Source organism: Acidimicrobiales bacterium, from assembly GCA_035630295.1.
Lineage (GTDB): Bacteria > Actinomycetota > Acidimicrobiia > Acidimicrobiales > Iamiaceae > Iamia.
Genome location: DASQKY010000030.1, coordinates 1 through 54,815 on the forward strand (window position 1 = coordinate 1; position 54,815 = coordinate 54,815).

At 75.1% G+C, this 54,815-nt stretch carries 62 protein-coding genes, 3 tRNA genes and 1 other RNA gene (1 of these 66 running past the window's edge); 31 read left to right on the plus strand and 35 right to left on the minus strand.

Annotation, left to right across the window (positions count from 1 at the left end):
* The first annotated feature begins 213 nt into the window (after positions 1–213).
* From VEW93_07765 to VEW93_07785, 5 genes are all read left to right on the plus strand, one after another.
* A tRNA-His gene (locus tag VEW93_07765) sits at positions 214–290 on the plus strand.
* Between the two features lie 57 nt (positions 291–347).
* Positions 348–422 (plus strand) — tRNA-Lys (locus tag VEW93_07770).
* 58 nt (positions 423–480) lie between these two features.
* Positions 481–702, plus strand: coding sequence for a helix-turn-helix transcriptional regulator (locus VEW93_07775; GenBank protein ID HYI61688.1), 222 nt, complete (start codon positions 481–483; stop codon positions 700–702).
* A gap of 123 nt (positions 703–825) precedes the next feature.
* Positions 826–1,353, plus strand: a complete 528-nt coding sequence (locus tag VEW93_07780; protein HYI61689.1) for a hypothetical protein — start codon at positions 826–828, stop codon at positions 1,351–1,353.
* A gap of 8 nt (positions 1,354–1,361) precedes the next feature.
* Positions 1,362–1,844 (plus strand): YetF domain-containing protein, encoded by a 483-nt coding sequence (locus VEW93_07785; protein HYI61690.1) that lies wholly within the window; start codon positions 1,362–1,364, stop codon positions 1,842–1,844.
* Positions 1,845–1,939: 95 nt separating this feature from the next.
* Here the strand turns inward: VEW93_07785 and VEW93_07790 are convergent, their stop codons facing one another.
* The gene (locus VEW93_07790; protein HYI61691.1) at positions 1,940–2,962 is read right to left on the minus strand and encodes a glycosyltransferase family 2 protein; all 1,023 of its coding nucleotides are present in this window, start codon (positions 2,960–2,962) and stop codon (positions 1,940–1,942) included.
* A 107-nt stretch (positions 2,963–3,069) separates the two neighbouring features.
* Between VEW93_07790 and VEW93_07795 the strand changes: the two genes are divergently transcribed.
* Together VEW93_07795 and VEW93_07800 are read left to right on the plus strand one after the other, a co-directional pair.
* On the plus strand, positions 3,070–4,293 hold the full coding sequence (locus VEW93_07795; protein HYI61692.1) for a hypothetical protein: 1,224 nt from the start codon (positions 3,070–3,072) through the stop codon (positions 4,291–4,293).
* 14 nt (positions 4,294–4,307) lie between these two features.
* A complete protein-coding gene (locus VEW93_07800) occupies positions 4,308–5,018 on the plus strand; it encodes a ferritin-like domain-containing protein (GenBank protein HYI61693.1) in 711 nt (236 codons plus the stop codon).
* Between the two features lie 29 nt (positions 5,019–5,047).
* On the opposite strand, the gene VEW93_07805 is transcribed toward VEW93_07800, so the two are convergent.
* The 4 genes from VEW93_07805 to VEW93_07820 are packed head-to-tail and all read right to left on the minus strand — an operon-like array spanning position 5,048 to position 8,344.
* Positions 5,048–6,667, minus strand: coding sequence for a DNA polymerase ligase N-terminal domain-containing protein (locus VEW93_07805; protein ID HYI61694.1), 1,620 nt, complete (start codon positions 6,665–6,667; stop codon positions 5,048–5,050).
* Between the two features lie 38 nt (positions 6,668–6,705).
* Positions 6,706–7,305 carry a DUF3618 domain-containing protein gene (locus VEW93_07810; GenBank protein ID HYI61695.1) on the minus strand — a complete coding sequence of 200 codons (600 nt, stop codon included), beginning with the start codon at positions 7,303–7,305 and terminating at the stop codon, positions 6,706–6,708.
* Complete coding sequence (locus VEW93_07815) at positions 7,302–7,700, minus strand: phage holin family protein (protein ID HYI61696.1); 399 nt, start codon at positions 7,698–7,700, stop codon at positions 7,302–7,304. The genes VEW93_07810 and VEW93_07815 overlap by 4 nt, the downstream gene beginning before the upstream one ends.
* Positions 7,697–8,344, minus strand: a complete 648-nt coding sequence (locus VEW93_07820; GenBank protein HYI61697.1) for a hypothetical protein — start codon at positions 8,342–8,344, stop codon at positions 7,697–7,699. Before VEW93_07820 ends, VEW93_07815 begins: the two co-directional genes overlap by 4 nt.
* A gap of 471 nt (positions 8,345–8,815) precedes the next feature.
* On the opposite strand from VEW93_07820, the gene VEW93_07825 reads away from it, so the two are divergent.
* The 3 genes from VEW93_07825 to VEW93_07835 all read left to right on the plus strand — a co-directional run bounded on the left by VEW93_07825 (position 8,816) and on the right by VEW93_07835 (position 11,679).
* Positions 8,816–9,634, plus strand: coding sequence for a DUF3050 domain-containing protein (locus VEW93_07825; GenBank protein ID HYI61698.1), 819 nt, complete (start codon positions 8,816–8,818; stop codon positions 9,632–9,634).
* Positions 9,631–10,773 carry a hypothetical protein gene (locus VEW93_07830; protein ID HYI61699.1) on the plus strand — a complete coding sequence of 381 codons (1,143 nt, stop codon included), beginning with the start codon at positions 9,631–9,633 and terminating at the stop codon, positions 10,771–10,773. The genes VEW93_07825 and VEW93_07830 overlap by 4 nt, the downstream gene beginning before the upstream one ends.
* 141 nt (positions 10,774–10,914) lie before the next feature.
* Positions 10,915–11,679, plus strand: coding sequence for a DUF72 domain-containing protein (locus tag VEW93_07835; GenBank protein HYI61700.1), 765 nt, complete (start codon positions 10,915–10,917; stop codon positions 11,677–11,679).
* Positions 11,680–11,701: 22 nt separating this feature from the next.
* Here VEW93_07835 and VEW93_07840 read toward each other — a convergent pair whose 3' ends face one another.
* From VEW93_07840 to VEW93_07865, 6 genes are all read right to left on the minus strand, one after another.
* Positions 11,702–11,932, minus strand: a complete 231-nt coding sequence (locus VEW93_07840) for a hypothetical protein (GenBank protein HYI61701.1) — start codon at positions 11,930–11,932, stop codon at positions 11,702–11,704.
* A complete protein-coding gene (locus tag VEW93_07845; GenBank protein HYI61702.1) occupies positions 11,932–12,312 on the minus strand; it encodes a hypothetical protein in 381 nt (126 codons plus the stop codon). The genes VEW93_07840 and VEW93_07845 overlap by 1 nt, the downstream gene beginning before the upstream one ends.
* A gap of 69 nt (positions 12,313–12,381) precedes the next feature.
* A complete protein-coding gene (locus tag VEW93_07850) occupies positions 12,382–12,927 on the minus strand; it encodes a hypothetical protein (protein HYI61703.1) in 546 nt (181 codons plus the stop codon).
* 35 nt (positions 12,928–12,962) lie between these two features.
* On the minus strand, positions 12,963–14,147 hold the full coding sequence (locus tag VEW93_07855; protein ID HYI61704.1) for a zinc-dependent alcohol dehydrogenase: 1,185 nt from the start codon (positions 14,145–14,147) through the stop codon (positions 12,963–12,965).
* Between the two features lie 116 nt (positions 14,148–14,263).
* Positions 14,264–14,458, minus strand: coding sequence for a hypothetical protein (locus VEW93_07860; protein HYI61705.1), 195 nt, complete (start codon positions 14,456–14,458; stop codon positions 14,264–14,266).
* 9 nt (positions 14,459–14,467) lie between these two features.
* A complete protein-coding gene (locus VEW93_07865) occupies positions 14,468–15,115 on the minus strand; it encodes a hypothetical protein (GenBank protein HYI61706.1) in 648 nt (215 codons plus the stop codon).
* A 129-nt stretch (positions 15,116–15,244) separates the two neighbouring features.
* On the opposite strand from VEW93_07865, the gene VEW93_07870 reads away from it, so the two are divergent.
* From VEW93_07870 to VEW93_07885, 4 genes are all read left to right on the plus strand, one after another.
* Positions 15,245–15,499, plus strand: a complete 255-nt coding sequence (locus tag VEW93_07870; GenBank protein HYI61707.1) for a hypothetical protein — start codon at positions 15,245–15,247, stop codon at positions 15,497–15,499.
* 96 nt (positions 15,500–15,595) lie between these two features.
* Positions 15,596–17,107 carry an FAD-dependent oxidoreductase gene (locus VEW93_07875; GenBank protein HYI61708.1) on the plus strand — a complete coding sequence of 504 codons (1,512 nt, stop codon included), beginning with the start codon at positions 15,596–15,598 and terminating at the stop codon, positions 17,105–17,107.
* Positions 17,108–17,158: 51 nt separating this feature from the next.
* Entirely contained in the window at positions 17,159–17,389 is a 231-nt protein-coding gene (locus tag VEW93_07880) for a hypothetical protein (protein HYI61709.1), read from the plus strand.
* 159 nt (positions 17,390–17,548) lie between these two features.
* Positions 17,549–18,490, plus strand: a complete 942-nt coding sequence (locus tag VEW93_07885; GenBank protein HYI61710.1) for a sigma-70 family RNA polymerase sigma factor — start codon at positions 17,549–17,551, stop codon at positions 18,488–18,490.
* Here VEW93_07885 and VEW93_07890 read toward each other — a convergent pair.
* Positions 18,434–19,018: a PAS domain-containing protein gene (locus tag VEW93_07890; protein HYI61711.1), complete on the minus strand. Its 585-nt coding sequence runs from the start codon at positions 19,016–19,018 to the stop codon at positions 18,434–18,436. The two genes, VEW93_07885 and VEW93_07890, sit on opposite strands and share 57 nt — an antisense overlap.
* A 154-nt stretch (positions 19,019–19,172) precedes the next feature.
* On the opposite strand from VEW93_07890, the gene VEW93_07895 reads away from it, so the two are divergent.
* On the plus strand, positions 19,173–19,547 hold the full coding sequence (locus VEW93_07895; protein HYI61712.1) for an STAS domain-containing protein: 375 nt from the start codon (positions 19,173–19,175) through the stop codon (positions 19,545–19,547).
* 268 nt (positions 19,548–19,815) lie between these two features.
* Positions 19,816–20,682, plus strand: coding sequence for a sigma-70 family RNA polymerase sigma factor (locus tag VEW93_07900; GenBank protein ID HYI61713.1), 867 nt, complete (start codon positions 19,816–19,818; stop codon positions 20,680–20,682).
* Positions 20,683–20,910: 228 nt separating this feature from the next.
* Here VEW93_07900 and VEW93_07905 read toward each other — a convergent pair whose 3' ends face one another.
* The 4 genes from VEW93_07905 to larE form a co-directional block, all read right to left on the minus strand.
* Positions 20,911–22,671, minus strand: a complete 1,761-nt coding sequence (locus VEW93_07905; protein HYI61714.1) for a DUF4214 domain-containing protein — start codon at positions 22,669–22,671, stop codon at positions 20,911–20,913.
* Positions 22,672–22,840: 169 nt separating this feature from the next.
* Complete coding sequence (locus VEW93_07910; GenBank protein ID HYI61715.1) at positions 22,841–23,320, minus strand: hypothetical protein; 480 nt, start codon at positions 23,318–23,320, stop codon at positions 22,841–22,843.
* Positions 23,317–23,562 (minus strand): hypothetical protein, encoded by a 246-nt coding sequence (locus VEW93_07915; GenBank protein ID HYI61716.1) that lies wholly within the window; start codon positions 23,560–23,562, stop codon positions 23,317–23,319. Before VEW93_07915 ends, VEW93_07910 begins: the two co-directional genes overlap by 4 nt.
* 52 nt (positions 23,563–23,614) lie before the next feature.
* Positions 23,615–24,511, minus strand: coding sequence for an ATP-dependent sacrificial sulfur transferase LarE (larE, locus tag VEW93_07920; GenBank protein HYI61717.1), 897 nt, complete (start codon positions 24,509–24,511; stop codon positions 23,615–23,617).
* Positions 24,512–24,647: 136 nt separating this feature from the next.
* Between larE and VEW93_07925 the strand changes: the two genes are divergently transcribed.
* The 4 genes from VEW93_07925 to larC are packed head-to-tail and all read left to right on the plus strand — an operon-like array spanning position 24,648 to position 28,286.
* A complete protein-coding gene (locus tag VEW93_07925) occupies positions 24,648–25,601 on the plus strand; it encodes a GlxA family transcriptional regulator (GenBank protein ID HYI61718.1) in 954 nt (317 codons plus the stop codon).
* 15 nt (positions 25,602–25,616) lie between these two features.
* A complete protein-coding gene (locus VEW93_07930; protein ID HYI61719.1) occupies positions 25,617–26,258 on the plus strand; it encodes a DJ-1/PfpI family protein in 642 nt (213 codons plus the stop codon).
* 44 nt (positions 26,259–26,302) lie between these two features.
* The gene (larB, locus tag VEW93_07935) at positions 26,303–27,064 is read left to right on the plus strand and encodes a nickel pincer cofactor biosynthesis protein LarB (protein HYI61720.1); all 762 of its coding nucleotides are present in this window, start codon (positions 26,303–26,305) and stop codon (positions 27,062–27,064) included.
* The gene (gene larC, locus VEW93_07940; GenBank protein ID HYI61721.1) at positions 27,057–28,286 is read left to right on the plus strand and encodes a nickel pincer cofactor biosynthesis protein LarC; all 1,230 of its coding nucleotides are present in this window, start codon (positions 27,057–27,059) and stop codon (positions 28,284–28,286) included. Before larB ends, larC begins: the two co-directional genes overlap by 8 nt.
* Before the next feature lie 69 nt (positions 28,287–28,355).
* Here larC and VEW93_07945 read toward each other — a convergent pair whose 3' ends face one another.
* The 3 genes from VEW93_07945 to VEW93_07955 all read right to left on the minus strand — a co-directional run bounded on the left by VEW93_07945 (position 28,356) and on the right by VEW93_07955 (position 29,972).
* On the minus strand, positions 28,356–28,553 hold the full coding sequence (locus VEW93_07945) for a DUF5522 domain-containing protein (GenBank protein HYI61722.1): 198 nt from the start codon (positions 28,551–28,553) through the stop codon (positions 28,356–28,358).
* Between the two features lie 83 nt (positions 28,554–28,636).
* Positions 28,637–29,833 (minus strand): TRAM domain-containing protein, encoded by a 1,197-nt coding sequence (locus VEW93_07950; protein ID HYI61723.1) that lies wholly within the window; start codon positions 29,831–29,833, stop codon positions 28,637–28,639.
* A 62-nt stretch (positions 29,834–29,895) separates the two neighbouring features.
* Positions 29,896–29,972: transfer RNA gene (locus VEW93_07955), tRNA-Leu, on the minus strand.
* Between the two features lie 77 nt (positions 29,973–30,049).
* Here VEW93_07955 and VEW93_07960 point away from each other — a divergent pair.
* The gene (locus VEW93_07960; protein ID HYI61724.1) at positions 30,050–30,661 is read left to right on the plus strand and encodes an ATP-dependent Clp protease proteolytic subunit; all 612 of its coding nucleotides are present in this window, start codon (positions 30,050–30,052) and stop codon (positions 30,659–30,661) included.
* 6 nt (positions 30,662–30,667) lie between these two features.
* Here the strand turns inward: VEW93_07960 and VEW93_07965 are convergent, their stop codons facing one another.
* The 3 genes from VEW93_07965 to VEW93_07975 are packed head-to-tail and all read right to left on the minus strand — an operon-like array spanning position 30,668 to position 32,856.
* A complete protein-coding gene (locus VEW93_07965) occupies positions 30,668–31,186 on the minus strand; it encodes a hypothetical protein (GenBank protein ID HYI61725.1) in 519 nt (172 codons plus the stop codon).
* On the minus strand, positions 31,183–31,884 hold the full coding sequence (gene rpe / locus VEW93_07970) for a ribulose-phosphate 3-epimerase (GenBank protein HYI61726.1): 702 nt from the start codon (positions 31,882–31,884) through the stop codon (positions 31,183–31,185). The genes VEW93_07965 and rpe overlap by 4 nt, the downstream gene beginning before the upstream one ends.
* 54 nt (positions 31,885–31,938) lie before the next feature.
* Entirely contained in the window at positions 31,939–32,856 is a 918-nt protein-coding gene (locus VEW93_07975) for a hypothetical protein (GenBank protein ID HYI61727.1), read from the minus strand.
* Between the two features lie 70 nt (positions 32,857–32,926).
* On the opposite strand from VEW93_07975, the gene VEW93_07980 reads away from it, so the two are divergent.
* The gene (locus VEW93_07980; GenBank protein ID HYI61728.1) at positions 32,927–33,949 is read left to right on the plus strand and encodes an alanine racemase; all 1,023 of its coding nucleotides are present in this window, start codon (positions 32,927–32,929) and stop codon (positions 33,947–33,949) included.
* An 8-nt stretch (positions 33,950–33,957) separates the two neighbouring features.
* Here VEW93_07980 and rdgB read toward each other — a convergent pair whose 3' ends face one another.
* The 6 genes from rdgB to VEW93_08010 all read right to left on the minus strand — a co-directional run bounded on the left by rdgB (position 33,958) and on the right by VEW93_08010 (position 38,352).
* On the minus strand, positions 33,958–34,563 hold the full coding sequence (gene rdgB, locus VEW93_07985) for an RdgB/HAM1 family non-canonical purine NTP pyrophosphatase (protein ID HYI61729.1): 606 nt from the start codon (positions 34,561–34,563) through the stop codon (positions 33,958–33,960).
* Positions 34,560–35,288 carry a ribonuclease PH gene (gene rph, locus VEW93_07990; protein HYI61730.1) on the minus strand — a complete coding sequence of 243 codons (729 nt, stop codon included), beginning with the start codon at positions 35,286–35,288 and terminating at the stop codon, positions 34,560–34,562. The genes rdgB and rph overlap by 4 nt, the downstream gene beginning before the upstream one ends.
* A 64-nt stretch (positions 35,289–35,352) precedes the next feature.
* Positions 35,353–36,198 (minus strand): glutamate racemase, encoded by an 846-nt coding sequence (murI, locus tag VEW93_07995; protein ID HYI61731.1) that lies wholly within the window; start codon positions 36,196–36,198, stop codon positions 35,353–35,355.
* Entirely contained in the window at positions 36,183–36,791 is a 609-nt protein-coding gene (locus tag VEW93_08000; protein ID HYI61732.1) for an SGNH/GDSL hydrolase family protein, read from the minus strand. The genes murI and VEW93_08000 overlap by 16 nt, the downstream gene beginning before the upstream one ends.
* 100 nt (positions 36,792–36,891) lie before the next feature.
* The gene (locus VEW93_08005) at positions 36,892–37,842 is read right to left on the minus strand and encodes a cysteine synthase family protein (GenBank protein ID HYI61733.1); all 951 of its coding nucleotides are present in this window, start codon (positions 37,840–37,842) and stop codon (positions 36,892–36,894) included.
* 66 nt (positions 37,843–37,908) lie between these two features.
* Entirely contained in the window at positions 37,909–38,352 is a 444-nt protein-coding gene (locus tag VEW93_08010) for a M67 family metallopeptidase (GenBank protein ID HYI61734.1), read from the minus strand.
* A gap of 58 nt (positions 38,353–38,410) precedes the next feature.
* Here VEW93_08010 and smpB point away from each other — a divergent pair, with 58 nt between their 5' ends.
* From smpB to ssrA, 3 genes are all read left to right on the plus strand, one after another.
* Positions 38,411–38,899, plus strand: coding sequence for an SsrA-binding protein SmpB (smpB, locus tag VEW93_08015; protein ID HYI61735.1), 489 nt, complete (start codon positions 38,411–38,413; stop codon positions 38,897–38,899).
* A 153-nt stretch (positions 38,900–39,052) separates the two neighbouring features.
* Positions 39,053–40,612, plus strand: coding sequence for an AMP-binding protein (locus tag VEW93_08020; protein ID HYI61736.1), 1,560 nt, complete (start codon positions 39,053–39,055; stop codon positions 40,610–40,612).
* Between the two features lie 87 nt (positions 40,613–40,699).
* Positions 40,700–41,081, plus strand: a transfer-messenger RNA (tmRNA) gene (gene ssrA, locus VEW93_08025).
* Positions 41,082–41,148: 67 nt separating this feature from the next.
* Here ssrA and VEW93_08030 read toward each other — a convergent pair.
* The 4 genes from VEW93_08030 to VEW93_08045 form a co-directional block, all read right to left on the minus strand.
* Complete coding sequence (locus VEW93_08030; protein HYI61737.1) at positions 41,149–41,496, minus strand: type II toxin-antitoxin system PemK/MazF family toxin; 348 nt, start codon at positions 41,494–41,496, stop codon at positions 41,149–41,151.
* The gene (locus VEW93_08035) at positions 41,496–41,714 is read right to left on the minus strand and encodes a ribbon-helix-helix domain-containing protein (protein ID HYI61738.1); all 219 of its coding nucleotides are present in this window, start codon (positions 41,712–41,714) and stop codon (positions 41,496–41,498) included. The genes VEW93_08030 and VEW93_08035 overlap by 1 nt, the downstream gene beginning before the upstream one ends.
* A gap of 76 nt (positions 41,715–41,790) precedes the next feature.
* Entirely contained in the window at positions 41,791–42,474 is a 684-nt protein-coding gene (locus VEW93_08040; protein HYI61739.1) for a transglutaminase-like domain-containing protein, read from the minus strand.
* A 303-nt stretch (positions 42,475–42,777) separates the two neighbouring features.
* Positions 42,778–43,362 (minus strand): hypothetical protein, encoded by a 585-nt coding sequence (locus tag VEW93_08045; protein ID HYI61740.1) that lies wholly within the window; start codon positions 43,360–43,362, stop codon positions 42,778–42,780.
* Between the two features lie 123 nt (positions 43,363–43,485).
* Here VEW93_08045 and mbhE point away from each other — a divergent pair, with 123 nt between their 5' ends.
* The 6 genes from mbhE to mnhG are packed head-to-tail and all read left to right on the plus strand — an operon-like array spanning position 43,486 to position 49,480.
* Positions 43,486–46,311, plus strand: a complete 2,826-nt coding sequence (gene mbhE, locus VEW93_08050) for a hydrogen gas-evolving membrane-bound hydrogenase subunit E (GenBank protein ID HYI61741.1) — start codon at positions 43,486–43,488, stop codon at positions 46,309–46,311.
* The gene (locus VEW93_08055) at positions 46,308–46,775 is read left to right on the plus strand and encodes an NADH-quinone oxidoreductase subunit K (protein ID HYI61742.1); all 468 of its coding nucleotides are present in this window, start codon (positions 46,308–46,310) and stop codon (positions 46,773–46,775) included. The genes mbhE and VEW93_08055 overlap by 4 nt, the downstream gene beginning before the upstream one ends.
* Complete coding sequence (locus VEW93_08060; protein ID HYI61743.1) at positions 46,772–48,331, plus strand: Na+/H+ antiporter subunit D; 1,560 nt, start codon at positions 46,772–46,774, stop codon at positions 48,329–48,331. Before VEW93_08055 ends, VEW93_08060 begins: the two co-directional genes overlap by 4 nt.
* Positions 48,328–48,861 carry a Na+/H+ antiporter subunit E gene (locus VEW93_08065; protein ID HYI61744.1) on the plus strand — a complete coding sequence of 178 codons (534 nt, stop codon included), beginning with the start codon at positions 48,328–48,330 and terminating at the stop codon, positions 48,859–48,861. The genes VEW93_08060 and VEW93_08065 overlap by 4 nt, the downstream gene beginning before the upstream one ends.
* Positions 48,858–49,109: a monovalent cation/H+ antiporter complex subunit F gene (locus tag VEW93_08070; protein HYI61745.1), complete on the plus strand. Its 252-nt coding sequence runs from the start codon at positions 48,858–48,860 to the stop codon at positions 49,107–49,109. Before VEW93_08065 ends, VEW93_08070 begins: the two co-directional genes overlap by 4 nt.
* A complete protein-coding gene (gene mnhG / locus VEW93_08075; protein HYI61746.1) occupies positions 49,106–49,480 on the plus strand; it encodes a monovalent cation/H(+) antiporter subunit G in 375 nt (124 codons plus the stop codon). The genes VEW93_08070 and mnhG overlap by 4 nt, the downstream gene beginning before the upstream one ends.
* Here the strand turns inward: mnhG and VEW93_08080 are convergent.
* The 3 genes in view from VEW93_08080 to VEW93_08090 are tightly spaced (at most 43 nt apart) and all read right to left on the minus strand, a layout consistent with a single transcriptional unit that may run on beyond the window.
* Positions 49,453–51,162, minus strand: a complete 1,710-nt coding sequence (locus tag VEW93_08080; GenBank protein HYI61747.1) for a hypothetical protein — start codon at positions 51,160–51,162, stop codon at positions 49,453–49,455. The genes mnhG and VEW93_08080 overlap by 28 nt on opposite strands.
* A 43-nt stretch (positions 51,163–51,205) precedes the next feature.
* Positions 51,206–54,250, minus strand: a complete 3,045-nt coding sequence (locus VEW93_08085) for an MFS transporter (GenBank protein HYI61748.1) — start codon at positions 54,248–54,250, stop codon at positions 51,206–51,208.
* On the minus strand, positions 54,247–54,815 hold the end of the coding sequence (locus tag VEW93_08090) for an ABC transporter permease (GenBank protein ID HYI61749.1). Its footprint extends 1,639 nt past the window's final position; the window shows 569 of its 2,208 coding nt (coding positions 1,640–2,208); its start codon lies off the right edge, out of view; the stop codon is at positions 54,247–54,249. The genes VEW93_08085 and VEW93_08090 overlap by 4 nt, the downstream gene beginning before the upstream one ends.

The window sequence follows — 54,815 nt, forward strand, 5'->3', positions numbered from 1 at the left end:
AAGTCCGGTGCTCTATCCATCTGAGCTACAGGGGCCGGCGCGCCATGGTGCCATGTCGGCACCGTCCCCTTCGGTGACCGCTGCACCTCGGGGACGATCCGCGCGCTCGGACGACCACATTCGTACCCGAGGGGCCGAGCGCGACGCCGCACGGTGGGCCGCCGGAAGGATTCGGAGGCTCCGATCCGACCGCCTATGCTGGCCCGCTGCACGGTGGCCGTAGCTCAGGTGGTTAGAGCGCCAGGTTGTGGCCCTGGAGGTCGGGGGTTCGAGTCCCCTCGGTCACCCCACTGCCGCCCACGCCCGGCCGGTCCGCCGGGTGTGGGCGGCTACCATCGCCACCCCTCGCGCCTCTAGCTCAATGGCAGAGCAACGGACTCTTAATCCGCAGGTTCTGGGTTCGAATCCCAGGGGGCGCACCACCAGGAGAACCTTGTGCGGAAAGCGATCCGGTCCGAGGCGTACCGTGGGTTGTGCCAGATGCTGCGCAAGCGTCGTCGAGGACTTGACCTCACTCAGGCCCAGCTCGCAGCGCGTCTCGGGCTCGCACAGACGGTCATCAGCCAGATCGAAGCAGCTCAGCGGAGGCTGGACATCCTGGAGCTCGCTCAGCTCTGCGACGCGCTCGACCTCGATTTCCTGCACACCATCGACGTGTTCCGGACTGCTTACGACGACGAGAGCAAAGGCGCCCCCAGGTAGCCGGCCTCACCGTGGCGATCAGCCCCGACCTGGCTGCGTCCACCACGGTGTCAACGACTGCTTGCCGGAGGGCCGGACCAGGTTGGGGACGCCGGGCGGGGGGAAGGGGTCGGGACGATGGGCGTGGACGATGACCTCGAGGCCGGCACCTCGACCGTGCCCGAGGCGGCCGACGAGCGCGCCGAGCGCCGCGGGCTCTGGATCCGTCGCGCCACCCTCACCGCCCTGACGGTGTTCGTGCTGCTGGGGGCGACCGGCCAGTTGGGCGTCCGGTCCGGGACGGCCTCGGCGTCCGACGGAGCCCTCACCGCCACCCTGACCTACCCGCACGTGGCCCGGCCGGCCCTGGCCGTGCCCTACCACCTCGTCATCCACCTCGACGCTCCCCCGCAGGACCAGATCGAGGTGCGCATCTCGTCCCGGTTCATCGACTCCTTCGACGAGAACGGCCGCTCGCCGGAGCCGGCCGAGAGCAGCACCGATGGCGACGAGGTCATCTGGACCTTCGACCCGCCCGATGGCGACACCCTGACCGTGAGCCTCGACACCCGGGTGGAGCCCGGCGTGCAGTGGCGCCGCACCGGGACCACGTCGGTCACGGTGGGCGACGACTCGGTGTCGCTGGACCACACGATGTGGGTCCTCCCCTAGGAGCAGCCATGGAGATCGTCCTGCGCAGCGTCGTCGTCTTCGTGCTCCTGTGGGTGCTGCTGCGCGCCATGGGCAAGCGCGAGCTGGCCGAGGTCACCGCCTTCGAGCTGGTCATCCTCGTGATCCTCGGCGACATCGTCCAGCAGGGCGTCACCCAGGAGGACATGTCGGTCACCGGAGCCGCCCTGGCCGTGTCCACCATGGGCCTGCTGGCAGTGGGCACGTCCGTGGTCGGCCGGCGCTACCGGGCCGTCCGGCCGCTGCTGGAGGGCCGGCCCTCGATCGTGGTGCACGACGGCCGGATCCTCGACGACGTCCTGCGCCGCCAGCGCATCCCCCGGGCCGAGCTCGACGAGGCCGCCCGCAAGCGGGGCCTCCCCGACCTGGCCGACGTGGCCTGGGGCATCGTCGAGACCGACGGCACCTTCTCCTTCGTCGAGCGCAGCGCCGACACCGCCGACCAGCTCGACCCGCAGGAGGGCCAGCACTGACCGGGTCAGGGGCTCTGGCGAGCGATGCGATGCCCCGCCCGGAGGTCGAACACCGGCCCGGCTCGGGCGCGGCGCGGCCCGGGACGGGGGCGGCATCACGACCGGGGCCGGTCGCCGCGGCGAAGGGAGCGGGGGGAGCTGGCGGCGGTGCGGAGGCGGCCGTCGCGGTAGCGGACGCCGCCCCGGGCCAGGCGGCACCCGACGGCCAGCCACGAGGTCACGGCCCGCTCCCCCACCCACAGCGGGGCCCACAGGGCGCTGGTGGCCGGGTACCAGCCCCGCCCCCCGCCCCGGCGCCGCCCGGCCTCGGCCAGCGCCACCGCCCCGACGGCCAGGGCCAGCACGGCCCGGCGACCCCCAAGCACGGCGACGGGTAGGACGGCCAGCTCGGCGGCCAGGTGGGCCGGCCGGGCCAGCTCGTCGTAGGCCTGCCGCACCCGCTGCTCGGCGAAGCGGCGGGGCTGGGGCGGGTCCCGCGGCACGACCAGGGCCAGGTCGACGGCGGTGCGGCCGCCCCGGGCCGCCAGGGTGCGCTCCAGCTCGAGGTTCTCGAACAGCACGTCGCCCCGGTAGCCGCCATCGAGCAGGGCGGCCCGCCGCACGACCAGCGTGCCGGGCCAGTCCCCGCCCACCGCCCGCTGGACCAGGCTCCGGGCCGTGTCCCACCGGGCCACCGGCGTCAGCGGGCGGTAGCAGTTCTGCGGCCGGAGGGCGGCCAGGCCCTCGGCCTCCATGCGGGCCAGGGCCCGCTCCAGGGTCGGCCGGTCCCAGTGCACGTCGTCGTCGGCCAGCACCACGACCTCCTGGCCGGCGGCCCGGGCCCCGGCCAGGACGCCACCAACCTTGCCGTTCGGCGTCCGGTCGGCCTCGGCCAGCTGCACCCGGCGGACGGTCGGGGGCCACGCCCGGGCGTGGGCCTCCTGCACCTCGGGGGGCGAGCCGTCGGCCACGATCACCTCGGCCACCTCGCCGGCCAGGCGCCCCAGCCGGTGGCCCAGCTCCGGGACGGGGTGCTCGGTCCGCAGCGGGACGACCACGCTCAGGGCCAGCGGCGCCGCGGCCTCGACGGGCGGGGTGGCGGGCAGAGCGGCCGGGTCCAGCGGGAGCACCAGGGTCACCCCCGTCGCTGCCCCGGCCGGCGGTCGCTCACACAGGCGCGGATCTTCGGTTCACCGCCGCCGGCCCGGGCAGCAGGGCGCCCACCCACCGGCGCGCAGGAGGATCCATGGGCTTCAACCCGCTCGAGCACGAGGGCATCCCGGTCGACCAGCAGTTCCGCAGCTGGAAGGAGCTGAACGTCGACCCGCTCCCGGCTCGGCCCGACGACCCCTACACGATGACCCGGGTCATCCTCATGAACGGGATCGAGGTCGAGGCGGCGATGTTCTCCCACCAGTTCGCCCGCCACACCGACAACCCCGAGATCAAGCGGTCCCTGGCCGTGAGTCGGCGGATCGAGCAGCAACAGCAGAAGGCGGTGAACTGGCTGCTGCCGGGCGAGAACTCGGTCCTGGAGACCACCATCGGCTACGAGCAGGTGGCCGTGGACCTGACCGCCTGGCTGGCCCGCAACGAGCCCGACCCCCACCTCAAGCAGGCCCTCGACTTCGCCCTGCTGGAGGACTTCGACCACCTGTACCGCTACAGCAACCTCTACGAGATGATCCAGAGCGGGCGGGCCGCCGAGCTGACCAAGGGCCTGACCGAGATCACCCCGGGCCGCCCCACCTTCGCCCACCACCGCCATCCCGTGGACGAGCTGCGCCGCCACTACGCCACCCAGACGGTGAACCCGCTCTCCCGCCTCCACGTCATGACCATCGTCGCCGCCGAGCAGCAGACGATGAACTACTACATGAACACCGGGCCCGACTTCATCGAGCCCATCGCCCGCAGCCTCTACCTGGAGATCGCCCAGGTCGAGGAGCAGCACGTCTCGCACTACGAGTCGCTGCTCGACCCGCTGGACTCGTGGCTGGCCAACCTCCTCTACCACGAGGCCACCGAGGTCTACCTGTACTGGTCCATGTTCCAGCAGGAGTCCGATCCGCGGGTGAAGCAGCTGTGGGAGCTGCACCTGAACTTCGAGATCGGCCACCTCCAGGAGGCGGCCCGGATGCTGCGGCGCTTCGAGGGCCGGGAGCCCGAGGAGTTGCTGCCGCCCGAGCTGCCCGGCATCCCGCTCACGTTCGAGACCAACAAGGACTACGTCCGCTCGGTGCTGGCCGCCCAGCTCGACCTGCGGACCGACGAGGAGGACTACGTCCCGGTCGACGACCTCCCCGCCGACCACCGCTTCTTCGCCTTCCAGGACAAGGCCAACGGCGACGGCGTGCCCAGCGAGGACGTCATCACCCAGAACGTGGAGGCCAACGGCCGCGACTACCGGGACGAGACCGAGGGACCGAACCCCATCGTCGACCTGCGCCAGCCCGCCGGCCAGGCCTGAGAGGAGCACACGACATGCCGACCAACGCCGCCTACCACCTCGGGGCCACGTCGAAGCCCATGCCCATGGTGTATGTCGACCCCGAGCGGGCTGTCACCGACGAGCAGCTGGCCGCCGTGGCCGAGGGCACCGGCCTCAACGGGGCCTTCATCGCCGACGTGCTCTCCGACGCCCTCATGCACGAGCGCTGCGGGTTCCACCTGTACCGCTCGGTGGCGGGGCGCACCAACAACCCGATCCTGAAGCGCCGCTACCAGGAGCTCGGCGACGAGACCCTCACCCACGTCACCGTCCTGGAGGAGCTCATCGCCGCCGTGGGCGGCGACCCCGGCTACGTGAGCCCCGCGGCCCGGGGCACCGAGAAGCTGGACATGGGCGCCCTGGAGGGCTCGTTCATGCTGTCCGGCTCGGTGGACCTGATGACCCAGGAGCTGATGATGCTCAACGCCGTGGTGCTGGCCGAGGCCATCGACCACGCCAACTGGGAGACCATGGCCGCCCTGGGCGCGGCCTGCCCGGACGGACCGGTGAAGGACGCCATGGTCCGGGCCGTGGAGCAGGTCCTGCCCCAGGAGGAGGAGCACGTCACCTGGGCCCGCGACATGCGCCAGCGGATGATCCTGCTCCAGGCCCAGAGCAAGGCCATGACCCGGGTGGGGGCCACCATGGAGACGATGGTGGCCAGGATCAGTTCCATGTTCGACGACGCGCCGGTACCCGGCTGACAGCCCCGATCGGCCGCAGCGCCGCCCGGCTACAGGTCGGGCAGGCGCTGCGGCAGGCCGACCAGGGGCCGGAGCGGGTCCCCGGTGGTGGCCAGGCGATCGAGCACGGTGCGCACCGTCCACCGGTCGGGGGCGAGGTCGGGGTCGTCCAGCTCCTCCCAGGCGATGGGCACCGAGACCGGCGCGCCCGGGGCGGGGCGGGTGGTGAACGGCGCCACCAGCGTCTTGTTGATGGCGTTCTGGGTGTAGTCGAGGCGGGCCAGCCCGCCCCGGTCGCGCTTGGTCCAGGCCCAGCTCACCATCTCGGGCACCACCTTCCCCACCGCCCGCGAGATGGTCTCCACCCACCCCCGGGTGTCGTCGAAGGACGGCCCGGGCGCCACCGGGATCCAGATCTGGATGCCCCGCTTGCCGGTGACCTTGGCCCCGGCCTGCACGCCGACGCGGTCGAGGGCCACCTTGTGCAGGCGGGCCAGGACGATCACGTCGTCGAAGGTGCTCTTGGGCCCGGGGTCGAGGTCGATCAGCGCCCAGGTGGGCTGGCGCCAGGCCGAGGCCGGCGACGTCCAGGGGCTGAGCTCGAGGGCCGCGTAGTTGGCCAGCCAGGCCAGGGCGGGCGGGCTGTCGGCCACGATGTAGGTCTGGGTATCGCCCGGATCCGCGTCCGGGTAGGTCCACCGGGTGATCCACGACGGCGCGTGCGACGGGGCTTCCTTGTGCCAGAAGCCCGGGCGTTCGACCCCGTCGGGGAAGCGGAGGGTGTTCACGGGCCGGTCGTAGAGGTACGGCAGCAGGGCCGGGGCCACGCGGGCGTGGTAGCGGATCACGTCGCGCTTGGTCACCGCCTCGCCGCCCTCCCGCCCCGGGAACAGCACCTTGTCCAGGTTGGTGAGCTTGAGGGTCCGGCCCTGCAGCTCCCACTCGCCCTTGGCCCCCAGCGCGTCGAGGGCGGCCAGCTCGTCGGGGGTGGGCGGGTCCCACGTGGGGATCTCGGGCCGGGCCCCGTCCGCCATCGCCTCGTCGCCGGGCCCGGCCCCCCCGGTGACCAGGCCCTCGGTCGAGGACCAGGTGGCGTCGCCGGCGGCCCGCACCTCGTCGTTGGTGCGGCCGGTCTTGACCGAGGTGGGGTGGTCCTCGGCGTCCCAGCCGGCCACGGCGTGGTCGTCGTGCTTGTGGAGGAGCAGCCAGTCGTCGCCCCCGCCCTTGCGCACGAAGACGAAGCGCCCGGCCAACCGCTCCCCGGCCAGGTCGACGTGCAGGTCGCCACCCTCGACCGCGGCCAGCGGGTCGTCACCCTTCGCCAGCGACCACGTGCCCCAGTCCCAGACGATGACGTCGCCCCCGCCGTACTCGCCGCGGGGGATGGTGCCCTCGAAGTCGAAGTAGTCGAGTGGGTGGTCCTCGACGTGCACGGCCAACCGGCGGGCGTCGGGGTCCAGGGTGGGACCCTTGGGGACGGCCCAGCTGACCAGGACCCCGCCCATCTCCAGCCGGACGTCGTAGTGCAGGCGCCGGGCTCGGTGGCGCTGGACGACGAAGCGGTGGCCGTCCCCGGCCGGCGGCGGGCCGGCGCCCGCCGGCTCCGCCGTGACCGAGAAGTCCCGCTTGTCCCGGTAGCGCCGGAGCCGGTCCTCGTCCGGGGGGGTCATGCCCACAGGTTGCCCGGCGGGCCGCCCCCCCGGGGTGATCAGGAGCCGGTGACCTGGTCCTTGGCCCCCTGGGCCCGCTCGGTGACCTGCTGCTGGGCCTCCTGGGCCCGCTCGGTGACCTGCTGCTGGGCCTCCTGGGCCTGGTCGCGCACCTCGGACATGGCCTCGGTGGCGGCCTCGCGCGCCGCGCCGGCCACCTCCTGCCCCATGGCGGTGGCCTGTTCCTGGAGGGGATCCAGGACCTTGCCGGCCACCTCGACCTCCTCCCGAGTGGGCGGGGCCATCGACCCGACCAGGACGCCGAGGCCGAAGGCCACGGCTCCCGCGGCCAGGGGGTTGCCCTCGGTGCCCTGCCGGATGCGGTCGGGCGCCTGGGCGACCTGGTCGCCGAGCGACGAGGCCGCCTCGGACACCGCCGAAGCCGCGCCGGACACCGTGGAGGTGGCACCCGAGACGCCCGAGCTGGCGGCGCCCACCGCCTGGCGTGGGGGCCCCATGACCTGGTGGCGGACACGGGTGGAGACTCGACGCACCTTGTCCATGCGGCGACCCACCACCCGCCCGGGACTGACCCGGTCGCCGATGGCGTCGACCGTGCCCGTCATGCGGGCCCGGGTCTGCTCGATGTCGTGCCTCAACTCCGTCGTTCGCTCAGCCACTGCGCGTCCTCCTTGAGGGTCTGGATGGTCTGCTCCGGCGCCGGGTCCAGCGCCTTCGCCTCGGCCCGTCCCCGCTGGGCGAGGACGGCGGCCGCCGCGCCGAGCACGGCCGTGACGATCAGGAAGGCCAGCCACGTGGGCATGACCTCGTCCAGGGCGAAGCCCAGGGTCAGCACCAGGCCGATGCCGGCCAGCAGGGCGACGACGGCCGCGGCCCCGAAGGCCGCTCCCGCCCGCCCGGCCTTGCGGCCCTCGATCTTGAGCTCCTCCTTGGCCAGGTCGACCTCCTGGCGGAAGAGCGTGGACAGCTCCTGGCTCAGCTCGCCGAGCAGCTCGGGGAGCGAGCGTTCGGGGCGCAGCGGCTCGTCGCTCATGCGCCACCCACCCATCCGGCGGTGGAGCCGCCGGGATCGGTGCCGGGCATGGCCGGGGGCGGCGGCGGCGACGGGACCGGCGGAGGCAGCGGCGCGGCGGGCGCCGGCATGCCGGCCGCCGGGGTGGGGGTGACAGCACCGTTGCCGTTGCCGTCGCCCTCGTCGGATCGGGCCTCTCGGCCGGCCCGGGCTAGCCGGCCCACCAGCACGCCGGCGGCGGCGGCCCCGGCCAGGAAGACCACCGGCCGGCGGCGGGCCATGTCACCGACCTCCTGCACGACGCCCTGGACGCCCATCTCCTCGGCCCGGTCGGCCATCCGGCCCAGGTGCTCGCTGGCCTGCCGGGCCAGGTCTCGGGTCCGGCCGGCATCGTCGGGCCGGCCGTCGCACAGGGCCTCCAGCTCGTTGGCCGTGCCCCGGGCCGCACCGGCCAGGTCGCGCAGGCGCTGCTCGAGCTGGTCGCGCACCTCGCCGGTGGCGGAGTCGAGGACGCCGCGGGCCTGCTCCACGGCTTGGCCGCCCACGGAGGCGGCCTGCTCGGCGGCGGTGCCCATCACCTCCCGGGCCTGCTCGGCGGCGGTGGAGGCCACCTGCCGGCCCTCGTCGGCGGCGGTGCGCATCGTGTCGGTCGTCGTGTCGGTCATCGGGGCTCCTCGTCGGATGGCTGACGTGGTCGCTGCGGTCGTGGGGCCCGACTGCCCGCGGCCCCAGGCGGTGAAACGTGCGCCGCCGAGCACGATGCGACGTCAGCGGAGCGGTTGGACCCGCCGATCGCGCTGCTTCAGCAACAAGTGGACCGATCACTAACCGCAAACATCCTTACGCCTCTTGACCAACCACGAGCCGTGGGACTTGACGCACTAGATGTTGCCGTCTTCACCACATCTCAACATTTTCCCCCTTCGCGCACGGGTCGCAAGGGCGGTTGTGGTTGCTTCGCCCCCAACGACTTCTCGCCGGACGCCCCACATCCGTTGCGGCCAGAACCTGCGAGCACCGACGAGATCTTTGGCGGCGACACCGAGACACTTGCGTATCGAGTCACCACTCAAACGTCGGAGAAACGACAACACAACAACGTCATCTGCAACATCATCGAAGTGGAGGGACCAAAGGTGATCGAGACGTCACGCTACTCATGGGAGGGCGCTGAGGAGGTCGAGGGTCTCCGCGAGCTCAAACGATCAGTGGACGAGAACCGCAAGAGGATCCTCGCTCACCCCATCTACAACGAGCTGGACACCGTTGCGGATCTTCGCATCTTCATGAGCTACCACGTCTTCGCGGTGTGGGACTTCATGTCTCTGCTGACCGCCCTCCAACGGCGGTTCACGTGCGTCGACATCCCCTGGCGACCACGAGGTGCGCACCTGGCCCGCCGCCTGGTCAACGAGATCAAGCTGGTCGAGGAGAGCGACGGCATCGACGGTGAGTACGTCAGCCACTTCGAGCTCTACCTCGATGCCATGGACGACATCGGGGCCGACACCACCACCATCCGGACCTTCCTGGACCGCATCGAAGCCGGTGTCGACGTGCCCGAAGCCCTGCGCCAGGCGGAAGTCCCCGAGGCCGTGGCCAGCTTCGTGGGCACGACGTGGGACGTGGTGCAGACGGCACCGGATCACGTGATCTCGGCCATGTTCGCCCTCACCCGGGAGGACCTCATCCCCGACATGTTCGAGCGGGTGGTGGCCGGTGCCGCGCACGAGGACAGCCTGGCCAAGTTCCTCACCTACCTGCACCGGCACATCACCGTGGACGCCGAGGAGCACACCCCCATGGCCATGGCCCTGCTCCAGAGCCTGTGCACCGACGACGAGCACTGGAACGAGTGCGAGAAGGCCAGCGGCCGCTGCCTGGACGAGCGGCTGAACCTCTGGACCGCCGTCCACGACGCCATCGTCACGGAACGAGAGCTGGTGGCCCCATGACCATGACGCAGAAGCTCATCATCGACGGCCTGCTGGTCGTCGGGTTCGGGGTCCAGCACTCCATCCTCGCCTCCCTACGGGTGAAGCGGGTGGTGAAGGCCAAGACCCGCATGGAGGCCCTGGCCTGGCGGTCGGTCGAGTCCCTCACCAACGCCGTGTACATCCTGGCCGCCGCCGCCCTGTGGCAGCGGACCGGCGACGTAGTCTGGGCCTTCTCGGGCACCGCCATGGTGGCCGTGGGCGCCGTGGCCGTCGTGTCCTGGCTCTGGTACTGGCAGCTCCACCTGTTCGAGGCCGACTGCGGCCTCGCCTTCGGAGCCACCACCCTGGTGGCCCACATCGCCCGGACGGAGCAACCCAAGTCGGTGCCGTGGGCGGTGGGGAGCCGGCGGTGGATCCGGTTCCCGGTCCACACCGCCTTCTTCGGGATGTTCTTCTTCCTGCCCACGATGACGGCGGACCTGCTGGTCCTGGCCATCATGGCCAACCTCTACAACATCATCGGCAGCATCCTGTACGACAACCGGCTCAAGACCCTGGCCGGCGAGAGCTACATGCGCTACGTGAACGTCACGGGGCTCATGTTCCCGCCCGTCTACCGGGCCCCGCGGGGGGCCAAGGGCATGGACATGCCCGGCCCCCACCACTGGCGCCGGCCGCTGGTGCACACGTCCGGCGTCGTCGCCGGGTTGGGCATCGGCCTGCTGTACCTGGCCATCATCGGCCCCCGGGCCACCTCCGGCCGGGACATGCTCGTGGCCGGCCTCACCGCCGTGCTGGCTGCGGTCCTGGTCGGGGTCGTCCTGGGCAACCTCCGGAAGCCCGACCGCACCGTGGACTGGCACCAGCAGCAGACCGACCTGGCCACCACCATCTCGCTGGCCTCGGCCCTCGGCGTCGTCAGCTGGGCCGGGTTCGGCTGGATCAGCTCCGGGCAGGCCCCGTACTTCGCCGCCTTCCTCCCGCTGTGGTTCATGGTCCAGTACCTCGGGCACGTGATCGCCTTCCTGGCCGCCCGCCAGAAGTGGTCGGCGGACGTGGTGCCCCTCGAGGTCCCGGCGGATGCGCCTGCGCGGGAACCCGCCCTGGTCGGCCTGGCCGAGCCGGCCGCGGCCCGGGGCAGCCTCTCCGCCTCCTGAGCGCCACGCCCGTCGTCGGGGGGCGACGACGGGCACCGGCCGCCGCCCGGGGCGTCACCTCCGTTTCCCCTGCCCCCTTGGGGGCGAGTGGGCGAAGGTGACGCCTCAGGACGGCCGCCGCGACGCCACCCGGCCCGGCCCGTGAGAACGGGACCGGGCCGGGCCCGCGTCGGCTGCTCGGGCTGGGTGTACCGCGACTGGCGGGGCCCGGTGTACCCGGCCGACCTGCCCCAGCGGGCGTGGTTCGCCTGGTACGCCGAGGCCTTCGACACCGTCGAGCTCAACAGCACCCACTACCGGCTGCCGGCGCTGTCGACCGTGCAGGGGTGGGCCGCCCAGGCCCCACCCGGCTTCTGCTACGCGGTGAAGGTCGGGCGCTACGGCACCCACCGCAAGAAGCTCCGCGACGCAGCCGTGTGGCTGCCCAACCACCTCGACCGGGTGGCTGCCCTCGGCCCCCACCTGGGGCCCCAGCTGGTCCAGCTGCCACCGCGGTGGCGCCGGGACGTGGGCCGCCTCGACGAGCTGCTGGCGGAGGCGCCTGGCGACCTGCGGTGGGCCGTCGAGGTGCGGGACCCGTCGTGGTTCCACGACGACGTCCTCACCTGCCTGCAGCGCCACGGCGCCGCCCTCTGCCTGCACGACCTCCTGGCCGGCCACCCGTGGGAGCTGACCACCGACTGGACCTACGTACGCTTCCACGGGCCCCGAGCCGTCGACGAGCCCTACCGGGGCCGGTACGGCGGGCGCCGGTTGTGGCGGGCCGCTGACCGGTTGGGCGCCTGGCAGGCCTCCGGCACCGACGTGTTCGCCTACTTCAACAACGACTACGAGGGCCACGCCGTGACCGATGCCCGCTGGCTGCGGGAGCGCCTGGCCGGGTCCCGGGCCGGAACCGCGTCCTGAGCGCCCGGTCGGCGGACAGGGGTCAGGCGCCGTCCCGGCGGGTCGGGCCGACCGGGTCCTCGGCGTCGGGTCCCGCCGGGCGGTCCGTGGTGGCGTAGAAGCGCTCCGAGGCGGTGTCGCGGCCGGAGGCGTCGGCCGGATCGTCGTGCCCGGCGGTCTGCTCCGGATGGTTGACGTGGCGCGCCAGCCAGACCGACGCCGCCACCACCAGCATCACCACCAGGGCCACGAGGAGGCCCTCGGCCCCGCCCATCAGGCCGGAGCCGTCGGGGAGAGGGCGGCGGCCGGCACCGGGGCCGGAGCAGGGGCGGCCGGACGGGGGGCCCGGGCCGCCCAGGGCAGCACCACCGCCACCTCGGGCGGGAGGAACCGGCGTAGGAGCTGGCGCCCGCTGAGCCGGGAGCAGGCCACCTCCACCTCGGCCCCGGCCGCCGAGGCCACAGCCACCAGGCGGGCCACCCGGACCATCTCGGCCGGTACCATGGTGAGGCCGCTCACATCCAGCGTGACCACGGCGTGGCCCACCACCACGGACGACAGCTCCACGCCTCGTCGGGCCCACTCGGCCTCGTCGGCGGCGCCGTCGATGGCCACGTGCAAAGCGGCGCCCCGCGAGATGAGCTGGTCGACCACGGGCCCTCCTGGTGTCGTGCGGGCCTCCCTGCCCGCCCGGCGCAGGAGTGAAACCTCGGCGACCGGCGATCAGGAGGCGCGGCGGACCGCGGCCCGCAGCTCCCGGGCAAAGGCCTCGGGGTCCTCGACCGTCACCGTCACCGCCGGGTGGCGCAGGAGGTTGGACGGCAGCAGGACGGGGACCCGGCGCCGGAAGCGGACGCAGGCCCCGGCCCGGGTGGAGGTGGCGAAGGTGAGGCCCCCGTCGGACAGGGACAGGTGGGGCGGGCCGGCCACCTTGAGCCAGCTGTAGGGCCCGGTGACGGTCACCTCGTCCACGTTGGCCAGGGGCGTGCGCAGCGACCAGGGCCCGAAGCGGACACGGAGGTCCTCCTCCCCCACCACCACCTCGGCGGTTCGGGGCATCACCCCCACCGCCAGGGCCGGCACCACCATGGAGCGCTCGAAGTGGAACGGGAACCGGGTGGTCCGGGGGATCGAGGCCGCCGGCCGGGGCGGGGGCCCGCTCGGCTTGTCCTGTTCGACCTCGGGGTGGTGGCCGGGCCGGTTGGCCTCCGGCACCGGGCCCGCGGACTCGTCCGCACCGCTGCGGGTGCTCGGGGAGCGGGGGGGCATGCGTGTCCTCCGTTGGGTGGGGGTGGTCGGGGTGGTCAGGGCTGGAAGACGACCTTCACGACCCCGTCCTCCTTGGCCTGGAACCGGGCGTAGGCGTCCGGCGCCTCGTCCAGGCCCAGGTGGTGGGTGGCGAAGCCGTCGACCCCGAGCGGGTCGTCGTCGCCTTCCAGGAGCGGCAGGATGTCGTCGACCCAGCGGCGGACGTTGGCCTGGCCCATCCGCAGCTGCACCTGCTTGTCGAACATGGTCAGCATGGGCAGCGGGTCGGCCATGCCGCCGTACACCCCGGTCAGGGAGATGGTGCCGCCCCGCCGCACCGCGTCGATGGCGGTGTGGAGGGCGGCCAGCCGATCCACCCCGGCCGTGGTCATGAGCCGCTCGGCCAGGGCGTCGGGCAGGAGGGACGTGAGCTTGTGGGCCGCGTGAGCGCCCGGGGAGCCGTGCGCCTCCATCCCCACCGCGTCGATGACGGCGTCGGCACCCCGGCCCCCGGTCAGCTCTCGGATGGCCTCGCCGATGTCGTCGTGGTCCTCGAGGCGCAGGGCGGTGACGCCCCGATCCGCCGCCCGGGCCACCCGGTCCCCCTCGACGTCGACGCCGATGACCTGCTCGATGCCGAGGTGGCGGGCCACCCGCGCCGCCATGTCGCCGATGGGGCCCAGGCCCAGCACGACCAGGCTGTCACCCGGGGCCACCCCGGCGTAGGCCACGGCCTGCCAGGCCGTGGGCAGCACGTCCGAGAGGTACAGGTAGCGGTCGTCCGGGGGCCCGTGAGGCACCTTGACCGGGCCGTACTGGGCCTGCGGCACCCGGAGGTACTCGGCCTGGGCTCCGGGGACCTGGCCGTAGAGCTTGGTGTAGCCGAACAGGGCGGCGCCCATCCCGTGCTCGCGGACCTGGGTGGTCTCGCACTGGGTCTGGAGGTCCTGGGTGCACATGGCGCAGGTGCCGCAGGCGATCTGGAAGGGGATCACCACCCGGTCGCCGGGGGCCAGGTGGGTCACCTCCGGCCCCACCGCCTCCACGATGCCCATGGGCTCGTGGCCCAGCACGTCGCCCTCGGTCATGAAGGGGGCCATGACCTCGTAGAGGTGCAGGTCCGACCCGCACAGCCCGCTCGAGGTGATGCGCACGACGGCGTCGGTGGGCTCCTCGATGGTCGGGTCGGGCACCTCCTCGACCCGTACGTCCTTCGGGCCCTGCCAGGTCACTGCTCTCATGGCGCTCCTCCGATCGGTCGAGGCCCGACCGCGACGGCGCGCCCGGGTCCCGCGGGCTGCCCGCGCTCCCCGGCGGCGAAACCGGCCGGCCGCGGGCTGCTCGGCCGGCGGGCCGCTCACCCGCTGGGGGCCGCCCCCTCCATGGGGTCGTCGCCCGCCGGCGGGAGGCCCGGCTCGTCGCCGTCGCCGTCGGTGTCGCCGGACTCCGGCTCGGTCTCGGCGTCGGCCCCGTCGGCCAGGAGCCCATCGCCCTCGGCCGGACCCTGGTCGCGGGTGTCGTCGCCGCGGGACGGCTGGCCGTGGGGATCCATGGGCTGCTCCTATCGGGACCGACGCCGGGGCTCGACGTCGCGTTCGCGGGCGAAGTTGCGGCCCAGCTCCTCGGCGATGCCGCCCTCGGAGCTGGCCTCCTCGGTGATCACCGGCCCGATGGGCTCGCCGTCGGCGCCCAGGCGATCGAGCCGGAGCGGTTCGGCCTCGACCATGACCGCCTCCACCTCCGGCGCCCACCGAGACACCCGCACGACCTGGCCCCGCTGGGCGGCCGAGGGCACGTCCTGGTTCTTCACGGCCATGGCCGGCAGCACGATGACGGCGATGGTGCCGCCCACCGCGCCCCCGCACAGGGCGCAGATGAGCAGCCGGAGCCAGAGGGGGATGTCGTCGGGCAACAGGACAGCCACGGGCAGGGCCACGACCACGCCGATGGCGGTCAGGATCGGGCCGAGCAGGCTGGTGGCCTTGGTGGCCTCCTTCGAGTACAGGATGCCGGCCTGCGGCATCACCATGCTCTCGGTGGCCTCCTCCCGCATCTCGGCCCGCAGCGAGGTGCGCTCGTCCTGCCCGGCGTCGGTGCGGATCTCCTGGTCGCGCACCCCGACGTGGGCCAGCCGGCGGCGGAGGTCCGGCACCCGGTCGGGGGCGTACACACCGAGCAGGGCGTGGGCCGGCGTCTGCTGATCACTCATGGCCGCCCCCTCCCCCGGCCCCCGGGGGGCAACCACATCCCGTCCGGCGCCCGGCGCCCCGGCCGCCTACCGTGGTTTCACCCGCTCGCCCGCCGGGCAGCGGTCCCGCCGGTCCCAGAGGAGGCACGGATGCCGGTCAGCTCGTTCACGTGCGCCGCCGAGGCGTGGACGCCCGTGGGCCACAAGGTGCCGTGGGACCAGAGCCGGCTCCTCCCGGTGGGCCCCATCCACGCCGCCGAGCCCCAGGACGCCACGGCGGTGTGCTCCGGCGACCCGCTGGTGCCGGACAGCTCCGGGCGCAGCTTCGTGCCCTGGGCCCCGGGGACCTGTGAGGGGTGCAGCGCAGCGCTGGCCCCCCGGGCCCAGGAGGCCCCCAGCCCCTGAGCCGGTGCCGGCCCGGCCCGGCCCGGTTTGGCATCGGCGGTCGGGGGGAGCCGCACCCCACCCCCGCCGCCCCCAGGAGGCACCGTGCAGGAGACCGTGCCAGGCCCCCCCGGCGGCCCGTGGACCCAGCCGGCGGCCCGCTACCCGGCCCTGTCGGGCCCGGCCCGCGCCGACGTCGTGGTGGTCGGGGGTGGCATCGCCGGCCTGACCACCGCCGTGCTGCTGGCCCGGGCCGGGGCCCGTGTGCGGGTCCTGGAAGCCGGCGCCGTCGGGCAGGGGACCACCGGGGGCAGCACGGCCAAGGTGACGGCCCTGCAGGCCCGCCGCCTGTCCCATCTGCGCGAGGTGCACGGCGACGCCGTGCTGGCCCCCTACGTGGAGGCCCAGCTGGCCGGCCAGCGCTGGATCGAGGCCCGGGCCGGGGAACGGGACGTGGCCTGCGGCCTGGAGCGCCTGCCGGCCTCCACCTACGTCACCGACCCCGAGCGGGTGGGCTCCATCGACGACGAGGCCGAGGCGGCCCGTCTGGCCGGCCTGCCCGTCGAGGTGGTCGACGACGACCCCGACCTGCCCTTCGCCACCGCCCGGGCCGTGCGCCTGGCCGACCAGCTCCAGGTCGACCCCCGGGCCTGGGTCGCCGACCTGGCCGCCGAGGTGGCGGCCCAGCCCGGGTGCGCCGTGCACGAGGGCAGCCGCGTGGTCGACGTGGCCGCCGGCCACCGCTCGGTGGCCACCGAGGACGGGCGGGTCGAGGCCGGCCACGTGGTCCTGGCCACGCTCCTGCCCATCAGCGACCGGGGGCTGCTCTTCGCCCGCACCGAGCCGACCATGTCCTACGGCCTGGCCCTGGAGGTGGCCGGCTCACGGCCGCCGGTCATGGCCTACGGGGCCGACCGCTCCACCCGCTCGCTGCGCCCGGCCCGGATCGGCGAGGGCCCGGTGCTGCTGGTCGGGGGTGAGGGCCATCCGGTGGGCCGGGGCCGGGGGACCGAGCAGCAGAGCCGGCTGCTGGAGTGGGCCCGGTCCCACTTCGAGGTCACCGCCGTGCGCCACCGGTGGGCCGCCCACGACCTGCAGAGCACCGACCTGCTCCCCTTCGCAGGCCGGGCCGACCGGCTGCCCGGGAGCCCCTGGGTGGCCTCCGGCTTCGGCAAGTGGGGCCTCACCAACGGCACGGCGGCGGCCATGACCATCGCCGGCCGCATCACCGAGCCCTCCGGCGACGGGCGGGCCTGGGACGCGCTCTTCGACCCCCGGCGCTCCCACCCCCTGGCCGGCTACCGCTCGGCCGCCCGGCACAACGCCGGGGTCGCCGCGCAGATGGCCCGGGGGTGGGCCTCGGCCGGCTCGGCCACCACCGCCCGGGGGCCGGAGGTCACCCGCCAGGGCCTGGTCCCGACGGCCGCCGGACCGGGGGGCTGCCGCCTGTCGCTGGCCTGCACCCACCAGCGGGGCATCGTCCGCTGGAACGAGGCCGAGCGCACCTGGGACTGCCCGCTTCACGGCTCGCGCTTCGCCGAGGACGGCTCGGTGGTGGCCGCCCCCGCCCGCCGCCCCCTCCGCCGCGTCGAAGGTCCCTCCGACGGGGACGACGACGGAGCTGGTTGAGGGTCGGCGCGCCGGGGGAGGTGCCCGGTCCCGACCACGAGAGGAGCCCCCATGGACGGCGGCGAGGACAGCGGAGAGATCAAGGAGCCCGACAACAGCACCGTCGACGACTGGCTGGGCCAGGACGTGGCCCGCGACACGGAGGTGGCCGAGCGGGTCGCCCGCGAGAGCGACACCGAGGAGGAGGCCGAGGAGCGCTTCGAACGGGAGGCCTCGGGCGAGGAGCACCACCGCGCCGCCTACCCCCGGCCCGACGACGCCCCCGACGGCGGCCCGGCCTGACCACGCCGCCAGCTCCCCGGCCGCGAGGGCACGAACGGGGGTCATGCGGGCTCAGCCCTTTGCACGGGACCGGCGGTGTGCTTGTGTGGGAGACGGCGTTCAGCACCGAGGGCCTTCCCATCGATCCGGCCATCCCCGAGGCCGGTGGAAGCAGGAAGCATGTCCACGCTGGCCCCCTCGACGTCAGGGACCCCTGACGCCCCTTCGCCCCCCCCTCCCGCGGACGAGGCGGACCTCCGCGCCCTCTGCGCCCGCCGCCGAGACGAGCTTCGCCGCCGCCTCGACACCCTGGCCGATCGCCTCGACGTCGGCCGGGCCTGGCGGACGGTCCCCCTCGGGGACTCGGCCCGCGACCCGCGCCGCACGCCGGGGGTCGACATCGGCACCTGGATCCTCCACGTTCGCTACCAGCGCACGCGCGACGAGGCCGTGCTGGCCGCCCTGGTGGAGGAGTACACGCCCTACGCCACCGCCATCGCCCGCCGCCTGCACCGCGGCGGGGAGCCGAACGAGGACATCCACCAGGTGGCCATGGAGGCTCTGGTGACGTCGCTTTCGCGCTTCGACGTGGCCCGCCGGCGGCCTTTCCCGGCCTACGCCACCCCGACCATCACCGGGGCGGTCAAGCGCCACTACCGGGACCGGGGCTGGAGCATCCGCACCTCTCGGGTGGTGCACGACACCGCCGGCCCCCTCCGGGAGGCCGAGGACCGCCTGGGCCGCACCCTGGGCCGACCCCCCACGCCGTCCGAGCTGGCCGCCGAGATGGGCATCGACGAGGCCACGGTGACCGAGACCCAGCTCGCCACCCGGGCCCGGGCCGTCACCTCGCTCGACCGCCCGGCCGTGGAGGGGGGCCAGCCGCTGGCCGAGTCCATCGGGGCCGCCGACGACGACCTCCTGCGGGCCGAGAACCGGGTGGCGCTGGTCGACGCCCTCTCCGACCTGGACGAACGGGACCGGACCGTGCTCACCCTGTACTACTTCGAGGAGATGTCGCAGCGGCAGATCGCCGAGCGCTACGGCGTCAGCCAGATGCAGGTGTCACGCTGGCTGTCGAGCATCCTCGCCCGGCTGCGACAGCGCCTGGTGGCGGCGTGAGCGAGCGGGGGGCCGCCGGCCGGCCGAGCGGACCAGGACCACGGCGTCGACCCGCTCCGAGCGGGCGCCCCGGGCGGGGTGGGCGGTGAAGTCCTCGGCGCCCTCCACCTCCACCGGCGGGGGGGCCCCGGTGAGGTCGACCTCGTCGCCGGCCAGGAGCCGACGGGCGGCGGCGGCCAGAGCGGCGGCGGGCAGGTCCCGACCCCGGAGGGACGAGAGCGAGCGCCCCACGGCCTGGGCCGCCGGGGTGCCGTAGGCCTCCTCGGCCCCGTGGCTCCAAGCCTGGACCCGCAGGTCGGGGCCGACCACCAGGAGGACGGTGTCGCACCAGCCCAGCACCTGGTCGAGGAGGTCGTGCAGGGCGTCGACCTGGGCCACGCGCTGGCGGACCTCGTCGTTGAGCCGAGCCGCCTCCGCCGCGGCCTCGTCCAGCACCCGCTCGGCCCGCTGCATCTCCTCGACGAGGGCCTGCAGTTCGGCGGCGGCGGGGTCGAGCTCGTCGGCCCCTTCGGTGGCATCCGGTCCCATGGGCCGGCCCTCGCCCGGCGGGGCGCGCCGAAACCGCGACCACCCGGCGGAGGGCTGCGGGGCGTGGGTCCTTGACCCGCCGACCCATCGTCCGTACCGTCCGCGGGGCGAGTTCAACCGGCAGCTCCCGCCCCCCGCCTCCCCCCCGAGCGCCATGAGCCCCCCACCGCCCCGCCTCGTCGTGTCCGTCGACCGGGCCGTCGTGCCCGTGCTGCACCTCGACGGCATCCTCGACCAGCGCACCACCCCCCTCCTCCGGGCCGAGGCCGCCCGGGTCCTGGTCGACCAGCCCCAGGACGTCGTGCTGGAGTGCCGCGGCCTCCTCGACGTGGACGCGGCCGGGCTCCGGACCCTCCTCGACATCCGTCGCCACCTCCCCCACCCCGGGGAGCTGCTGGTGGTCGGGGCGTCGGACACGCTGCGCGAGCTGCTCCGGGTCACCGCCCTGGACCAGAGCGTCCACGTCATCGCCCCCGGCCACGCCGAGGCCGCTGGCGACACCGCGGGCGCCGATCCCACTCGGGTCTGACCCACCTCCGAGCGCGGTGCGTGGCTGTCGGGGGCCGTGGTAAGCGAACCTCGGGGAGGCGTCCGGTTCAAACCGAGAGCCGGGCGCCTCCCTCGGGGTGGCCCGGGGCAGGTCGCAGTGGTCCGGGTGTGACGTCTCCCGGAACTCGGGTGTGAGTCGCGACCGGACGGGGAACGGTTGGGGCCGCTGATGCCCTTCAAACCGCGAGCGGGCCAGCAGAGCGCGTCACCCCACGTCGACCCTGCCCTGTGCTTGCGAAGGAGTGCCCATGACTCCCACGTCCCACCTCGACCTCACCTCCGCCGCCGAGGACGCCGTCGTCGAGCGCACCATCCCCCGGGCTCTGTCCACCGAGTCCGCCAGTCCCCCTCCGGCGTGCGACGCCGACACGTGGCTGCTCCACGTCCGCTTCCAGCGCACCGGCTCCCCCGAGGCCCTGGAGGCGCTGGTGGAGGAGTACCGGGCCATGGCCCTCTCCCTGGCCCGCCGCATGCACCGCGGCGCCGAGCCCCTCGACGACCTCCAGCAGGTGGCGCTGGAGGCGCTGGTGCGCTGCCTGCGGGGCTTCGACTGCAACCAGAGCACCCCCTTCGTCGGCTACGCCACCCCCGCCATCCTGGGCGCCCTCAAGCGCCACTACCGCGACCACGGGTGGAGCCTGCGGGTCCCCCGCCGAGCCCACGAGCTGGCCGCCCCGGCCCGGGACGCCGACGAGCGCCTGACCGCCCAGCTGGGCCGGCGCCCGACCACGGCCGAGACGGCCGCCGCCCTGGGCGTGGACGCCCGGGAGCTGGAGGCGGCCGAGGCCGCTCGCCGAGCCCGGGGCCTGGTGCGCCTGGACGCCCCGGTCCACGTCGAGGACGGTGAGGGCCCCGGCCGGGACGTCCCGGTGCTGGAGGCCGGCTTCGACGAGGCCGAGAGCCACCTGGCCCTGTCCCGGGCGCTGCAGCACCTCGACGAGCGCGAGCGGACGGTGCTGGGCCTCTACTTCTTCGAGGACCTCACGCAGTCCGAGATCGCCCAGCGCTTCGGGGTCAGCCAGATGCAGGTGTCGCGCTGGATCCGGTCGTCCCTGGCCCGGCTGCGCAGCCGGATGGAGGCCGAGGACGGGACCCCCCTGGCCTGCGCCAGCTGAGGCCCGCTCCGGTCGCCCCTCGCCGGCGACGTCGGCGGTGCGGACGCCCTCCCCCGAGCACCCTCACCGCCGACGCCCGCCCGGGAGCACCGGGGTGCGTCCCGACCCGTCGAGCGGGTCGGCGACACCATGCAAGCAGGACGACATTGCCAGGCGTGCGCGACGGGGCCCCGGCCGCACGCGGCCGGGGCCCTCGACTGGTCGGTTCCCGCCCCGGGGCGGGCCGCGTCAGCCGCCGACGGCCTCGGCGGTGGTGTTCACCGAGGTGCGGATCCGGGTCGCTTCCTTCTCGGTCCTGGCCACCAGGATCTTCTCGTCGGTGGTGGCCGCCCGGCCCAGCACGTCCAGGTAGGCCGCACCGGCCTGGTACCGCCCGGCCTCGGACGACCCCATCAACGAGCGGACCATGGTGTAGCGGGAGTACCCGCCGGCCAGCTGCGCGACCCAGTAGCTGGAGGACGGCCCGTCGACGGGCCGGTTGAGGGTGACCTGGTAGGCCTTGGCCACGAAGGCCGTGTCGGTGTAGGCGTCGAAGGTGGAGGCGCTCATCATCTTGGCCACCAGGACGGTGTAGTCCCAGCCCGGCTTGGTCAGCTCCCCGGCCCAGAAGGCCAGGGCGCCGGCGTCCGGTGACCAGCCGAAGACGGCCTGGTAGGCCCGGCGCACGGTCTGCTTCCGGCCGTCCAGGGAGGCCGTCAGGGAGGCCGAGAACGACCGGGTGCTGACCGTCCGGCCCTGCAACTTGGGCCGCCAGTGGTCCTTGGCTGCGGCGTCGGCCGAGAAGCCGAGCAGGGCGTCGTAGCTCCGGTCGATGTAGTTGTTGAGGTGGGTCGAGGCGTAGGTGCGCAGGTCGACGGCCAGCAGCCGGATCTCACCGGTGAAGATCACACCCAGGCGGTGGAAGTAGCTGACCATCAGGACCCCGTCCGAGGACAGCTCGGGGTGCTGGGTCCACGCGTAGTCGCCGAAGGAGCCGTCGTCGTAGTACGGCAGGCCGGTCACGAACTGCTGCGGCGCCGACCACGGTCCCCAGGGGTTGTCGGCGGTCCGGAAGCGGGACGTGTGGCCGATGCCGTCCAGGGCCAGGTACTTGCCCAGGGTGGCGTTCCACGCCACGTCGGCGCCCCCCAGGATCCCGGGGAACACGGTGACGGTCTGGTTGGGGTCCGAGCTCCACCCCGAGCCGTCCCAGTACCGGTAGGCGCCCCGGGTGCCGGCGTCGCTCAGGAGCACCCGGGCCACGCCCACCGGGCTGCCCTGGGCCGGGTCGGGGAGCGAAGGCCGCCGGGGGCAGTAGTCCTTCTCGGCCTCGGGGGAGGTGAGGTCGGCGTAGGTGTAGAGGTAGCCGTCCTGGGCCGCGAACTGCGCCGACCACTGGCAGTCCTCCCCGCCGAAGAGCAGGGTGGCGCGCCGGTCGGCCCGCAGGTCGTTGTTGTCGAGGTCGGCGGCGCTGATGTCGGCGATGCCCACCCCCCGTGAGCCGCTCTCGAAGACGCCGTTCACCGTCTTGCCCCGCAGGAAGAAGATCATGGCGTCCTGGGTCCCGCCCGGGATCACGGCCGAGGGCCAGGTGATGTAGCGGGTCCCGGCCTGCCCGGCGTGCTGGGCGTTGAAGCTCTCCTCGGCCGCCGTGTACGGGACGAGCAGGTCGGCGGGCCCCCCGGTCGAGTCCAGCGGCTCGGTCAGCGGGTAGTAGCCGGGGCCGTTGACGGCCCCGGTGTTCGAGAGGCCGGACTTCCCGTCGGCGTTGGCGGGGTTCATGATCGTGTCGCCGAAGGTCCACAGGGATCGGCCGTCGACCAGGCCCGACTCCAGGCCGTCCCGGCTCAGCACGTTGCCGGGCTGGCCCAGCACGCCGAGGTCGTAGGCCGGGTAGGCGTCGTTGGCGGGGTTGCCCGACACCGTCGGGGGCAGCAGGCGGAGGCCGCCCGACACCGGCCCCCCCAGTGGCCCGGCGGGCACCGGCCCGCTGCCGGACGCCACCAGCACGAGGGTGACGATGAGGGTGATGGCCGATCCGCCGGCACGTCTGTGAACGCGCACAGTTTCCTCCCTGAGGTCCCGCCACGAGCAGGGCACCCGCCGCGGGGCGGGGTCTACGTCAGCGAACATTGCTGAACTTGCGCGACGGCAAGGACCGAGGCCCGAGCGGCCGCCGTCAGGGCCGGAGCTCAGCGGCGGCCAAGGGCCCGGGGCGCACCAGGTCGAGGAACAGCAGCACGCCCAGGGCGGCCAGCGCCCCCTCCAGAGCCCGGCGGAAGTAGTGGGCCATCGACGCCGCCACGTCGTCCGGCAACGGCACCCCCAACACCGACCGCAGCGGCCCCTCGGCGCTGCACACCAGGGCCAGGGCCAACAGGCCGGCGTAGACGGCGGCCCGGGCCGCGGCCCCCCGGGGTGCCACCGCCCACCGGCCGTCGTCGCCCCGGTGGAGCCCGTGCACCTGGTCGAGGACCAGCACCACCAGCAGCACGTTGACGAACGACTCCACCTGGAGGTCCCAGAACACCGCCAGGGACGAGCCCACGTCGTCACCGAGGACGGCCCGCCAGGCATCGTGGGTGCCGGCCCACCCCGAGAGCGGCATGCAGGCCAGGAGCACGGCCACGAACAGGCCCCGGCGGGCCCGAACGCTCACCCTCGGGCCGCGGGGGCGTCGTCGGGGCGGGAGCGGTGCCGCAGCACGACGTCCAGGTAGAGGGCGATGGCGATGACGGAGATGGGCGCCTCGACGTTGGTGCGGACGAAGGAGTAGAGGTCGGCCCCGGTGTCGTCGCCCAGCAGCGAGGTGAGGGCGTCCTCGAACCAGCTCTGGCACATGACCACCACGGCCAGGAGGGTGCCGCCGTAGAACAGCGTGCGGGCCAGCACGGGCCGCATGGGCACTCCTCCTCGTCCGGTGGCGGACCGGTTCCGCACCCGGCCCGGGAGCCTAGGTGGCGGTGTGCCGACCGCCCGTCGCCGGCGGGGCACCCAGGTCGGCGTTGAGGTTCCCGGTCCGGAACCCCTCCAGGTCCAGCGTGACCCGGCGGTAGCCGGCGGCCCGCACCGCGTCGACCACCGGGCCCCGGGCCCCGACGACGGCCCCCAGGCGGTCGAGGGGCACCTCGACCCGGGCGGTGGCCCCGTGGTGGCGCACCCGCACCTCGGCGAAGCCCAGAGCGCGGAGGGCGGCCTCGGCCCGCCCCACGCGATCCAGGGCCCCCACCGTGACCGGCGTGCCGTAGGGCAGGCGCGACGAGAGGCACGGCGCCGCCGGCCGGTCCCAGGTGCGCAGGCCCAGGGCCCGGGACGCGGCCCGGACCATGGCCTTGGTGAAGCCGGCCTCGACCAGGGGGAAGGCAGCCCCGGCCTCGGCCGCGGCCTGCTGGCCCGGGCGGTGGTCGGCCAGGTCGTCGACGTTGACCCCCAGCACCACCGTGGCCCGCCGCGCCACGGCCAGGGGGGCCAGTTCGTCCATCAGCGCCGTCTTGCACCACCGGCACCGGTCGCCGTCGTTGGCGACGTAGCGGGGGTCCTCCATCTCCGCGGTGGGCCGGGCCTCCCAGGCCAGACCCCACTCGGCGGCCAGCTCCCGGCAGTGGGCCAGCTCGTCGGGGGCCAGCGACGGCGACACCGCGGTGGCGGCCAGGGCCCGGGTCCCGAGGGTGGCGTGGGCCACCCAGGCCAGCAGGGCCGAGTCCACGCCCCCGCTGAAGGCCACGACCACCGCGCCCAGATCGCCCAGGCCCGACCGGAGGGCGGCCAACGGCACCCCCAGGTCGGCCGGGAGGGCGGCGCCGGCCGGATCGAGGGGGGCGTCCGTCGGGGGCACGGCGCCGGGAGGCATGGGGCCAGTGTGGCCCAGACGGGGGGCGGGCGACCCCACGAAACGGTCCCCGGCCGCCCGCCCCGGCGCCGGTGGTGGCCGAGATCGTGGGACATCTGTCATTGCCGCCACGGCGGGGATGGGTCACCATCACCCCGTGCCCGCTCCCCGCCCGGTGGTCGTCGTGGCCTACGACGCTCTCAACTCCCTGGACCTGTCGGGCCCCGTCGAGGTGTTCCACACCGCCGGCGGCTACGACCTCACCATCGCCGCCCCCCACCCCGGGCCGGTCACCTCCACCAGCGGGCTCCGGGTGGCGGTGGACACCACCCTGGCCGAGGTCTGCGGGCCCATCGACACCCTGCTGGTGGTGGGGGGCGAGGGCGCCCGGGCCGCGGTGGCCGACCCCGACGTGGTGGCCGCCGTCCGGCGCCTCTCGGGCCGGGCCCGGCGCACCGCCTCGGTGTGCTCGGGCGCCTTCGTCCTGGCCGCCGCCGGCCTCCTGGACGGGCGGCGGGCCACCACCCACTGGTCGGTGTGCGACCTGCTGGCCGCCACCTTCCCCGCCGTGGACGTGGCCGCCGACCCCATCTACGTCCGGGACGGCGACATCTGGACCTCGGCCGGCGTCACCGCCGGGATGGACCTGGCCCTGGCCCTGGTGGAGGACGACCGGGGCCGTGACGTGGCCCTGGCCGTGGCCCGCCAGCTCGTCCTGTTCCTGCACCGGCCCGGGAACCAGCGCCAGTTCTCGGCCCAGCTCGACGCGCAGCTGGCCGACCGCGACGCGCTCCGCGACCTGCAGGCCCACATCGTCGACCACCCCGAGGACGACCTCACGGTGGCCGCCCTGGCCCGCCGGGCCGGCCTGAGCGAGCGCCACCTGGCCCGCTGCTTCACCGACGAGGTGGGGGTCACCCCGGCGCGCTACGTGGAGCGGGCCCGGGTCGAGGCCGCCCGCCGGCGGCTGGAGGACACCGACGACGCGGTCGCGGTGGTCGCCGCCACCTGCGGCTTCGGCACCGCCGAGACCCTGCGCCGCACCTTCCTCCGCGCCGTCCGCACCACCCCCACCGAGTACCGGCGGCGGTTCCGCACCGCCTCGGCCTGACCCAGGAGACATCCCATGGACATCGCCATCCTGCTCTACGACGGCTTCACCGCCCTCGACGCCGTCGGCCCCTACGAGGTGCTGGTCCGGGTGCCCGGGGCCACCGTCACCTTCGTGGCCACCGAGGCCGGGCCGATCCGCACCGACACCCGCCGCCTGGAGGTCACCGCCGACGCCGCCCTGGCCGACCTGGCCTCCCCCGACATCGTGGTCGTGCCCGGTGGGCCCGGCCAGGAGGACCACATGGGCGACGAGGCCGTCCTGGGCTGGCTGCGGGCCGCGGATGCCACCGCCCGGTGGACCACGTCGGTGTGCACCGGCTCGCTCCTCCTGGCTGCCGCCGGCCTCCTGGAGGGCAAGCGGGCCACCTCCCACTGGTTGGCCGTGGACCGCCTGGCCGACTTCGGGGCCGTCCCCACCGCCGAGCGGGTGGTAGTCGAGGGCCGCACCATCACCGCGGCCGGGGTCAGCGCCGGCATCGACATGGCCCTCCACCTGGTGGCGGCCGAGGCCGGTGACGTGGTGGCGCAGGCCATCCAGCTCGGCATCGAGTACGACCCCCAGCCCCCCTTCGCAGCCGGCTCCCCCACCACCGCCCCGGCCGAGATCACCGACTTCCTCCGGGCCAACAGCCGCCACGTGCTGGAACGGAGCTGACCGCCGCTGGGCCGCCGGGGGCCCCGGCGGCCAGGATGGGCGCCGTGGACGAGGGTGCCCTCCGGGACCTCCTGGTCGCGGTGCGTGACGGCGAGGTCACGGCCGACGACGCCGTGGCCCGGCTCCGCCGGCTCCCGTTCGCCGACCTGGGCTTCGCCCGGGTCGACCACCACCGCACCCTGCGCACCGGGCTGCCCGAGGCGGTGTACGGCCCGGGCAAGACCCCCGAGCAGTGCGCCGCCCTGGTGGGCGAGCTGCTGGCCGGCGGCGACGGGCCGGTGCTGCTGACCCGGGCCGACGGCGCCCAGGCCGACGCGGCCCTGACCGCCCACCCCGGTGGGGTGGTGACCGGCGACCGGCACCGCCTGGTGGCCTGGCGCCCGGTCCCGCCCCGGGCCGCCCACGTGGTGGTGGTGGCGGCCGGCACCGCCGACCTGCCGGTGGCCGACGAGTGCGCGGCCACGCTCACCGCCCTGGGCCTCCCCCCCGACCGCCTCACCGACGTGGGCGTGGCCGGGGTGCACCGCCTGCTGGCCGACGCCGACCGGCTGGCCGTGGCCGACGCCGTGGTGGTGGTGGCCGGCATGGAGGGGGCGCTGGCCAGCGTGGTCGGCGGCCTGGCCCCGGCCCCGGTGGTGGCCGTGCCCACCAGCGTGGGCTACGGCGCCGCCCTGGAGGGGGTGACCGCCCTGCTGGCCATGCTGTCGTCGTGCGCGGCGGGCGTCACCGTGGTGGGCATCGACAACGGGTACGGGGCGGCGTGCGCCGTGCGCCGCCTCCTGGGCCCGGTGTTGGCCCGTGGCTGAGGACCGCCCCGGCGCCGACGGCCTGGACGGCTCGGGCGGGGAGCGCACCGTGGCCTGGTTCCACTGCTTCGCCGGGGTGGCCGGCGACATGGCCCTGGGGGCCCTGGTCGACGCCGGGGCCGACCTGGCCGAGGTCGAGGCCCTCGTCCGCCGCCTGCCCGTCGAGGGCTGGACCCTGGAGGCCGAGCCCGTCCTGCGGGGTGGGGTGGCCGCCACCCAGGTCCACGTCCGGCTCCCGGCCGCCGAGCACCACCACCGCACCTGGGGCACCGTTCGGGCCCTGCTGGAGGGGGCCGGCCTGCCGGAGCGGGTCCGCACCCGGGCCACCGCCACCTTCGCCGTCCTGGCCCGGGCCGAGGGGGCGCTCCACCGGATGCCCCCCGAGGACGTCCACTTCCACGAGGTGGGCGCGGTCGACGCCCTGGTCGACGTGGTGGGCACCTGCGCGGCCCTGGAGGTGCTGGGCGTGGACGACGTGGCCTGCTCGCCGGTGGCCGTGGGCCGGGGCACCGTCCGGGCCGCCCACGGCACCCTGCCCAACCCGGCCCCGGCCGTGGTGCGGATCCTGGCCGAGGCGGGGGCGCCGGTCCACGGCGTGGACTCCCCGGTCGAGCTGACCACCCCCACCGGGGCGGCCCTCATGGCCGCCCTGGCCTCGACCTTCGGGCCCGTCCCCGCCCTGGCCCTGCGGGCCACCGGCTTCGGGGCCGGCACCGCGGACCCCGACGGCACGGTCAACGCCACCCAGGTGGTGATCGGCCGGGCCGCCCCCACCGGCCCGGCCACCGGGGCCGGCCAGCCCGTGGTGGTGGTGGAGGCCACCCTGGACGACGCCACCGGCGAGGTGCTGGGAGCGGCGGTGCCCGCCCTGCTGGCCGCCGGGGCCCATGACGCCTGGATCACCCCGGTGGTCATGAAGAAGGGCCGGCCCGGCCACGTCGTCTCCGCCCTGGCCGACGAGGGCCGGGCCGCGGCGGTGGCCGAGGCTCTGCGGTCCGCCACCGGCAGCCTCGGGGTCCGGGCCGCCACCCACCGGCGCTGGCCGGCCCAGCGGGCCACCGCCGAGGTCGAGGTGGACGGCCACCGGGTGCGGGTCAAGGTCTCCCCGGTGCGGGCCAAGGCCGAGCACGACGACGTGGTGGCCGCGGCCGCGGCGCTCGGGCTCTCACCGGTCGAGGTGGCGGCCCGGGCCGAAGCCGCCTGGTGGTCCTCCCACCCCTGACCCCACCAACTTCGGACCGGAGTCCGCCCCGGTCGTCTCTGGTCCGAGGTTCGGGGCGATGGTGGCGGGTCAGGGCTCCCAGGGGCAGTGGCGGCAACCGGATCCGCAGCACTCACCCCGGGCGGCCAGGGTGTCGGCGGTCAGCACCTGGTAGCCGGTGGCCGGGTCGACGTACGCCGGTTCGCCGGTGGCCAGGGCCGCCGTGTGCCGGTCCAGGATCTCGACCCGTCGGGGGTGGTCGGGGGCCAGGCGGGCCGGGCTGGGCATGTCTCGCCACCCGGGGCGACGATGACCACCGGCCCGGGCGGGGCCCGCCCCCCCGCCGGCGGGGGGCTCGCCGGCCGGCCCGGTCATCGCCGGAACCGGGACACGACCTCGACGTGGGAGGTCTGGGGGAACAGGTCCAGCGCCTCGCTCCCCTCCCACCGGTAGCCGGCCGCCACCAGCAGGCCCACGTCGCGTCCCAGGGCCCCGGGGTCGCAGCTGACCAGGACCACGGTGTCGGCCCCGGTGGACACGACCCGGTCGACACCGGCCCGCCCCAGCCCGGCCCGGGGCGGGTCGGCCACCACCACGTCGGCCCGGCTCGGCCGCCAGCGGTCCAGGCGGCTGCGGACCAGGCGCACGTCCCGGTCGGCCAGGTTGTGCCGGGCGTCGGCCACGGCCGAGGCCGAGGGCTCCACCGCCACCACCTGCGCCCCGTCCGGGGCCACCGTGCCGGCGAAGAGCCCGACCCCGGCGCACAGGTCGACCACCGACCGGGCCCGGGGGGCCAGCTCGCCCACCGCGGCACCGACCGCGACGACCAGGGCGTCGGCCCCCTCGGGCGAGGTCTGGAAGAACGACCGGGCCGAGACCCGCCAGCGGCGCCCGGCGGCCTCCTCGTGGATCCAGGCCCGGCGGCCGGCGGCCAGCTCGTCGGCCCCCACCACCAGGACGTCGCCGGGGACGGCCACCCCCTCGGCCGTCGGGCTGGCCAGCACCATGCGCTCGCCGGTGCGGGCCCCGACCCGGACCACCACCTCGTCGGCCCCGCCGAAGCGGCCCTCGACCAGGAGCTCCTCGGCCGCCGGGTGGCTGGCCAGGCACGACCCGACCACGATCGGGTGGTGGGAGCCCCGGCGACGGAACCCGGCCCGCCCACCGGCCACCACGGCCCGGACGGTGGTGCGCGCCGCGGCGGCGGGCAGGGCGGGCCCGGCGGTGACCACCGGGTCGGCCAGGCCCCCGATGCGGGCCAGGGCGTCGGCCACCACCTCCCGGCGCAGGGCCCGCTGGGCCCCGTCGGCCACGTGCTGCCAGTCGCACCCGCCACACCCGTCGGCCACGTGGGGGCACGGCGGCGGCCGTCGATCCGGCGAGGCCTGGACCACGTCCAGCAGCCGGGCCCGGGCGTGACGGGGCCGCTCCTCGACCACCTCGGCCCGCACCCGCTCGCCGGGCAGGGCCCCGGCCACGAACACCACCCGGCCGCCCCCGTCGCGCCCCACGCCCTCGCCCCCACCGGCGATGCCGTCGACGCGGACCTCGATGGTGTCGCCGGCCATGGCCCGAGGCTATGGCCGCCCCGCCTGGCGGCCCCCTTCCACGGGCGCGGCCCCACCCCTGGTGGTGCCGGCGGAGGGAGTCGAACCCTCACTGTCCAGGGCCTAGACCTGGTCCCTCTGCCAGTTGGGGTACGCCGGCCGGCGGCCCGAGGATAGGGGTCGGGCGCGGGCGTGGCTGCGTGGGGGGTGCGGGAGCGGCCGCTAGCCTCCGGCCCCATGGCTCCGCCTCAGATCTCCGTGCCCCCCGTCGCCCAGTCCGGTGGGGGCTTCGACCCGCAGAGCGAGGTCTACAACCGCCTCCTGCGCAACCGCATCGTGTTCCTCGGGTCCGAGGTCAACGACACCATCGCCAACCTCATCACCGCCCAGCTCCTGTACCTGGAGAGCGAGGACGCCGACAAGGACGTCTGGCTCTACATCAACTCCCCCGGCGGGTCGGTGACGGCCGGCATGGCCATCTACGACACCATGCAGCTCATCGCCCCCGAGGTCGGCACCATCTGCATGGGCCTGGCCGCCTCCATGGGCCAGTTCCTGCTCTCGGCCGGGGCCAAGGGCAAGCGCTTCGCCCTCCCCCACGCCCGGGTGATGATGCACCAGCCCTCCGGCGGCTTCCAGGGCCAGGCCTCCGACATCCAGATCCAGGCCGAGCAGATCCTCTACGTGAAGCGGCTGATGGCCCAGCGCATCGCCGAGCACACCGGGCAGAGCGTCGAGCAGGTCGAGGCCGACTCCGAGCGCGACCGCTGGTTCACGGCCGAGGAGGCCAAGGCCTACGGCATCGTCGACCAGGTCGTGAGCCGGCGCCAGGAGATGGCCGACACCTGACCGGGCTCAGCCGCCGTCCCCGGTGCCGGGGGCAGTGGTGGTGTCGTCCCCACCCTCGGTCGTCGAGCCGCCCGTGTCCGGCTCGGTGGCCGGCCGGGAGTCCTGGCCGAAGCCGGTGAGGTCGCACTCGGCCTCGGCGTCGGCGGCCACCCGGCTGCCGGCCTGGGCCAGGCCCGACAGCTCGTCGGTCTCGGCCAGGATGTCCTGGCGGGCCCCGGGCAGGTCGCCGGGGTTGTCGCGCACCGCCTCCAACACCAGCTCGACGCCCTGGCGCAGCCGGGCCACGTCGGCCTTGATCCGCCCGGGGGCCTCGGCCTCCAGGGCCCGGAACTCGGCCAGGGCCTCCTCGATGCTGCTCTCCAGCCCGCCCGGGTCGCTGGCGTCGAGGGAGGACAGGATCTGCTGCACGTCGGGCACCGAGGCGATGCGGTCGCAGTAGGCGTCCTGGTCGCCCTCGTCGGTGCAGGCCGCCGGCCCCAGGGTCAGCGCCCCGGCCACGGCCACCGCCAGCAGACGGGCCCTCACGCCGCCCCCGCCCGGGCCGCCTCGGCCCGGGCCCGCAGGTCGGCCACGGCGTGGCCCAGGCCCTCGGGATCGCGGTACAGGGCGCTGCCGGCCACCAGGACGTTGGCCCCGGCGGCGGCGGCGCCGGCGATGGTGTCGGGGCCGATGCCCCCGTCCACCTCGATGTCGACGTCGAGGCCGCCCGCGGTGACCAGGGCCCGGATCTCGGCCACCTTGGGCTCCATGGTGCCGATGTAGGCCTGGCCCCCGAAGCCCGGGTTCACGGTCATCACCAGCACCATGTCGACCAGGTCGAGCACGTGGACCACCGCCGTGGCCGGGGTGGAGGGGTTGAGGGCCACCGCCGGGGACGCCCCCATCTCCCGCACCGCGCCCAGGGTGCGGTGCAGGTGGCGGGTCGCCTCGGCGTGGACGATGAGCACCTCGCACCCGGCGTCCACGTAGCGGGAGGCCAGCTCCTCGGGGGCCTCGACCATCAGGTGGGCCTCGAAGGGGATCTCGACGTGCTTCCGGCAGGCGGCGATGACGTCGGGGCCGAAGGTGAGGTTGGGGACGAAGCGGCCGTCCATCACGTCCCACTGGATGCGGTCGACGCCGGCGTCGGCCAGGGCGACGCACTCCTCCCCGAGCCGGCTGAAGTCGGCCGGCAGCACCGACGGGACGATCGAGACGGGACGGGGCTCAGCCGGGTCGGTCACACCGGCATGGTAGGCGCCGCCCCCGGGCCCACCGCCCGTCCCCCGGCCACCCGGTCAGGCCGCCCCGGCGGCCAGGGTGGGCCCCAGCCAGCTCGTCCACAGCCAGGCGGCCCCGGCCGCCGACCAGTGCTGGCCGTCCTCGGGCCGCGGGTCGCCCACGCCGTCCACGGCCCGGGGCCGGTCCCCGGCGCAGACCGCGGCGGCCGGGTCGACGACGAAGGTGCCGGCCGCCGCCGTCTCCTCGGCCACCGGGGCCACCACCTCGTCGCGGTACCAGGCCTGGGCCCGCCGGTCCTCCTCGTCGGGACCGCAGGGGTCGACCCACAGGCCCACCGGCACCCCGGTGGCGCCCAGGCGCTGGACCCGGGCCCGGAGGGCGTCGCGCACCACCTGGGTCCAGGCCGGGTCACCGGGGCCCACGGGCCGGCCGTCGCGCACGTGCTCGGAGCGCTCCCACGCCCCGGTGACCAGCAGGATCACGTCGGGCCCGGCGGCCAGGCCGGCCGCGTCGCCGGCCTCGATGGGCTCCACGCAGCCGTCGTAGGTGGCCGGCACGCCCAGGGCCACCGCCTCCGGGGGCCGGTCCCCGGTGGTGAGCAGGCCGCAGCCGACCAGAGCCCGGTTGTCGACGGAGCGCACCCCCGGGAGGGCGGCCGGCAGGTCCTTGCCGATGGTGTAGCCCACGCTGTCGCCCACCAGCATGACCGCCACCGGGGCGGCGCCGGCCGGGACGGTGGCGGTGGCCGGGGGCGGCGCCTCGGTGGAGGGCGGGGGGCCGGTGGTGGACGGGGTCGTGGGGGCCTCGGTGGAGGGCGGGGCGGTGGTGGTCGAGTCGGCCGTCGAGACGGCCGTCGAGCCCGTCGAGGGCAAGGGGTCGGCCGACGGGTCGTCCCCGCCGCAGGCGGACACGAGCACCGCGGCGCCGACGAGGACGGCCACCAGGCGGGCACGGGCGGGGATCGAACGGGTCACGGCACCTCCAGCGCGGCCCCGGCCGGTGCCGAGGCGCCCCCAGGCAAGCACACCGGGCGAGACTGGCCCGGTGCGCGCCACCGACCTGCCCACGCCCTGCCTCGTCGTGGACGGCGCCGCCCTGGCCGCCAACGTGGCCACCATGGCCGCGGCCCGGCCCGGGCGGGCGCTGCGCCCCCACGTGAAGGCGTTCAAGTCCACCGGCCTGGCCCGGGAGCTGGCCGCCGCCGGCCACGACGTCTTCTGCTGCGCCACCCCGGCCGAGGTGGTGGGCATGGCCTCGGTGGGCCTGGGGGCCGACCTGCTGCTGGCCAACGAGGTGGTCGACCGGCGCCGCCTGGCCCGCATGGTGGGGGCGACCGTCGGCTCCCGGGTGACCGTGGCCGTCGACTCCGAGGAGACGATCGCGGCCGCCGCGGCCGCCGGGGTGCGCGAAGTGCTGGTCGACGTGGAGGTGGGCCTGCCCCGCTGCGGCTGCCCGGCCGCCGAAGCCGGGGGCCTGGCCGGGACGGCCCGGGCCGCGGGGCTCGCGGTGCGGGGGGTGATGGGCTACGAGGGCCACCTGATGATGGAGACCGAGGCCAAGGCGGCCAAGGTCGAGGCGGCCATGGCCATGCTGCTGGCCGCCCACGCCGAGGTGGGGGGCGACGTGGTCTCCGGCGGCGGCACCGGGACCTGGGACCTCAACCGGTGGGTCACCGAGCTCCAGGCCGGCTCGTACACCCTCATGGACGGCGACTACGCAAGGCTGGGCACGCCGTTCCGGCCTGCCCTGTCGGTGCTGGCCACCGTGGTGTCGGTCAACCGGGCCAGGGGGTGGGCCGTGGCCGACGCCGGGCTCAAGGCCCTGGCCACCGACCACGGCCCGCCCACCGTCGAGGGGGCCACGGTGTGGTTCTGCTCCGACGAGCACACCACCTTCGCCCCGGCCGACGGGGCTCCCCTGCCCGCGGTGGGTGACCGGGTGGCCCTGCGCCCGGGCCACGTGGACCCCACCGTGGCCCTCCACGACCGCCTCCACGTCCTGGACGGCGACGAGGTGGCCGACGTCTGGCCCGTGGACCTCCGGGGCTGGGACCCCGTCGTGCCCTGAGCCCCGGCCTAGGGCTCGGCCACCAGCAGGGCGGCCAGGGCCCGCACGGCCCGGCCCCGGTGGCTGATGGCGTCCTTCTCGGCCGGGGTGAGCTGGGCCATGGTGAGGCCCCGGCCGCCGGCGGGCCGGAAGACGGGGTCGTAGCCGAAGCCGCCGGTGCCCTCGGGGGCCTCGGCGATGGTGCCCTCCACGGTGCCGGCCGCCACCAGCTCCCGGCCGTCGGGCCAGCGCGCCAGGGCCACGGTGCGGAAGCGGGCGGTGCGGCTGGCCCGCCGCACGGCGGCCATCTCGGCCAGCACCTTGGCCACGTTGCGGCCGGCGTCGCCGTCGTCGCCGGCGTAGCGGGCCGAGCGGACGCCGGGCCGGCCGCCCAGGGCGTCGACCTCCAGGCCGGTGTCGTCGGCCAGGGCGGGCAGGCCGGTGGCCGCGGCCAGGGCCACCGCCTTCAACCGGGCGTTGCCCTCCAAGGTGTCGGCGTCCTCCACCACCTCCGGCACCTCCGGGGGCCGGGGCCGCAGGTCCACGTCGAGGCCGGCGGCGGCCAGGATCGACCGGATCTCGGTGGCCTTGTGGGGGTTGGCGGTGGCCAGGACCAGGCGCAGGGGGCCGCTCACCGGAGGGCGGGGGCCTCGGCCACGGTGGCGAGCTGGAGCCCGGCCAGGGTGGCGATCCCGCCCTGGGCCAGGTCGAGCAGGGCATCGAGCTGGGCCCGGTCGAAGGGGGCGCCCTCGGCCGTGCCCTGCACCTCCACCAGCTTGTCGCCGGCCATGACCACGTTCATGTCCACCCCGGCCCGGACGTCCTCCACGTAGGGCAGGTCGAGCATCGGGGTGCCGTCGATGATCCCCACCGAGATGGCGGTGCACGTGGTGGTCAGCGGGTGGGCCTTGGCCGCCCCGGCCGCCACCAGGCGGGAGCAGGCGTCGTGGAGGGCGACCCACGCCCCGCAGATCGAGGCCGTGCGGGTGCCGCCGTCGGCCTGGAGCACGTCGCAGTCGACGGTCACCATGCGCTCGCCCAGCGCCTTCATGTCGCACACGGCCCGCAGCGACCGGCCGATGAGGCGCTGGATCTCCTGCGTCCGCCCCGACGGCTTTCCGTCCTTCACCTCGCGGCGGATCCGCTCGGCCGACGCCCCGGGGAGCATCGAGTACTCGGCCGTCACCCAGCCGGTGCCCCGGCCCCGCATCCACCGGGGCACGTCCTCGTCGACCGACGCCGTGCACAGCACGGTGGTGCGGCCGAACCGCACCAGGGCCGAGCCGGCGGCGGCGTCGGTGTAGTCGCGTTCGAAGGTGACGGGGCGGAGGTCGTCGGGCTGGCGGCCGTCGTGGCGCATGAGGTCTCCCGGGAGGCGAGGGGGGCCAGCGTGGGCCACCGGGCCGCCGGCGGCAAGCTCGGGCTCAGCCCCAGGCCACGTGCTCCACGGTGGCCACCTCGGGGCCGAGGAGCCGGGCTCCCAGCCGCCGGAACCACTCGACGTCGCCGGAGGACAGGAAGCGGCGGGTGGGCGGCCCGGCGGCGGGGCTCCGGGGGGCCGGGCCGGCGCCGGACCGGAGCAGGGCCCGCACCTCGAACGCCGTCTCGTCGGCCGAGGAGACCAGCACCACGTCCCGCCCGGCCACGTCGCTGATGGTGCGGGCCAGGTACGGGTAGTGGGTGCAGCCCAGCAGCAGGCTGTCGACCCCGGCCTCGACCACCGGGGCCAGCAACCGCTGGGCCAGCACGTGGACCTGATCGCTGCGGGTCTCGTCCCGCTCCACGAGCTCCACGAAGCCCGGGCAGGCGGCGCAGGTCAGCTCGACCGGGGCCCCGGCCGAGGCGGCGGCCACGGCCCGCTGGTAGGCCCCCGAGCCGATGGTCCCCACCGTGCCGATCACCCCGACCCGGCCCGAGCGGGTGGCCGCCACCACGGCCCGGGCCCCGGGGTCGATCACCCCGACCACGGGGACGCCGGCGGTGCGCTGCAGCTCGTCGAGGGCGGCCGCGGCGGCGGTGTTGCAGGCGACGACGACCAGCTTGGCCCGGTGCTCCTCGACCAGGTAGCGGGTGATCTGGTGGGCGAAGCCGGCCACCTCCCCCTGGGGCCGGGGCCCGTACGGGTAGCGCCCGGTGTCGCCCACGTAGACGACGTGCTCGTCGGGCAGGAGGTCGATGACGGCCCGGGCCACGGTCAGGCCGCCGAAGCCGCTGTCGAACAGGGCGATCGGCCGGTCGTCGGCGGCCGCCACCGTCAGCTGGGCAGGCACTCGCGCCGGACCGCCGCCTCCATGGCCTCGGCCAGGATCCGGCTGCCGGCGTCGGTGGGGTGCACCCGGTCGGTGGAGATCAGGTCGGAGCTGGGGTCCGGCCCCTCCGGGGCGTCGACCACGTCACGCCAGGCCGGCGAGAGGTGGATGGTCGACACCGGCCGGGTGAGCTCCTCCAGCCTGGTGTTGTAGGCCTCCATCGAGGCCCGGTCGTAGTCGCCCTTGACCGGCACCAGCATCCACACCGCGCAGGGCGCCCGGGTGGCCACCTCGACCATGAGCTGCAGCCCGGCCTCGGGGTCGGCCAGCTGCAGGATGTCGTTGTAGCCGGTCAGCAGCACCAGGGCGTCGGGCCCGTCGGCCAGCAGGTCCTCGGCCACCGGGACCAGCTGGTCGGTGCGGAAGCCGGGCCGGGCCTGGACGTCGAAGCGATCGGCCCAGTCGAAGCGCTCCTGGAGCACCCCGGCCGACAGGTAGGTGACCGAGTCCCCCACCGCGGCCACGTGGGTGCCCCCCCGGTCGTCGGTCACCACCAGGACCGCCACCGCCACCACGATGGCGGCGACGACCACGGCGAGGACCCAGCCGCCCACGCCGCGCCGCGGAGGAGACGAGGACGGCGAGGCCACCCCCCGATCTCTAGCAGAGCGGACCCGGCCGGGGCCGGAGGCCGCCGGCCGGTGTCGGCCCGGGTCAGAAGTAGATGATCGACTCGGCCTTGGCCTCGGCGGCGTCCAGGTCGTCGGTGTAGGCCCCGGTGGAGAGGTACTTCCAGCCGCCGTCGCACACGATGAAGACGATGGTCCCCTCGTCGATGCGCTCGGCCACCTTGGCCGCGCCGGCCAGCGCCGCCCCCGAGGAGATGCCGGCGAACAGGCCGGCCTCGGCCACCAGCCGGCGGGTCCACTCCAGGGACTCGCGGGGGCGGACGATGCGCTTGCCGTCGAGCAGCTCGAGCCCGCCCCACTTCTCGAACACGGGCGGGATGTAGCCGTCGTCGAGGTTGCGGAGGCCCTCGACCAGCTCCCCGGCCGGGGGCTCGACGGCCAGGATCTGTACCTCGGGCTTCTGCTCCCGCAGGTACGTGCCCACGCCCATGAGGGTGCCGCTGGTGCCCAGGCCGGCCACGAAGTGGGTGATGTCGGGGACGTCGCGCAGGATCTCGGGACCGGTGGTCTCGTAGTGGGCCCGGGGGTTGGCCTCGTTGCCGTACTGGTACAGGAAGACCCACTCGGGGTGCTGCGCGGCCAGGGCCTGGGCCCGCCGCACGGCACCGTTGGAGCCCTCGCCCCCGGGCGACAGGATGATCTCGGCGCCGAACACCTCCAGGAGCTGGCGGCGCTCGATGGAGACGTTCTCGGGGAGGACGATCTTCAGGGGGTAGCCCCGCAGCCGGCAGATCATGGCCATGGCGATGCCGGTGTTGCCCGACGACGGCTCGATGACGATGCTGCCCGGCTGCAGGGTGCCGTCGGCCTCGGCCTCGTCGATCATCTGGCGGGCGATGCGGTCCTTGACCGACCCGGCCGGGTTGCCGCCCTCCAGCTTGGCCAGGATGCGGACCCGGGGGTTCGGGCTCAGCGAGCTGACGTCGAGGATCGGGGTCTCGCCGATGAGCTCGGTGATCGATGCGTAGACGGCCACGGGGCGCTCCGGGGTGGATCGCGGACGGCCACCCGGAAACCCGAGTGGTTCGATCGGGAATCCTACTCAGAACGGCCCGAGGACCACCCTCTCCTCCCGGATCTGCCGGCCGTCGAGCAGGAACGACCGCAGCACCGGCGCCGCGTCCCGCAGGGACACGATGACGTAGTGCCAGCCCTCCAGCAGCGGGTTGTCGGCCCGGTCCACGTCGGTGGGCGAGGGCCACGCCTCCGAGTGGGTGTGGGAGTGGGCCACACCGACCACGTCGAGGCCCCGGGGCCCGAGCTGGCGGTCGGCGGCCAGGAACGCCTCGGGGCCGACGGTGTAGGTGCGGGACGAGGCGTCGTGGTTGCGGGCCGGGACGAAGGCCTCGACCGACGCGCAGGGCAGGCCGTCGGGGTCGGGCTCGGGCCGGGCCCGGCCCCCCAGCAGGCCGCAGGCCTCGTCGGGGAAGCCGCCGAGGGCGTGGGCCACCAGCAGGTCGCGGGCCGTCCGGTCGAGCGTCAGCACCCGGCGAGCGTACCGACCGGGACCCGGTCGCCAGCCGAACGGTAGCGTCGACCGTCCCATGGCCCCCCGCCCCCCGGACGGCACCACCGTCGTCGCCACCAACCGCCAGGCCCGCCGCGACTTCGAGATCCTCGACACGTGGGAGGCCGGCGTGGTGCTGCGCGGCTCGGAGGTCAAGTCCCTGCGCGAGGCCAAGGTCACCCTGGCCGACAGCTACGCCCGGCTGATCGGCAACGAGGTGTGGGTGCTCGGCCTGCACATCACCCCCTACTCCCACGCTGCCCCCCACCTGGCCCCGGACCCGCGACGCGACCGCAAGCTCCTCCTCCACCGCCACCAGATCGACGTGATGCGCGACCGCCTGGCCCGCGAGCAGCTCTCGCTGGTGCCGCTCATGCTGTCCTTCAAGCAGGGGCGGGTGAAGCTGGAGATCGGCCTGGCCCGTGGCCGGCGCAAGGCCGACAAGCGCCAGGCCATCGCCACCCGCGACGCCGAGATGGAGGCCCGGCGGGCCATGGCCCGGGGCGGGCGGGGGCCACGAGGCTGAACGCCGCCCTCACTCCTCGTGGGCGGAGGCGAAGCCCGCCGGGGGGACCGAGAACACGCAGGTCAGAGACCAACGCAGGCCGTCATCCGGCACGTGGGGACACCAGCGGTGTGGATCCTCCACCACGCGCCGCGGCGGTGCCAGGATGCCCCGGTGCTCCTCCACGACCTGGCCCTGGGGCCGGGCACCGCCGCCGCAGCCCACCGTGACGCCATCCTGACCAGCGACGGGGGCTGGAGCCGTGACGAGCTCCGCGACACCGTGCACTCCATGGTGCCACCGCTCGCCACCCTGGCCCCGCGGGGCGGCCGGATCGCGGTGGCCGCCGACGGGCGACCCGAGGTGGTGGGCCTGCTCCTGGCCATCCCCGCCGCCGGGCGGGTGGCCGTGCCCCTCAACACCCGTCTCACCCCCGACGACTTGGTGGCCCAGCTCGACGCGGCCGGCGTCGCCGCCATCATCGGCACCGCCGAGGAGCTCGGACGCCTGGCCCCGGTCCTGGGCCAGGCGGCGACGGTCAAGACCAGCGTGGGCCTCGACCCCGGGGCCGGCGACATCAGCCTGGCGGCCCTGGTGGCCGCCCCCGCCCCGGCGGCCGCCGTCGCCGAGGACGCCGCCGCCCCGGCCTGGGTCGTGTTCACCAGCGGGACCACCGGCCGGCCCAAGGGGGTGGTGCTGACGGCCCGCAGCCTGGGCGCGGCGGTGGCCACCACCGCCGCGGCCCGGCCCTTCGCCGACGACGACGTGTACCTCTACCCGTTCCCGCTCTACCACGTGTCGGCCTACAACGTGGTCCACGCCCTCCACCGGGGCCGACCCGTGGTCCTCCCCCGCCGCTTCGACCCGGCCGAGATCACCCGGCTGGCGGCCGAGCACGACGTGACCGTCATGTCGCTGGCGCCGACCATGCTGCGGCGGCTCCTCGACCACCGGGCCCAGGCCCCCGACCCCACCGCCGCGCTGGCCGGGTTGCGCACAGTGGCCTACGGGGCCGCCCCCATGGCCCCGACCCTGCTGGCCGAGGCCCACGCCGCCCTGGGGGTCGACTTCGCCCAGGGCTACGGCATGACCGAGCTGTCGGGCAACGCGGTGTTCCTCTCCCCGGAGGACCACCGGCGGGGCCTGGACGGCGAGGAGCACCTCCTGGCGGCCGCCGGCCGCCCCGGCCCCGGGGTCGAGCTGCGCCTGGTGGCCGAGGACGGGTCCGAGGTGCCGACCGGCACGCCGGGCGAGATCACGGTGCGGGGCGAGCAGGTCTGCGCCGGCTACTGGGACGAGCCCCAGGCCACCACCGAGCTCATCCGCGACGGGTGGCTCCACACCGGCGACGTCGGCGTGCTCGACGGGACCGGCCTGCTCACCGTCGTCGACCGGGCCAAGGACATCATCGTGAGCGGGGGCGAGAACATCTCCTCCCGCGAGGTGGAGGACCTGGTGGCCCAGCACCCGGCGGTGGACCGGGTGGCCGTGGTGGGCGTGCCCGACGACCGGTGGGGCGAGGCGGTGTGCGCCGCGGTGGTGCTCCGGCCCGGCACCAGTGACGACCGGACCAACCTCACCGCCGAGATCCTGGCCCTCACCGGAGCCCACCTGGCCGGTTTCAAGCGCCCCAAGCGGCTGGTGTTCGTCGACTCGCTGCCGGTCAACGCCAGCGGCAAGGTCAACAAGCCCGACCTCCGGCGCCGCCTGGCCGCCGGCCCCCAGCCCTACTGACCGGGCCTTGCGCCGGATGGGCGCCGGGCCCGGTACCCTGGACCGGCCCGCTCCGGCGGGCGCTGGACCTTGACATCACCAGCACTCGGGGCTGACCGGTTTCGACGTCGAGTCCGTGACCCCATCGTGCGACCGGAGTTGCTCAGACTCCTTAAACGGGGCACCCAAGTAAACGCCGATGGCGATTACGCTCTCGCCGCCTGACATCTAGTCGGGTGAAGAGAGACACAGCGACCAGCAATGGCACGCGGGGCCTGACCACGACAGCCCGGCAACAGAAGTCGTGGTGGACGGCGGGAGAGACCGCTGGCCGCAGGGAAAGACCGCTGACCGCTCGGAAAGACGAGCCGGTGCCGCAAGGCAGCCCACCCGGGGGCGCACCAGCCGCAGAGGTGCAGTCACGGGGATGGTCGTAGCGCGATCGGTGATCGCTTGGCGGACGGGGGTTCGATTCCCCCCAGCTCCACGACGGTGTCCTTACTCCAAACCCCGCTCAGAGAACGGGGACGGCACTCGGGTGACCGCCCCCGGATGGGCTACAAGGCCAGATGCAGCCGGAGGGCGTCATCGAGGTCGGTGAGAAGAGAGGGGGTCAGCCGACCCAGCCGGCGGCCCACCCGCTCCACGGCGATCGACCGGACCTGCTCCGCCTGAGCTTTCGAGTCGCGCGGGAGACCCGTCCCCGATGCCGACAGGAACACCTGGAACGGATGGATGCGATCGATGGCCGAGGTCACGGGCACGACGGTCACCACACCCCGCCCGAGGCGGTGCGCCACAGCATTGGCTCCGTCATTGCTCACCACCACCGCTGGCCGACGCTTGTCGGCTTCCGCCCCGCGGGCTGGATCCAGATCGACGAGGCGAATCTCTCCCCGGTCCATCAGGAGATGCCGTCGGCGGCCGTGGCATCCCACAGCCCTGCAGCGTCGTCGCCACTCCACTCCTCCCAGGCCTGCTCGTAGGCCCCCTCCAGTTCCGAGAGGCGAAGGAGGTGCACAGCCTGCTGGACCACGGCCGAGCGAGACCCCACCTGCCGCTGCTGGGCGAAGGTGTCGAGGAAGTCGACGTCCTCCTCGGACAGACTGATACTCAGCTTCATACTTTGAATGCTACCCAAAGTAGGCCTCGTGGCAGGTGTCGTCATGCTCGGCGTCGGTACCCCCAGTCTGGGCGGCTCACACCTGGGCGTTGGGCTCGAGCTCGGGGACGTGGGCTTCTCGGGGGCCGTCGGGGGTGGCGTAGGCGAGGACCACCGGGGGGACGCGGAGGTCGGGGTCGCTCTGGTAGCGCGACCGGATGGCGGGCAGGTCACCGGAGAGGGTGAGGGCGGCCACCTCGTCCACCGCGGTGTCGCCGCCGGCCGGCGGGCCCACGCCGGCCAGGCCCTCGCCCCAACCGTCCCAGGGCAGCACCTCCACCTTGTTCAGGGCGGCCAGGTCGCGGGCCACGTTGCCGGGGATGAACCACTGGCCCCACTGGTCCAGGATGCCGAAGGTGTCGCCGTCCTCCCGGCCGGCCCGACATCGCTGCCACGCCTCCCCGGCCGGCAGGAACCGGCCCGGGGGCAGGTCGGCGGGATCGACCTCCAGGCCGAAGGCCTGGCGTTGGAGGTCGTCGACCTGCGTGTCGAGAGTGACCCAGCGGTCGCCGTCCCAGCGCTCCACCACCCAGTGGTCGACCCACCTCCCGGCCTGGAAGTAGCCGGCGAAGCCGCACCGGGCCCGGCTCGGCACCCCGGCCCGCCGGAGGAGGGCGACCGTCAGCACCGAGATGTGCCGGCAGTTGCCCGGGAAGCGATCGATCGGAGCCCGGGCCTCGACCAGCGGGCGGGGGTCCAGCTCCAGCAGGCGCGCCACCATGCCCGCCGCCGGGCGAATCTGCGTGTCCCAGTGGCGCTCGGGCGGCAGCTCGACGCCGTACAGCGCCCCCAGGTGCGGGTGCAGCACCAGGCCCTGCACCGCGGCCACGATGCCCGCCGGGTCGGTGGGCATCCCCGACAGCGCCTCGTCCCACCGGCCGAGGCCCGTCAGCACCCCGGGGGTGGCGTAGAACTCCGGTTCGTCGACCATCAGGGGCACTCCGGGGCCGGAGGCGTCGGTCCGCCGCCGGTCGATGGTGGTCGATCCCCGCCCCGGCGCCACCACGGGCGGCCGGGGCCGGGCTCAGGCCAGCTCGTAGACGGTGGGGGCCCGGCCCCGACCGTGGTGATCGGGCTTGGGGCCCAGGCTGCGGGCCTTGCCGGCGGCGATCAGCTCGTCGACGGCCTTGCGCACCGTCTGCGGCGAGCCGCCGCCCGCGGCCTCGGCCAGCTCGGCCAGCGTGAACTGCCGTGGCATGCGGAGGGTGGCCGCCTTCAGCTCCTCGATCGACACCTTGGGCGCCCGCGACCCGGGTCCCCCGGCCGGCCGGGCGCCGGCCCGGCGACCCCGGCGGCCCCCGACCTCGAAACCGGCCCGGCGCAGCACCTCGTCCTCGACCCCGGCGGCCCGGAAGGCCGAGAGGGGGATGGACTGGGCCTCGGCGTAGGCCTGGGCGTGGGCCACGAAGTCGGCGGTGACGGCCTCGGAGTCGGCCTGGCGGGCGTGCTCCAGGTCGGCCAGGGCGTGCAGCCGGGACAGCGGGTCGGCGGCCTCGGCCACCGCGGCCTCGGCCTTGGCGACCGCCTCCGCGTCAACGAGGGAGGTGGGGTCGTCCAGCCACTCGAGGTAGCGACGGACGGCAGCTTCGGGGGAGGGGGCACCAGGCATGGCCCGCACGTCTAGCAGACCGTGACCGCTCGTCCCAGCGCCCGAGGGCCCGGTCGGGCCGGCCCGGACGGCCACTAGCATCGGGGAGGTCATGCACCCGGGCCCCGACCAGCCGGCGCTCCGGTGACCGCTCTCCTCCTGGTCCACCTGGCCTCCGGCCTGGCCGCGGTGGCCTGGGGGGCCCGGCTGGGGCGACGGGCCCTGCTGCTCGGCGCACTGGGCCCGCTGGCCACCTCGGCCTGGCTGGCCACCCAGCTCCCCGGCGTGCTCGACGGCCGCCCGGTGGTCGAGGCCATCAGCTGGGTGCCGGCGCTGGGGATCGACCTCGACCTGCGCCTCGACGGGCTGGCCGCCCTCATGGTCGTGCTGGTGGCCGGCATCGGCGTGCTGGTCGTGGCCTACGCGGCCCGCTACCTGCCGGCCCAGGGGCCGGGGCTGGGCCGCATGGTCGGCCTGCTGGCCCTGTTCTCCGGGTCGATGCTGGGCCTGGTGGTGGCCGACAACCTGCTCGTCCTCTACGGGTTCTGGGAGCTGACGTCGGTCACGTCGTTCCTGCTCATCGGCAACGACCACCGCGACGGCAAGGCCCGGGCCGCCGCCCTCCAGGCCCTGCTGGTCACCGGGGCCGGGGGCCTGGCCATGCTGGCCGGGTTCGTGGCCCTGGGCCAGGCCGCCGGCACCTACCGGATCAGCGCCCTGCTGGCCGACCCGCCCGAGGTGGGCACCACGGTGGCCGCCGCCCTGGTGCTGATCCTGCTGGGGGCGTTCACCAAGTCGGCCCAGTACCCGTTCCACGGCTGGCTGCCCGGGGCCATGGTGGCCCCGACCCCGGTGAGCGCCTACCTGCACTCGGCCACCATGGTGAAGGCCGGCGTCTACCTGGTGGCCCGGCTGGCCCCCGCCTTCGCCGAGGTCGGGCTGTGGCGCCCCCTGGTTGTCACCGTGGGCATCGTCACCATGATCGGTGGTGGGCTGCGGGCCCTGCGCCAGACCGACCTGAAGCTCCTCCTGGCCCTGGGCACGGTCAGCCAGCTCGGCTTCATGACCGCGGTGTTCGGGTGGGGCACTCCCGAGGCCATGGCCGCCGGGTGCGTGCTGCTGCTGGGCCACGGGGCGTTCAAGGCCGCGGCCTTCATGGTGGTGGGCATCGTCGACCACCAGCGGGGCACGCGCGACGTGCGCCTGCTCCCCCGGCCCGGCCCGGGGTGGGGGCTGGTCGTGGCCGCCACCCTGGTGGCCGCCGGGTCCATGGCCGGGCTGCCCCTGGCCCTGGGCTTCGTGGGCAAGGAGGCCGCCTTCGCCGCCCTCGACCACGCCGGGGGCACCAGCGCCGCCCTGGCCCTGGCCGGCGTGGTGGCCGGCTCGATCCTGACCGCGGGCTACAGCGCCCGGTTCGCGGCGGGAGTCCTGGGCCGGCTGTCCCCCCCCGGCACCGCGGCCCCGGCCGGCGACCACGGCCCGCCCCCGTTCTCCTTCGTGGCCCCGGCCCTGGTCCTGAGCGGGGCCACGCTGGCCCTGGGCCTGGCCCCCGGCCTGGCCGACGGGCTGGTGGGCCGGGCCACCGACTCGCTGGCGCCCGGGGGCGAGGCCGTCCACCTCGCCCTCTGGCACGGCCTCGCCACCCCCCTGCTGCTCTCGGCGGTGGCCGTGGCCGGGGGCGCCGGCCTCCACCTCCTGCGCCGGGCCGTCGAGCCGGTCCTGGCCGCCGGGCACTTCGCCCTGGCCAGCTCGGCCGGCCTCTACGGCTGGTCCCTGCGGGGCCTGAACACGCTGGCCGACCGGGTCACCGGGGTGTCCCAACCGGGCTCGCTGCCCATCTACGTCGGGGTCATCGCCCTCACCGCCGCGGTGGTGCCCGGCGCCCTCCTGGTGTCGGGGCCGTGGTGGGGGGGCTGGCCCGAGCTGGTGGCCACCCCGGCCCACGTGCCGGTGGTGGCCCTGGTGGTGGGGGCCGCCCTGGCCGCCGCCCTGGTGCGCCGGCGCTTCACCGCCGCCCTGTTCCTGGGGGTGGCCGGCTACGCCATGGCCGGGCTGTTCGTGGTCCAGGGGGCCCCCGACCTGGCCCTCACCCAGGTGGCCATCGAGACCCTGACCACGGTGCTGTTCGTGCTCGTCCTGCGCCGCCTGCCCGACCGCTTCGAGCAGCGGACCCCGGCCGGGCGCCGGGCCCTGCGGCTGGCCGTGGCCGGTGGCGTGGGCCTCACCGTGTTCCTGCTGGCCTTGTCCACCGGGGCCGAGGACCCCCCCACCCCGGCCTCGGACACCATGGTCGAGCAGGCCCTGCCCGCCGGCCAGGGCCGGAACGTGGTCAACGTGATCCTGGTCGACTTCCGGGGCTTCGACACCCTGGGCGAGATCATCGTCCTCACCGCGGCGGCCATCGGCACCGTGGCCCTGGCCCGGGCCGGCCGGCGGCCGGTGGGGACGACGGGAGCGCCCGGGGGGGCCGGACGCCGCGCCCGGGGGCCCGTGCCCCCGCCGGTCCGGCTCAGCCGTTTGGTGACCCTCGAGGTGTCCACCCGGGTGGTGTTCACCGCGGTGATGGTGGGGTCGCTGTACCTCCTCTTCGCCGGCCACAACCAACCCGGGGGCGGCTTCGCCGGGGGCATCGTGGCCGGGGCGGCCGTCGCCCTGCGCTACGTCAACGGCGGCATCGCCGAGGTCCGACGCCTGTCCCGATCCCAGCCGTGGACGGTGCTGGGCAGCGGGGTGCTGATCGCCGCCGCGGTGGCCCTGGTGCCCCTCCTCCTGGGCGGGGCGGTGCTGGAGACCGGCTCGCTCACCCTCACGCCCCCGCTGCTGGGGACGGTCAAGCTCACCTCGGCCCTGGCCTTCGACGTCGGCGTGTACCTGGCCGTGGTGGGCCTGGCCCTCATGGTCTTCGAGTCCTTCGGCGACGACCCCCGCCCCGGCGACGACGCCCGCCCGAACCACGAGGCCCCGGTGTGAGCGTGCTCATGGCCGCCACCGCGGCGCTGCTGTTCGCGCTGGGCACCTACCTGCTGCTCCAGCGCAAGCTGTCCCGCATCATCATCGGCATCGGGCTCCTGGGCCACGGGGCCAACGTGCTGTTCGTCAACGCCGGCCGCCGGGGCCGGGCCCCGCTCATCGGGGGCGAGGTCGAGGACTTCGCCGATCCGCTGCCCCAGGCCCTGGTGCTGACGGCCATCGTCATCAGCTTCGGGGTCACCGCCCTGCTGCTGGCCCTGGCCTACCGGAGCTGGGTGCTGACCGACGACGACGAGGTGGCCGACGACGTGGAGGACCGCTCGGTGGCCCGCCACGGCTACGCCGACCGGGAGCTGGCCGACGACGCCGAGCTGGCCACCGCGGTGGCGGCCACCACCGAGGAGGCCGTCCCGGCGCCGGCCTCCGGCGCCCGCCCCGAGCCCGAGCCCGAGGGGCCCGCGTGAGGGCGCTGCTGCCCCTCCCGGTGCTGCTGCCCCTGCTGGGCGCGGCCCTGACCATCCTGGTGGGCCGGTCCCGGGCCGCCCAGCGAGCGGTGGCCCTGGCCACCCTGACCGCGGTGGCCGGCGTCGCCGTGGCCCTCCTGGTGGTGGTGGACCGGGACGGGGTGGTGGCCACCCAGGCCGGCGACTGGGCCGCCCCGGTGGGCATCACCCTGGTGGCCGACCGCTTCTCGGCCATCATGCTGCTCACCGCCTCGGTGATGCTGCTGGCCGTCCTGGTCTACGCCATCGGCCAGCCCGGGGCCGAGCGCAACCACGTGGGCTTCCAGTCCGTGTACTTGATGCTGGCCGCCGGGGTCAGCGCCGCCTTCCTGACCGGCGACCTGTTCAACCTGTTCGTGGCCATCGAGATGATGCTGACCGCCAGCTACGTCCTCATCACCCTGGGGGGCCGGCTGGAGCAGGTCCGCTCGGGCATGACGTACGTGGTCATCAGCCTGGTGGCCTCGGTGCTGTTCCTGGCCGCCCTGGCCTTCACCTACGCCGCCACCGGGACGGTGAACCTGGCTGACCTGGCCGGCGCGGTGGCCACCCTCCCGGGCGGGCTCCGGGCCGGGTTGGCCGGGCTGTTCCTGGTGGTGTTCGGCATCAAGGCCGGCCTGTTCCCCCTGTACTTCTGGCTGCCCGACAGCTACCCCACCGCCCCGTCGCCGGTGACGGCCATCTTCGCCGGCCTGCTGACCAAGGTCGGCGTGTACGCCATCGTCCGGACCCAGACCCTGGTCTTCCCGGGGGCCCTGCCCCGGTGGCTGATCCTCACCGTGGCCGGCGCCACCATGATCGTGGGCGTGCTGGGCGCCATCGCCCAGGACGACGTGAAGCGCATCCTCTCGTTCCACATCATCAGCCACATCGGCTACATGGTCATGGGCCTGGGGGTGGCCACGGTGGCCGGGCTGGCCGGCACCGTGCTCTACACCGTGCACCACATCCTGGTGAAGACCACCCTGTTCCTGACCGGCGGGCTGATCGAGCACCGGGGCGGCTCCAGCCGCCTGTCCAAGCTGGGCGACATGGTGCGGACCGCCCCCGCGCTGGCCGTGCTGTTCCTGATCCCGGCCCTCTCGCTGGCCGGCATCCCCCCGCTGTCGGGCTTCGTGGCCAAGCTGTCGCTCATCGACGCCGCCGCCGCCGAGCGGCAGTGGCCCATCGTGGGGGTGGCCGTGGGGGTCAGCCTGCTCACCGTGTTCGCGCTGATGAAGATCTGGACCGGCGCCTTCTGGGCCCCGGTCGAGGACGGCGCCACGGCCGGCACCCCCGGGAAGGCGGACGCCGAGGACCGACCGACGTCACGGTGGGGCGGCCCCCCGCTGATGGTCATCCCGACCGTGGTGCTGGCCACCGCCACCGTGGTCCTCGGCCTGTTGTCGGGGCCGGTCTACGACCTCAGCCACCGGGCCGCCGAGGACCTGGTCGACACCGGCGCCTACCGGGACGCCGTCCTGGGGCCCGGGTCCGAGGGTCGGGCCGGGGCACCCCCCGAGGGGGGCGGTCCGTGACCCGCGTCGCCTACGCCGTGGCCCTGGCCACCATCTGGGTCCTGGCCTGGGGATCGCCGTCGCCGGCCAACGTCCTGGGGGGGCTGGTGGTGGCGTCCGTGCTCATCGCCGTGGCCCCCGACACCTGGCCCGCCAGCCGCCGGCTCCGGCTCCGCCCGGTGGCGGCGGCCCGCTTCGCCGCCTACGTGGTGGCCAAGGCGGTCGAGTCCAACGTGGTCATCACCCGGGAGATCCTGAGCCGCGGCTCTCGGATCCACACCGGGGTGGTGGCCGTCGAGCTCCCCGACTGCTCCGACGGGCTCCTCACCCTGATCGCCAACGTCATGGCCCTGACCCCGGGCACCATGCCCCTGGAGGTGACCCAGGGCCCGACGGTGCTCTACGTGCACGTCCTCCACCTGCACGACGTGGAGGCCACCCGGGCCGAGATCCGCCACCTGGCTGCCCTGGCCTACCGGGCCTTCGGCTCCGCCGCCGCGGTGGCCGCCCTGGAGGGCGCCCCCGGCCCCGGCCCCGGAGAGGTCCCGTGACCCCGCTGACCTACGCCGTCCTGGTGGTGGCCTTCGCCCTGTTCACCGTGCGCCTGGGCCGGGGGCCGTCGCTGGCCGACCGCGTGCTGGCCGTGGACGGCATGCTGGTGGCCGGGGTGGGCATCCTCCTGGTCAACGCCATGGACACCGGCCGGGGCGCCTTCCTCCAGGTGGCGGTGCTGCTGACCCTGGTCGGGTTCATCAGCACCGCGGTGATCGCCCGCTTCATCGAGGGGCGGGGCGAGTGAGCGCCGCCGGGCAGGTGCTGGCCCTGGCCGGGGCCCTCCTCACCCTGGTGGCCGCGGTCGGCGTCCTGCGGTTCCCCGACGTGCTGGCCCGCATGCACGCCCTGACCAAGGCGTCCACCCTCGGCTTCGTGCTCCTGGCCGTGGGGGCCGCTCTGTCGCTGCGCACCGCCAACGACATCACCTCGGCCCTGCTGGCCGCCGGGCTCCAGCTCCTCACCCTGCCGGTGGCGGCCAACCTGATCAGCCGCTCCACCTACCTGGCCGAGGGCATCCCCCAGCGGGTCGACTCCATCGACGAGCTGGACCAGGCCCGGCGGGCCCGGGCCGCCGAGGCCGCCGACGATCAGCCCCCGCCGGCCGGCGACGGGTAGTCCGGGAACTGGTCCTGCGGCGGCAGCTCGGTGAACAGGGTGGGCGAGCCCTCGGGGTCGTGGGGGGCCGGGGGGCCGCTGCCCATGCGGCCGGGCAGCGACCGCAGGCCACCGTTGGCGTAGCGCCACATCCCCGGGGCGTCGGACTTGTCCTGCTCGTCGGGCCCGGTGGCCTCGGCGTCCCACCAGATCTCGGCCACGTCGTCGACCCCCAGGTAGTCGGGGTTGGGGAAGAAGCCGTGGTTGCCGAAGGAGATCTGCGGGGTGGTGGGCCCGCCGCCGCTGGGCGGGTAGCTGAACAGGCCGCCCTCGAAGGTCTGGGGGGAGAGGTTGGGGCCGGCCATGTGGATGCCCAGCATCAGGAGCTGGACGTAGGGCCAGAGGATCCCGCTGGTCAGGCGGGCCTCGGGCGGCTCGCCGAAGTACCACTCGTGGAGCCGCCACTGCTCCTGCTGCTCGATGGGCCGCCGGCCGGCCAGGTTGGAGACCCCGAAGGCGTGGGTCCACTGGGCCGGGTCGTACAGGCGGCCCAGCGCGGTGGTGTCGGTCAGCACCGTGCCGGCGATGACCCACTCGGGGAAGTAGTTCTCCCGGGTGGCGGCCTGGGTCAGGTAGGTGGGCATGATCGGGTCGCCCAGGAAGATCACGGTGGTGACCCCGGCCGCCTTCATCTTGGCGATGATGGTGGCGGCCCGCTCCGGCAGGCGGGGCAGGTCCAGCAGGTACGTCTCCCCCACCGCAGCCTCGTAGCCCCGCAGCCGACCCCTGGCGTTGACCTCCTCGGCCACGTCGCTGAACACCGGGGGGTCCTGCTCGAAGTTGATGGTGCCGAACACCCGCTCGCGCTCCCGGAGCTCCGGCCCCGCGAACTCGGCGGTGCGGCCCAGGAGGCGCCGGACGATGAAGTCGCCGAAGTTGCGCAGGAACTGCTCGGGGGTCGGGAGCTGGCCCCACATGTGGGGGGCGCTGTCCTGGTACACCGAGTCCGGCACCGACAGCCCGCAGGCGATGCAGATGACCCCGTTGCGGGCCAGCTCCTCGGCGAAGGCACTGGTCAGAGCCGGGCCGCCGATGACGGCGAAGGGCCCGATCTCCTCCACCACCCGCACCGCGTCGGCCACCGCGGCGGTGACATCGGCGGCCGGCCCCGAGCCCACCAGCACCTCCACGTCCAGGGTGCGGCCATAGGTCTCGTAGACGTCGGTCAGCATCTCGATGTAGGCCAGGCGGGTGCGCTGCTGGACGTCCTCGTCGTCGAGCAGCCCCTGGAGGGCGGCGGTGATGTCGTTGCCCGGCGGGGGCTGGTACACGACGATCTTGATGGCCTCGGCGGTGACACCCAGCGAGGTGGCGCCGCCGTTGTCGCCGGTGGGGACGGGCACGCACGGCGGGGCGTAGACGCTGGGCAACCTGACCCGGCCGGTGATCAGGTCGCACCCGTCGCCCCAGTCGTGGTCGCCGGCCTCGTTGCGCTCCTCGGCGTCCCGGAAGTACACGGGCAGGTCGGGGTTGTCGGTGGGGTCGGTGGCCCGGGCCCCGCCCCCGGGCCCGGCGGCCCGGGCCTCCTCGGGGGGACGGCCCTTCACGGTGGCCACCACGGCCACCAGCAGCAGGGCCACCACCACGGCCAGGGGGCCGAAGCGGCGCAGGGGGCCGGGGCGGGGCGGGGGGGACGTGGCCATCACGGGCCTCCGGGTCGGGGTGGGCGGGGAAGGGACGGCGTGCTCACGTCGCCCCCGCGGGGTCGGGGGCGGCACCGGAGCGGGCCGCCGCGGTGCCGGTGCCGAGGTACGAGGCCACCACCTCGGGGTGGGCCAGCACCTCGGCGGGGGGACCGGAGGTGACGACCCGACCCTGGTCGAGGGCCAGGAGCCGGTCCGACACCGAGCGGATGAGACCCATGTCGTGCTCCACCACCACCAGGCTGGCCCCCAGGGTGGAACGGATGCGCAGCAGGAGCGGCCCCAGGGCCTCGGCCTCGCGCTGGGCGATGCCGGAGGAGGGCTCGTCCAGCAGCACCACCGAGGGCCGGTGGGCCAGGACGCAGGCCAGGTCCACGATGCGCCGGGACCCGGTGGACAGCTCGCCCACGAACTTGCTGCGAAAGGCGCCCAGGCCCAGCAGCTCGATCAGCTCGTCCACCTCGGCGGTGACCCGGGCCTCGCTGGCCACCAGGGCGGGCAGCCGGAGGGCGGCGTTGAGCGGGTCGCGCACCGCCACCCACCGCTCCCGGGCCACGGCCACCGCCTCCTCCACGGTCAGGGACGGGAACAACCGGGAGTCCTGGAAGCTGCGGCCCAGGCCGGCCCGGGCCCGCGCCGCGGCCGACCGGCCGGAGACGTCGACGCCATCGAGGGCCACCCGGCCCTCGGCCGCCGGGGTGATCCCGCTGATCAGGTCGAACAGCGTGGTCTTGCCGGCCCCGTTGGGGCCGATCACCCCCAGCACCTCGCCGGGGGCCACGGCCAGGGACACGTCGTCGACGGCCACCACCCCCCCGAAGCGCACGCCCAGGCCGTGGGCCTCCAGAGCCGGGGTGGCGGTGCCCCGGCCGCTCCCCTCGGGCCGGGCGGCCACCACCGGGGCGGTCCCGTCGGGGGCCCGGTCCTCCAGGTCCGGGCCGTCCGGGGCCGGGCCGTCGCCGTTCGCCCCGCCGTCGGCCGCGGCGAGGCCCCGGGTGGCGCCCTCCAGGAAGACCGAGCGCAGGACGTCGGGCCGGTCCAGCAGCTCGGCGGTGGGGCCCTCGAAGCGGACCTCGCCCTTCTCCAGGAAGTAGGCGCGATCGGCGATGGCCAGGGCCACGTTCACCGACTGCTCGACCACCAGGATGGTGGTGCCCTCGTCCCGCAGGGCCCGCACCACCTCCAGGAGCTGGTCGACCACCACCGGGGCCAGGCCCAGCGACAGCTCGTCGATGGCCAGGAGCTGGGGCCGGGTCAGGAAGGCCATGGACAGGGCCAGCATCTGCTGCTGCCCGCCCGACAGGTCGGCGGCCGGGTCGTCGCGCCGGTCCCGGAGCACCGGGAACATCTCGTGCACCCGGGCCAGCCGTTCCTGCACCTCGGCCCGCTGGTCGCGGGCCGACCACGCCGCCACCCGCAGGTTCTCGGCCACGGTGAGGCCCGGGAACGTGCCCCTGCCCCCCGGCACCTGGCCGATGCCCAGCACCGCGATCTCCTCGGGCGGGGCGTGGGTGATGTCCCGCCCGTCGAAGATGACCGCTCCCCGGCTGGCCGGCACCACCCCGGAGATGGCGTTGAGCAGGGTCGACTTGCCGGCCCCGTTGGTGCCCAGCAGGGCCACCACCTCCCCCTCGGTGACCTCCAGGTCGACGCCGAAGAGGATGCGCACGTCGCCGTAGCGGACGTCCAGGTCCCGGACCAGGAGCAGCTTCTGGTGCCCCGCCCGGCGCTCCCGCAGCAGCTCGGCCCGGGCTGCGGCCCCGGCCCACACCTGGTGGACGTCGCCGTCGATGACCCGGCCCACTCGGGCGATGAGCAGGCCCCCGACCAGGAAGGTGGGGCCCAGCACGGCCATGCCCCAGCGGAAGCCGTGGACCTCCCCGATCCAGCCGATGACCGGGAGCACCACCAGGCCGGGCAGGACGAACAGGGCCCCGATGGAGAACCCCACCGACCGGGCCCGGGGCGGGATGGCCAGTGACAGGCTGGACAGCACGCCGGGGCCCACGATGACCAGGCAGGCGGCCAGCAGGGCGTTGGCCACCACCGCCAGGGCCACCGTGGGCGCCCCGGCGAAGGCCAGGGCCAGGGCGGCGGACAGCCAGGCCGCCATCGAGATGAGGCGGAACACGTGGCGCGGCCCCCGGGCCAGCATCCGCACCCCGAGGCGGGCCCCGACCAGCAGCCCGGCCAGCTCGGCCCCGTACACCGGCACCGCCACCCAGGACCGCTCGATCTCGTCCAGCCCGAAGACCTGCTCGTAGTGGATCGACGACACGGCCAGCAGGCCGGCGATGGCCGCGGCCAGGAAGGGCAGGGCCACGAAGATGCGGCGCAGGCTCTCGATGGTCCACACCATGCGGTAGGCCTCGGCGAACGACGGCGGCGGCTCGTCGGTGCCCACCAGGTCGGCATCGGCCCCCATGGCCGCCCGCTCGAAGTGGCCCCGGCCGGGGTCTCGCAGGCGGAGCCCGACGACCACCAGGACCACGGTGGGCAGCGCGAACACGAAGAACGGCGTGCGCCACCCACCGACCTGGGCCAGCAGGGCGGCCCCGACGGTGCCGACGATGGCCCCCACCGCGTTGGCCGAGCGGTGGAGGGAGTAGATGCGGGGCCGGACCGACGGCTCGTAGGTGTCGGCCAGCAGGGAGTTGTGGGTCGGGAAGATGGCGGCGTTGCCGACGGCCGAGCTGCACCGCACCACGACCAGGAACCACGCCGCGAAGGCCACCCCGGTGCCCACCGAGAACAGGGCCCAGGCCCCGGCGCCCAGCAGGGCGATGCGGTAGCGGTCGCTGCGGTCGGCCCAGTTGGCGATGGGCACGGTGAGCAGCAGGGCCGCGGCGGTGGCGACCGCCACCAGGCCCAGGATGCCGGAGTTGTCCAACCCGAAGTGGTCCCGGATGTCGGGCAGCAGCACCGCGAAGGCGCTGCGGTCCAACTCGTCGGCGACGTTCAACCCGCACAGCACCACCAGGGGCAGCAGCGGCGCCCCGCCGGTGAGGCGGGCCCGCAGCCACCCGGCCGCGCCGGCCTCGGCGTCGGCGTCGGCTTCGTCGACCGTCACCACGTCCGCCTCGGTCACGGGGTCGACGCCTCCTCGGCCACCGGGGCCGGGACGTGCTCGGCCGCGGCCACCAGCGGGCCCACGTCGTCGGTGTCGGTGCGCACGTCGGCCACCAGGCTGGGCACCACCAACCCCCGCCGATCGGCCAGGCGGCGCAGCAGGGCGTCCCGGGCCCGGTACACCAGCTCTCCCAGGCCGCCGGGCAGCACCAGCAGCACCAGCAGCACGCCCAGGGCCGAGGGCAGCAGCTCCCAGTCACCGGAGAGCACCCAGCGCCCGCCGTTGAGGAACAGGGCGCCGATGACGGCCCCGGTCAACGAGCCCAGGCCCCCCACCACCGCGGCGGTGAAGACGTTGAAGCTGACGGCCGGGCCGAAGGGCTGCTCGGTGTAGCCCAGGGTGACCTGGGCCAGGAGGCACCCGGCCACCGCGGCCAGGAAGCCGGAGAGGGCGAAGGCCGAGAGCTTGGCCCGGACCACGTCGATGCCGTAGGAGCGGGCCGCGGCCTCGTTGTCCCGGAGGGCCAGCAGCACCCGGCCGGTGCGGCTGGCCCGCACCCCCCGCACCGCCACCAGGCCCAGCA

Bases quoted from the DNA above. Each gene is read 5' to 3' on its own strand.
- VEW93_07775 (HYI61688.1), top strand. From the start codon at position 481: ATGCTGCGCAAGCGTCGTCGAGGACTTGACCTCACTCAGGCCCAGCTC.
- VEW93_08045 (HYI61740.1), bottom strand. From the start codon at position 43,362: ATGCCTGGTGCCCCCTCCCCCGAAGCTGCCGTCCGTCGCTACCTCGAG.
- larE (HYI61717.1), bottom strand. From the start codon at position 24,511: ATGCCTCCCGGCGCCGTGCCCCCGACGGACGCCCCCCTCGATCCGGCC.
- VEW93_07915 (HYI61716.1), bottom strand. From the start codon at position 23,562: ATGCGGCCCGTGCTGGCCCGCACGCTGTTCTACGGCGGCACCCTCCTG.
- VEW93_07900 (HYI61713.1), top strand. From the start codon at position 19,816: ATGACTCCCACGTCCCACCTCGACCTCACCTCCGCCGCCGAGGACGCC.
- VEW93_07850 (HYI61703.1), bottom strand. From the start codon at position 12,927: ATGCCCCCCCGCTCCCCGAGCACCCGCAGCGGTGCGGACGAGTCCGCG.
- VEW93_07930 (HYI61719.1), top strand. From the start codon at position 25,617: ATGGACATCGCCATCCTGCTCTACGACGGCTTCACCGCCCTCGACGCC.
- VEW93_08030 (HYI61737.1), bottom strand. From the start codon at position 41,496: ATGGACCGGGGAGAGATTCGCCTCGTCGATCTGGATCCAGCCCGCGGG.
- VEW93_07795 (HYI61692.1), top strand. From the start codon at position 3,070: ATGGGCTTCAACCCGCTCGAGCACGAGGGCATCCCGGTCGACCAGCAG.
- VEW93_07950 (HYI61723.1), bottom strand. From the start codon at position 29,833: ATGGCCGGCGACACCATCGAGGTCCGCGTCGACGGCATCGCCGGTGGG.
- VEW93_07840 (HYI61701.1), bottom strand. From the start codon at position 11,932: ATGGGCGGGGCCGAGGGCCTCCTCGTGGCCCTGGTGGTGATGCTGGTG.
- VEW93_08080 (HYI61747.1), bottom strand. From the start codon at position 51,162: ATGGCCACGTCCCCCCCGCCCCGCCCCGGCCCCCTGCGCCGCTTCGGC.
- VEW93_07865 (HYI61706.1), bottom strand. From the start codon at position 15,115: ATGAGTGATCAGCAGACGCCGGCCCACGCCCTGCTCGGTGTGTACGCC.
- VEW93_07815 (HYI61696.1), bottom strand. From the start codon at position 7,700: ATGAGCGACGAGCCGCTGCGCCCCGAACGCTCGCTCCCCGAGCTGCTC.
- rph (HYI61730.1), bottom strand. From the start codon at position 35,288: ATGCGCCACGACGGCCGCCAGCCCGACGACCTCCGCCCCGTCACCTTC.
- VEW93_08035 (HYI61738.1), bottom strand. From the start codon at position 41,714: ATGAAGCTGAGTATCAGTCTGTCCGAGGAGGACGTCGACTTCCTCGAC.
- VEW93_07880 (HYI61709.1), top strand. From the start codon at position 17,159: ATGGACGGCGGCGAGGACAGCGGAGAGATCAAGGAGCCCGACAACAGC.
- VEW93_07800 (HYI61693.1), top strand. From the start codon at position 4,308: ATGCCGACCAACGCCGCCTACCACCTCGGGGCCACGTCGAAGCCCATG.
- VEW93_07805 (HYI61694.1), bottom strand. From the start codon at position 6,667: ATGACCCCCCCGGACGAGGACCGGCTCCGGCGCTACCGGGACAAGCGG.
- smpB (HYI61735.1), top strand. From the start codon at position 38,411: ATGGCCCCCCGCCCCCCGGACGGCACCACCGTCGTCGCCACCAACCGC.
- VEW93_07785 (HYI61690.1), top strand. From the start codon at position 1,362: ATGGAGATCGTCCTGCGCAGCGTCGTCGTCTTCGTGCTCCTGTGGGTG.
- VEW93_07820 (HYI61697.1), bottom strand. From the start codon at position 8,344: ATGACCGACACGACGACCGACACGATGCGCACCGCCGCCGACGAGGGC.
- VEW93_07890 (HYI61711.1), bottom strand. From the start codon at position 19,018: ATGGGACCGGATGCCACCGAAGGGGCCGACGAGCTCGACCCCGCCGCC.
- VEW93_07960 (HYI61724.1), top strand. From the start codon at position 30,050: ATGGCTCCGCCTCAGATCTCCGTGCCCCCCGTCGCCCAGTCCGGTGGG.
- VEW93_07895 (HYI61712.1), top strand. From the start codon at position 19,173: ATGAGCCCCCCACCGCCCCGCCTCGTCGTGTCCGTCGACCGGGCCGTC.
- VEW93_07860 (HYI61705.1), bottom strand. From the start codon at position 14,458: ATGGATCCCCACGGCCAGCCGTCCCGCGGCGACGACACCCGCGACCAG.
- VEW93_07885 (HYI61710.1), top strand. From the start codon at position 17,549: ATGTCCACGCTGGCCCCCTCGACGTCAGGGACCCCTGACGCCCCTTCG.
- VEW93_08040 (HYI61739.1), bottom strand. From the start codon at position 42,474: ATGGTGGCGCGCCTGCTGGAGCTGGACCCCCGCCCGCTGGTCGAGGCC.
- VEW93_07945 (HYI61722.1), bottom strand. From the start codon at position 28,553: ATGCCCAGCCCGGCCCGCCTGGCCCCCGACCACCCCCGACGGGTCGAG.
- VEW93_07855 (HYI61704.1), bottom strand. From the start codon at position 14,147: ATGAGAGCAGTGACCTGGCAGGGCCCGAAGGACGTACGGGTCGAGGAG.
- VEW93_07870 (HYI61707.1), top strand. From the start codon at position 15,245: ATGCCGGTCAGCTCGTTCACGTGCGCCGCCGAGGCGTGGACGCCCGTG.
- VEW93_07830 (HYI61699.1), top strand. From the start codon at position 9,631: ATGACCATGACGCAGAAGCTCATCATCGACGGCCTGCTGGTCGTCGGG.